We start from the raw sequence: 57671 nt of genomic DNA on the forward strand, positions 1-57671 counted from the left end.
GACTGCTAACCGTATCAGGAAGTCTGGCTCTGCCAATGCCTTCTCGATGGTCTGCTGTGTCATATAGGCACCATGCTTGCGGATAGAGGGGAGCACCTCCGATGTCACCCACTTGCGGAAACGTTTGGCTTCGGGTTTGCGACTGTCAAGGATGACATCATACAGTCCGTCTTCATTGATAAAGTTTGTAACCTGTTCTCTTCCAAGACTATCCGAGATGGGGTACTTTGAAAGTACATCATCCGAAAGTCGTTGTACCAACTTGCTGGTTTTTAGTCCAAGAACTCTTGCCACATCAGCCAAACAGAACAAGGGTTGCTCTGGTGTTCCTGTGGTTCGGACTGCTCCAAATTCCTCGTTGTTGAAAATCTGAATATCGTTCATATCTCTATGCTGTTTTGTGATTATTTCTTCTCTTCCCTTATTTCTATCTGTTCACACTTTCTTCACCCTCACCGCTGTTGGCATCATCGCCGTCAGTGCCTGTCGAGCTCCTCACGCCCTTCATGTTTTCCTGCCAACGGCTCTTGGCATCGCTGATGATGCTGCCTTTATGTACTACACGGTCGTTGGTGGCTGCCAAGAGGGCGGTAGTCTGGCTTTGGGTGTTGAGCTGCACAAGGTATTTCAGTAGTGTCTCGTTCTGTGTCGTCAGGTCGGCATAGATGCTAAGATACTGCCGCTTTCTCTGTGCATTGGGCATATAGGCATCCTTGGTGGCTTTCACGGCACACTGGTACATATTGTACAGTTCCTCCCACCGACGCTTGTCGTTGATGGTGCCTCCTGTAGGGATGATATGGTCTATGTTCGCCTTCATCTTGTCCAACTGACCGTTGATCTTGCTGCTTTCGGCAAGCCAGGCGAGGTCTATCTGTCGGTCGGCTACGTTCAAGGCTTCCACCTCAGCACGCTTGGTGAGGGCAGAGTCTATCTTCTCCGCATCATCTACTTGGTTGTAGAGGTTGATGCCGGCAAGAGTGCGGAAACCTAACTTGTTCTTCTCTGCCGCTGTCTTCTTATAGTTGTTATGTAACAGCCAATAATAGAACTCAGGGGTGAGAGAACCGCCACCTGTCTCCATCACCGTTATCTGGTTCTGCTTGGAGGAGTCGTGGTTGTAGGTCACGCTCTGGGCTGTGGCTTTGATGGTGGTTGCTACCGCCATGATGAGTATCATTGTCTTCTTCATGTCCGTTCTTCTTTTGTTTACAATCCGTCAATAGTCAAGTTTTCCTGCCACTTTCCATCGGCTGAAGGCATCTTCCAGTATCTCTTCCTTCGTCCTCGTCCGATACACCTTCTCCTTCCAATAGCCCATGCGCAGCTGCACATACCGCCATGTCTGGAAGTAGGCTTGGTTCAGATGTTTTTCTATCAGGTCCAACGAATTGTTGATATTGTCCAACACCATCAGCAGGTCGGAAGTTGAACAGGCTGCCGCTCCTGTGGCATACAACACGAGGTCGTTGACGCTATGGTAGAGTTGGCTTCCTTCGTTGTATATGTTGTCGATGGCTTTCTTGTTGATGCTGATGAGCATCGTGTCAGCCAGTTCGATGTGTTTCCGCTTGATGACCTTATCATTGAAGTCCTCCAACAGGTTCTTGTAGTCACTGATGCGGTCGCTCACCGTCTGGTAGGTGCTCTTCACGTTCAGCACCGTGCGCAACGACTGGTACATCACATCGATGATGTCGAAGGCCCGGGTGTATTTGTCCAAATCCACATTCAGTTCCTTGTATTTGCCCACCTCTTCACTGCTGTATTCATGCAGCAGTTGATTGCTGTACTCCAAAGTGCTGCGTGCCAGCAAGAGGCTGCGCTGCTTCTTGTGGTCGTTGATGTATGCTTCCACCGATACCGCATCGAATCCCCATTGCGCCAAGGCTGTATTGGGGAAGAGGGTAATCAGCAGGAGAGCTATGATGATGGTATGTCTCATTCTCCGTTCCTCCCTCAGTTTTCGTTCTCGTTATCTTCACCATTCCCTCTGTTAGGGTCTGCATTCTCTCTCCATCGCTCGTAGCACTCTTCAATGAGTGTCCTTCTGCGACCTTGGTCTGCGTCGATTGAAGGAAGAATGTCCTTCAGCACGTCAATGATGCTGCGCTTGTAGTGCATCATTTTTTCTAATGATACCAAGTCGGCGTAAATCTTGGTGATACGGCTATCTACTTCACGGGCTATCTCCAGACGGTCGCTCGACCAGAGCAGGTGTATTACATCGTCATTGTCGGCGGTCTGGGTTGCCTCGCTCTTGGCATATTCTGTGGTGATGCTGCACGACGGGAACTCCTGGGCTATCTCCGAGATACGGCTGTTCACCTGCCTCGTCTTCTCCTCGTCAGAGGCATTCGGGTCAAGGGTCAGCACATCCACCACCTGTGTGTCGGTGTATTCCGAGGTCAGCTCCCACGATATTTGCAGTATCGCACGGTGTATCTTGATGCCAAGGAAGTACTTGGGCTTCCTTGCAATGGACAGTGTCGCCTTGAAGGTGATAATGCCGTTGATGTTGGGCATGGTGGCAGTTCGGACGTAGGTGTAGCCGTTCCACGAACCGGCACCTTGCCACGTGAGATTGTAGGCTGACTTCACATCCTGCATGATGGCAGGGATGCGGTAGTAGTCATCGGTGGAGGTGGCATTGTCGTTAGCCGCCTCGCTCTTGGCATTCTGTATGTCTGCCAACTGCTGCTGCCATGTCGCCAATTCCTTCTTCAGGTTGTCTATCTTCGTCTTGTTGACATTATGTTGCTGCCGCAAGGCAGGGGCTTCCTCCACAGAGGCATTGGCTATCTGCGTGAGCAGGTTCCTGTTCTCTGTCTCCAACTGGCTTATCTGCGCCTCCAACAGGGCTATCTTGCTATTCGCCTCACGTTCCTTCTCGTCCAGTTCCGATAGGTCGAGATTATTTTCTGATACGCTTGTCCTCATGGCGCATTCCTTGCTGTGGGCATTGAGCGAACCGCCGCACTCACGGCACTTGTACTGCGTGCTGCCCTGTCCGAGGGTGACACCGTCCGAACAGGTGACGCTGATGGTCACGCTCTCCACGCCCTTCAGTTTGGCGGCATCGGTGGCTTGATAGTAACGGCGTGCGTCACTGCCGATGTAATAGACATAGCCCTCCTCGTTGTCGTTATACTCCGAGAGACGTGCCTGCAACTGACGCTTGAAGGTATTCAAGTCCATGCTGTAGGAGTCGAAGACATCCTCATACACCTCTTCCACGTTGTTCCAGCTCTTGGTAACGTGTATCTCGTAGGCGTAGGCCTTCTTGGTCTGCTTGCCGCCACGGCTGATGATGTACGACGACATCCAATAGTTCATCGTATAGGTGAAGCCGTCGCTCTGGGCGTTGAGCTGCTGCACACGGCTGCGGCTCCATCCGGCATGGTTCTCCGAGTTGGCCAGTATCTGCTCTCGCTGCGTGCTGTTAGGGTAGAAGTTGGGGTCGGAGGTGTTGATACGATACCAATGGTCACCGTTCAGAATACTGTTGTCATCGGTCGGCGGATAGTAGTCACAGAGGCTTACGCTGCCTTGGTCTCGTCGGGCAATGTACCAACGCTGTGTATAGTAGTTGCCCTGCGTCTCGCTCAGATAGTCTGTCATCCACGAGGTGATGTTGTAGTTGGAGAGGTCGAAGAGGGCTGCCACGTTGTCCTCGCCACCCACCAGACTAAGGAGTGTGCTGCCGATGCCGTTCTCTGCCTGTTCATAGAGGTCATGGTAGTTGTCATAGATGTCGATGATTTTACTCACCTTGCCATTGAAAAGGTCGTTGAAGGCACTCTGCTGCAAGAGTGCGCCTGATGCCCCGTTGATACCTGCCGTCGCCAACGATGCTCCCATATTGTAAAGCGTCTCGATGTCGGCGGTGAGGTTCTCCACGGTGAAGTTGCCGGGCACACTGGCGATGTCATCCAACAGCTGCTGCCAATCTACATTGCCTATCTCCGAGAGTTTGAGGATGGCGGCTATCTCTTGGTTGATTTCCAAGAACTGAATGTCGGCAAAGGTCAAGCTACTGTTGGTCACGACACTCTCAAACTGCATACACAGCGACTTTGTGTCGGCGCATATCTTCATCAGGTAACTGCCCCAGTAGAGGGCGGTCTGCGGACTTTTCAGCATCATTCCTGCCACCGTCCATATCTTGGGCATAATCTTGTTCGCCACCATATTGTGGATGCGGCGGTAATAGTAGTTCTCCGTGCTACTGCTCCAAATGCCGAGGTCGGTGAATGCCTTGCGCTCCAAGAACTTGGCAGCGAAGATGCCGGCAGTGGCAACCTCTGCGGCATTGTAGTGCTTCAAGATTTCGCCCACCTGCTCGTTATAATAGCTCTCTGCCATAGCTCCAGCACCGAATGCGGCAGCCATGGCGGCAACGATCTGCTTGTCGTAGTTCACGCTGTAATACTGCGCATGAACCCTTCCCACGACAAGTGTAAGACACATATATATTATAATAAGGTATAAACGTCTCATTGCTTCACTACTTTACGTTTTTACTACTTTCAGTTTCTACTATTCCACTACTTTACTACTTGTAGTATTTACTATTGGTAGTATTCACTACTAATCGTATTTACTACTAATCGTAAATACTACCCAGCCACCGTTCCCGAAAGTTTTGCTTTCGGGCATCTGGGCTTTACGTCTATTCCGGGATTTCCGTTTCCATCAATCAGCCCCCGTGCTCGCCGTGTCAGCGGCGAGTGGCTCCATCGTCCGTCAAATTGAGCACATGCCCCGCCTCATTGACCTTCTGCGCAAATGCCAACGACTTCCCGATGCCACTGGCATCCCAATCTCTGCAATACCGCTCGATAGCCTCCTGATGTCTGCACTTCAGTTCATGCTTATAGAGTTTCAATGCCTCCTTCTCAGCTCGCTCGGTGGTGTAGGTCATATAGCACTCGTGCGGCTCCTCCACACCATACACTCCGCTCGTCGATCCACGTCGGATAAACACCTCACGGAAGAAACTTCTTCCCTCCTTGTTATCCAAGCGGTTGACAGTGAATATCTTCTTGCAATCCACATCCGTCAATCCTAATATCGCCTTGATCTCGTCGAATCGCTCACGAAATTTGCTTTGGTCGAGCAGCATCACCACGTCGGAGTTGTTGATGATGGCTTCCTTCACGATGGGACTGCCGATGATGTCCTGTATCTCCTGTGTCACTACGCCCACGCTCGCCCAGAACTTTCGGGCTGTCTTGTGTAGGCTAAGCACCCAGCGCCTTATCATATTTCTATGGTAGGTTTCCAAATGCTCGCCCCCGAACCGGACTTACACCTCTCAGCGTATCCGGCTCTCCACTAATTTCAGTCTATCTTTCCGTCATGTATCTTCTTGTGACAACTCCTGCACACGGCAATCGTCTTGCGTTTACGGGCAATCATGTGTCGTTCCCAGCTTTCCTTTCCCTGCAAGTTCTTTAGTTTCCTTACATGGTGCATAACAAGGTCGTCTGTCGCTCCACATAATTCACACTCACGGGCTTTCAGCCTTTCAACAAGGCTTGTCCGCCCCGCAGTATAAATTGTTCGTGGCATAATGTCACATTCCGATTTATAGGTGGGCTTCTTTCGTTTGAAGCCACCGTCGTAAAAGTATCTTTCCTTTACACCAGTTTTAGTCATGTGCGTTACGATAAACCTACCGTTCTTACGATATTTCTTGTTTACCTTACGTGTTCGGCACTTATATTTGCCTGCAAACGTTTTGTACATGCTGTATTCCATGATGTACTTGAAATTATTCAAGGCATGGGCGCAGTTGTTGGCTATGGAGTAGTAATTATAGAACCCCACGATTTCCCGATTATAACTATCAAGGATTTCAAGGTCGTCATTGAATATCAGTCCCGATTTACATTTCGGTTTCCATATTTCCTTTCCGTTACGGTTTGTCAGTTCCAAGACTCCCCAATCGAAAAGTTTTTTACGGACTGTTTCCGTACTGACATTCAAGCAGACCCTTTTACCATAGGTTCTTCTCAATCTACCCCGTTTATCCCGTCTTTGGTCATTGGACTTTCTTACAGTGATTTCATATCCGAGAAACTTGGCCGGTCTTTCCGTGTGAGTGACAAGTGTCTTTTCATCGGACAGCTCCAATGCCAGTCTGTCAGCAAGGAAGTTTTTAATATCTTCTTTTATCTGTTGCGCATCCTGCTTGCTTCCGATAATTCCCACAAGAAAATCATCTGCATATCTTGCATATTTCATTCTTCTGTAATCGGCATCCATTTCTTCGCCGTTGGGATATTTAGCCCGTCCTTGTTCTATTGCTTTCAGTTCAAGGATTAGCTTTGTCCTTTGCCTTTCGTCTTTTACGAACTTCAATCTTCGCACAATACGTTTTCTTGCATTGCCAAAGTCCATACTTTCTCTACTGAATTTTCGTTTCTTCCCTTTGTCGAATTTGGCTGTGTATTCCTTTATATACTTATCCAGCTTGTCAAGGTATATATTAGCCAATATCGGGCTGATGATACCCCCTTGCGGTGTGCCACTGTAAGTATTGTGGAATTGCCAGTCTTCGATATATCCCGCTTTCATAAACTTGCGTATCAATCGGATGAAGCGTTCATCCGCAATACGCTCCAAGAGAATGTTTATCAATACATCATGGTTTATATTATCAAAGAAGCCTTTTATGTCTCCCTCCACAAACCATTTTGCACCATTAAACTCCTTTTGGATATGAGTTAATGCAGTATGGCAGCTTCGATTGGGACGGAAACCATGCGAGGTGTATTCAAAATTTCCCTCGTATATGGCTTCCAGTACCATTCTTACTACTTCTTGTATCAACTTGTCATTGAAAGTCGGCACGCCAAGAGGTCTTTTCTTACCGTTTTTCTTCGGTATGTACACCCTCTTTGACGGTTGGGGCTGGTACGTTTCATCTTTTAACGTATCAATCAACTTTTCAATTCGTTTCAGGCTCATGTTGTCAATGGTCTGACCGTCTGAACCTTTAGTCATGTTACCCTCTTTAGCGTAGATACGCTGATAGGCAACGTAGAACATTTCCTCATTGAACAAAATTCTGTAAAGACGTTCAAACTTATAGCTTGCATCCTTACTGTGTTCTGATAGACTGTTTAATACTCTTTCTGGACTTCTCATAATGTCTCTCACATTTTCCGTTAATTGTATTAATAATTAGCTGCTTCCCTTCGCCATGTACAAGGCGTTACCTTGCTCAAACTACTATGGAAGCTCCGTTACCACTCCGAATTTTCATAGGTCGAACCTAATAGCCTTTCGGCACTTCGGGATAGGTAATCCCCGTTTATTACATCGTAACTGTTGGCATGATAGATTGTCGGATACGACTTCCGTCCTTTACTCGCTTACTGCGGTTGTGTCGTGATAAGTTCTTGCTACCTTCATTCCTATACACTGAAGTAGTATCACGATATGGCGATTGATAGTTACCTTACGCCATAGCCTCAAGGGGGACCATTCGGACTATCGTTCAATCAATTCGGACTTTATCCTCATATCTATCTTTTCATCTCGCCATTCAGTCGCAGTTTGGTAACTAACTGACTTATGACTTTTCCGACATGCTACACTCCCTGCTCGGTTAAGTTTTCCCGAAACAGATAAGTCGGCTGATGATAGGTCATTTTCAAAGAACACTTTCCTAATCTCTTGCCAAAGAGATATTTACGATGCAACCTTTACGGGCGCACATAGGTACTTGATGTACTCGGCCATCAGCGGCGAGGCGATGGCTTTCCATGCCTCCTCGATGACAAGGCACTTGCGGTTCTTCTTCAGGCGCATCTTCTGCAGGAACACGTCCATGATGATGAGCGTCACGATGGGGAAGAGCTGCTTGTTCTCCTTGATGGCATCCACCTCGAAGACGATGAAGGTCTCGTCGAACAAGGTGCTATCCACGTTCTCGTTGAGAATCTTGTCGTACTTGCCGCCACGGTAGAAGTTTTGGAGCATATAGGCGAAGTTGTCGCAGTCGATGGTGGTGATGTTGTTCTCGATGCAGATCTGGTCGAGACGCTCACAGGCGAACTCATAGAATGAGTCGAAGGAGAGGGTCTTCACGCTCAATGCCATGCGCCGTTCCTCCAGTCCCTTGATGAGTTTCTCCACCTTGTCGTGTATCTGCGTCAGCTCCGTGCCGCGCCGCTTCTCCATGGTGGAGAGGTTTTTTCTCAGTGTCTCCTTCTGTGAGGAAGGATAGGGCTGCACACCGTTGAAATAGAAATCGTAATACTCCGTCACCAACTGCTCCACGACACGGAACTCCAGTTCGGGTATCTGCGTCTCCGAGCCTTTCCATATCAGCAGTATCAGGTTCTTCAGGAAGTCTATCTTCTCAATGTTCAGCTCCCGCTTGCTGATGTTGAAGGGGTTCATGGTGATGGGCTTGTCCTCCGTATAGGCGATGTACTTGCCGCCCACATACTCGCAGAGTCCCTCATACGAGTTACCCGTATCGACCATGACGATGTCGGTGTTCTGCTCCCACAACTGACGCACCACGCTGTTCATGTGGAACGACTTGCCGCTGCCCGAAGGACCCAAACAAAAAAAGTTCGAGTTGTCGGTCAGCTTCTCCTTTCCCTCCTTTCCTGTGATGTCGATGGCTACGGGCACACCTTGGCGGTCGGTATAGTATATCTTCAGCGGGGTGTCCTCATTATGCACGATGCGCTCCTTGTACATCAGACAGGTGGCGGCATCGCCGAGGGTGAGGAATCGGTCGTAGTCGGCATTCATGCCATAGCAGTTGCCGGGGAAAGAGTTGACGAACAGCTCCAACTGGTTGTAGGCCCGCTTGCTGATGTGGATGCCCATGCGCGAGAAGGAGTTTTCGAGATGGTTGGTGCATTTCTGTATGTCGGTGTCGCCGCTCACTGCCACCACGAGGTTGTAGTGGGTATAGACGAGCTGCTTGCTCTCACGGGCTATCACCTCCTGCACACGCTTGATGTCCTCTACAGCCATCAGGTTGCTGGGGTTGGGCATGGAGGCATGGCGGTTTTTCTTCTTGTCGAGTAGGGCAAGCTCACGCTTCTGGTTGGGCACGAACACCATCTGGTTGAACACCACGCAGTCGGCTCCGGGCACGCTATCGACGATGCTCACGAGATCAACGGGCATACTGGTGTTGTTCACCTCGATATTTGCGTAGGGACGGATGACCGACGGCAAGTTGGCATAATCCACATCCACAAGGCTATACACCTTGCAGCTACGGTCCCCCATGCCGATGGTCTCGTCATCGACCTTGAAGTTGGTCATCGACACCACCTTGTCACGGAAGTTCATGGAGAAGAAACGGTCCACATACTCGCAGGCTTCCGTTTTGCCGAGGAATCGGGACTTCACGCCGGCATCCCTCAGCTGGTCGTGCACCTTGCGTATCTTCACCAAGAAGTCACGCCATTTCTTGTTGTCGAACGACATCAGACGGCTCTTCTTGTTCTCCTGTGTGATGGTGAGGTAGCAGACGCTGTCGGTAAAGGGTCTGCCGTTGAAATAGCGGAAGTAACTCTCGCTCAGGAACTCATGATTTCCACCGTTCTCTTCCTTGAATGCCTTCCTCACAAACACGTCCTGCTTGTGCAGCGCATAGCCTTCGCCCAAGGTCTGGGCAAGGGCGGCGAAGAGGTGGGTGAACTCATAGTAGGCCTCGATGTTGGCGGAATACTTCTGCACAGGGTTCTCCATCTTCAGAACAGCGGAGTATTCGCCCGTCTTGGTATAGAGCACGCCGATGCCATCCACTTCCTCGATGGAGAAGTAGATGTCCTGGAAGATGCGCTTGCGCTTCCCTCCCGTGCCGAATGCCTTGACACTGATGGCCATGCCCACGCAGATGGCTGAGAATATGAGTATGATGTATAGGGTCATTGTTCTTTTTCTTTTTTAATCGCAAAAAGGCGGGCGCACCCTCATGCGTGATGCCCCCACCTCCATTCACTTACAATCATTGATAGCTTTCCACTTGGACATAATGGATTCTCTTTTTTGTTTTACACTTTCTTTGAATAGGCATAGATGAATATGCCGTTGTCACTCTTCTTGCTGTGCAAGCCCTTGCGCTGCTTCATGACGATGAGAACGCCACCGACAGCTACGGCGAGGACTAGCAGCACGAGTCCTGCCACGAAACCGAAGATGCAGTAGCCGAGGATGAAACCCGCAACGGCTCCTCCTGCGGTGGCTGCCGCCCAGTAGATGTAGCGTCCCTGCAACCCGAAGAACTCCAATGGACGTTGCAGTCCCTTGAAAATGGGATAATCCGGAAAACGCTCTTGCTTTGTATCTGCCATAACTGTCAGTGTTTTAACGTTCTACATACTCACAATCTCACGCTGCGTTTAACCTCCAATGCCGAAGAACAGAGGCAGTGCCTGGGCTGCTGCAATGAGGAAAATACATGCGCCGACGACCATCATGATCTTCTTTTTCACGTCCTGTTCCTCGTTGTTCATGGCGATGTAAACGCTTATGGCTCCGACAATTGCAACGACACCTGCAATGGCATAGCAGAGCTTCACCACGATAGGTACATACTTGGCAATCTCCTCCGTCACTGTGGTAAGCGCGGTCGTTCCTGCCGAGTAGTCGCCGGCTGCGTTCTGTGCCATTGCTGCGGTGGTGCCGACAAGCAACATCAGGGCGAGCGTTTTCATGCGCTGTGAAGAGAAGAATCCCTTCACCTTCTTGTTAATCCTTTCAAACATTCTTTTTACCTTTTAATTTGTTACACTTTGAGTTATCTTATCTCGTATCACCTGTATCTCAAATCTGATAACCGAAGAAAGCGGGGAAGACGATGGTCGCTCCTATGAGGAACAGGCAGGCTCCCACCAGCATCATGATGTTCTTCTTCACTCCTTCTTCGCCCGTATTCATCTTTATATATATCTGCAAGGCGCTGACTATGACCACGATGCCCGCCACTGCATAGCACAGATAAACGATATAGAGCATCATCGTCACGGCATAGTCATGGGCACTCGCAAGTGCGTCCGCTCCCCAGCTGTAGTCCACGTTGCCACACTTAGCACTGGCCAGAGCTGGGGTTAAAGCGGCATATAATGATAGAAATGCACTTCTTGTTTTTGACATCATATCTCATTATTGAGTGATTCCACCTTGACCATGTCACGTCCATTGTGACGAAGACCGCGGGCGATGATGGTGTTGTTCAATTCTTCCGAATACATGGGGTCGGAATAGGTGGTATTCACTTCCTCCATCTTCTTCTCGATTGCGCTTTGTATCTTTTCAAGCACATGAGGCTTGCTCTCTTCCGCAGTGGCGGCTGCCTCCTCTGTAGGCTCTGCAAGCTGCTTCTCCTCGTAGGCTGTCTCATATTGGTTGTCGCCTACGCTGAAACCACCGTCGCTCTCGCTGACCGCTATCGACTCTTCCTCGTCGGTCATGTCACTGACATCAAACGACTCGCCCTGTGACTTCTCGTCCTTGGGCTTTCCGTACAGATCCTGCACGATGATGACCGTATAGTAGATGACATAGATTATGGTCACGACAATGGCGAATATTACAAATGACTTCATATTTTCAAGTTTGATTTTACTATGGTTTGGCTTATTGCCGATGCAAAGGAACTACCTTTTCTTCAATCTTAAACCGAAATGACTTTCCGCGGAGCCAAATCTTAACTCTAATTTTGATTACACTCGCAATCATACTCAAAAATCAAACTCGAAAGGCACAAAAAAAGCCCTTCCGATAGGGAAGAGCTTGTAAAGAGGGTGGATGAAAAAAATGTGGATGGCTATATGGTCAGGTACTTGCCATGGGAGAAGTCCTGATGTTCGTTAGAGAAAACATAGCCCAACTGGTTGGACAAGCATTGGGTGTTGCCTATCCTGGCATCGATGTTGGTGTGCGAATGTCCGTATATCCAATAGTCTATGCCGCTATCGGTGATATAGTCCTCCAACTCTACGGTGAACGCCACGTTTGCCTTGCTGCCTTGAAACTTTGGGTGGAGCATACGGAACGATGGTACATGATGGGTGACAACAATCTTATGGGCTGCTTGCGAATATGCCACTGCATCCTTGATAAAGGTGAGGCAACGTTCATGCTCAGCATTGAATTGGGCATGGGTCATCAGCTCACCTTTATATAATATACGGCGGAAGTCGCTTATCACTTGCTCGGTGAAGTAAGCGTCCTCCAAAGGAATCCTCGACCAAAGGGTGGAGAGGATGATGTCGGTGTCGCCAATCCTCGCAATACCGTTGTAGTGGCTGAATACATTGGGACGTACCTCCAAGAGATAGCCGTCGGGCAGTGTCGCCACATCATAATATTTGTAGAACTCATGGTTGCCCATGCAGCAATGCACCTCCTTGTAGTTCTCCGATGCCCAGTCCCAAAAGGGATGCTTGGAGTAGTTGTCATCGCCGAGATAGCCGATGTCGCCGGCAAGCAGCAGTATGTCGCCCGTCACCTCCAAGGGGTGGGCTTTCAGATACCGCCAATTGTCGGCAAACTCCAGATGCAGGTCGGATGCGTATTGTATCTTCATATTGGTCATGCTTCTATAAACAATTCATCCAGTTGATCTAACAGTCCGGTCACAAATGCCTCGTCTTGACCGAGTGACTTTGACAATGGTTCTGCGAGAGTTGACCAGTCGGCTCTGATGGAGGCGACAAACTCCCTTATACATGCCACTATTGAAGCAGGAGCCTCAATGTTGTCCTCAGTCATTATGACCACATTTTTCAGGATGTCCGAACGGTGCTTCTTGATGTCTTTGGTGTTCACATGCTTGCCGTCCCGCTTGTCTGCCATGAGATTTAGGTAGGCTCTTGCCTTCAGTGCTATCAAGGCAGCGGAATTGGCATGGCGTATGCCATCAGTCAGTTGGCTGTGTGCGATAGTAAAGTGATAGTAATCATCGTCCATGATGATGGCACTAAGACTCGACACATCTTCATCGGTCGGGATAGGTTCTATGACAAATCCCTTTGGCTCTCCAAGCACGTCGGGGTGGCGTGACAGCAGTTCTATCATCTCGGGATAGCCGTCTTTACCATCAAGGAAACGATACATTTCATACCTTGGTGGCTCACCAGCCTCCTGTTTCCTCTTTTCAGGTCGATAGCCAGCCTCCCGCACAAACTGCCAGAAGCGATTGGCGAAAGCCTCGGTCATGTTCTCTACGATGACTATCATGTCGATGTCGTGTGTGGCGCGTGGACGCACCACGGTATTGGTCATGGTGATGTCACAGGCTGCTCCGCCTATCACCACATAGTTTTCTGAGTATTCCGCAAATGCTTCACGGAACTTGACTAATCCTTCCATTTCTGTTCACTGATTATTCGTTCTACTTCTTTTTCTACTCTCGGATCATCATCATCTCTCAACGAAAGGACAAGGGAAAGGCGATCAACCCACTGGCTTTTGTCGCCCATTTTGCTGACAACAGGGTATTTCCATACCTCTATGATATAGTTGCCGTCATAGATGTTGGGATTCTCCATGACATCAGCCGACTTGACGGCACGATATTCCTTGCTTGTCATCATTATCATCTCTTCCCGGTCACGATTAAGCATGGAATAATGTGCCAGGGCATTGATGCCGCATACGGGGTATTCCGCATCCAAGCGTATGTCATCGCAAAAGATGCGGTTCTCCACAGGTGACAGCAAGACGTTCTGAGCCTTGTCCCACAGTTCCTTGCCCTTCAACTCGAAGTGTACCACCTTGCTGCGCTGTCCGTTCTGAATCTTTTGACACAGTCCTACATCTTCAAGACAGGTGACACCCAACGTGACGCTTTCGTAAGAATATGGAAGCAACGGTGCAATATCCCTTGGCGACATTCCTTCAATACTGCCCACCTGTAGGTGATAGAGTAGTATGTATTGCGCCACAGGGGTCAATACTTCGGCAATCTTCCTGTTGCTTGTCTTCTCCAATGCTATGATGCCTGGCAGATGGGCATATTCCTCGGACATGACAAAGAAGACTCCTTTGTCTGCCAGTCTGTGTCGCTCGTAGGTGGGTCCGGGCGCAAGGATAAACACCGCAGGCAGTCCCAGGGCTTCGGTCAACCGCTTGCCCGTGATGGCGCAAGTCCGTGGAGAGGGATTGCCCTTCTTGGGCTCAACGAACAGCAGGGGCGTGCCTTGGTATGTGCCATCATAGAAACGGTATGAGAGTTTCTCGCCAACCGTGATGCCTTTCAGGCTTTCCTTGGCACGAGGTTCCACCTCAAAGCGTCTGCCCAATATCCTTATTTCTTTTTTCAATTCCATTCTGCTACATTTTAATAATGTATTAAAACGATGCAAAAATAAGGATAATAATTGAGAATCAAGCATGTTTGGGCGAAAAAGTGCAGATTTGATATGTAATTTCAATGCATTTGAGCCATTTTTGCATCAAATGATGGTGTTTTCGTCTTTATAATGTCATTCAGATGCCGTTCGTTTCTTCCTCATCAGATAGTCGTTGACATCCTTGTAGTCGGCATATCTGAAGGACTCGTCCGTCACCCTGTACTCGAATACATTGCTGATGCTCTCAACCGTCTTGCGTCCTGCCTGGTCGTTGTCGAGGAAGCAATGGATGTGGGTGTAACGGTCAAGGTAATGCAATGCCTGTTTGAGGTTGGCGACTGAGTTCAGTATCATATAGTCGCAAGGGCTTTCAACGACAAACCATCGGTCTTGCTGTTTAACGAGGGTCATATAAGCAAGGAAGTCCATGAAGCCCTCAAAGACCAGACAACCGTTTTGCCACTCGTTGAACGTATGGGCAAGCAGGGTGATGTCCTTATGCCCGATGCAGCCCTTGAAATAGGGATTGCGCACCTCATGTCCTTCACTCAGATTGCCAAAGGCAATGCCATAGTAATGTTTTTGCTCAACCTTGTAGTGTATCTCCCTGCAATACATCCTGCCAATGGTGATGTCTATCCGTCGGCTACTGAAATAGGACAGCAGAGAATGGTTGCTCAGTGGGAGCAGCTTCACATCGTTCATCTTGGTTGTCGTGTATTCCTTGGCTGCGATAGCGGTCTCGATTGCCTTATCCACAGTGGCAATACTCTTGGACGCAAGGTAGGCAAGGGCATCGGAAACGGATTGTTTGTTATACATACGCTTTACCAGCTCCACAAGGTCACCGCCCTCCTTAATGGCGTAGTCGTACCACAGGTTCTCCTTCTTGCTGACCTTGAACGATGCGGTCTTCTCGTCCCTGAAGGGTGACAGATACCAGTAGGCATTGCCCTTCTTCTTTTTCAGCGTTACATTCTCCTTGTCTAAGAAGTCTATAATGCTCAGTTTCTTCGATTGTTCAATATTCATTGTACTTTCATTTGTTCGGTTTTACTTTGTCCATGGAAACAGTTTACTTTACCCTTTCTCCTATATAGGCACACCCGTAAACTAAACCATTTGCTAAACTACTTTTCCGCTTCCCAATTCAGCCTCCGATTTCGGTTTACTTTGGCCTTATTTCTTATATATAGGTACGGACGTAAACTAAACTGGTTTCTGAACTGTTTTTATTCCTCTTCATGGAACAGGTCAATCTCGGCAGGTGTATATCCGAAATAGTAATGATTATCCCGCTTCACTATGAGCTTTTGCTCGTTAATCAGGTATTTCAGCATTTTGATGATGACGCTTCTGCCACGCTTAAAGCCAATGTCTGCATAGGCTTGCGTTAATTCCTCCACCATGCGATCGAATCCTTTGATAGGTTTCTCCTTGAATGCAGCCGTCAGCGCCTCGTTATGCTGTTCGGATGTCAAGTCTTGGTAAGTAAACCTTGACGGTTGCTTGTCACCTTCTTCCTTCTCCGGCGTGTGCTCGACAATCTCTGGCAACCCTTCCTCATTGACTGTAAAGGCAAACGGCTTGAACTCCTTCTCACGGATGTGCATCGCCTTCACCTCGCTGATGTCGGGATTGGTGGTGCTCTTGGTGATGACAAGCACCGTCTCTGCCTTGTTGTTCATCTCCGTACCGATATGCCCGCGCACGTTATTGTCGCCCTTGTTCTGATGCAATACGCAATGGATGTGCAGGTCATACTTTGATGACCATTCCATCATCTTGTTGATGACCTCGACCGATTCTCCCGCATTGTTGATGTCGAGAAGCAGGTCTCTGATTCCGTCGATGATGACCAGTCCATAGCTTTGGTCTTGGGCAAGCGCATAGTCTATGACCTCTATCCTGACGGAGGGCGTGTACTCTCTCAGACAGATAAAGTCAAGGTTCTCGTTGTCGATGCTTGTAGGTAGACCAGCGAGCTTCAGGATGCGCTCCAGCACATTATGGCAGTGATAGCGGCTCTGCTCCGTATCTACATACAGTATCTTGCGTTTCCCCTCTGGCAGACTGGCGCGATAGTTCAGTACCTTGCCGTTGGCGAGGGAAGCGGCTACCAAGGCAGACACGTTGAAGGTCTTTTTCGCCTTTGCCTTACCAGTAGAAGCACTGAAGTTGCCCAATGTGGCTATGCTGGAATTATCAACCCATATAATCTGAGGAGGTGTTTTATAAGTATCTGTTGCCTTTATCAACGATTCGCTCAATATGCGATTGAGACGCTGTACTCCTTCCTCTTTTGAGTTAGGCTGTACATGTTTGTTATTTTCTTCCATTTTCATTCTTTCGGATTATCAATTTCTATTTTCGTTACCATTCCAATGACCTCTTGTTTGTTTTGGAGCAGCCACTTGTCGATTTCTTCTCTATTAAAATACAGCATTTTTCCCCTTGGCTTATAGTGTGGAACTTCTTTTGCGGCTGTAAGTTTGTATAGCAGGCTTTCAGAAACACCAATATACTTACATGCTTCGTCAAACCCCAAGACGGTTTTGGTCTGCTTGACCATCTTCTCCAATTCCTCGATTCGCTCTATTAGTTTGTCAATAGGTCCCAAAGCCTCCAAACTGTCTTCTATTGCGACAATTCGCTCATAGAGTCTAAAATGTCTTTCATTCATGTGTCACGTACCTTAATTAAATTGTTTACAGACAGTAGCACGGTTATATTAGCCGTCTATTCTTTCTTTGTGTAGATAGTACATATTCCTCTGCTTCTCTTTGAATCTCGTTCTTCGATTTGCCCTTGGTTCCTTGAAGCCATTCATCTATCTCAGATTTGAGGAACATGATGCGTTTGCCTCTCTTGTGAAACGGTATTTCCCGATTGCTTGTCCAGCAATATATGGTATGCTCTACCGGATGTGTTGGGAGATAAGCACATAATTCAGCAACCGTAAACCATGTTTCTTCTTTTTCTGATTGAACAAGTTCATATATACCATCAATCTTGTCTTCTAATGATGACAGCTTTTTCAGTACCCCCGTTATAGCGTTGGGAATATCTTCAAATCTTATACTATTTTCTTCCATGCTAATTATTTTTTATGATTTTTGATGCAAAGTTATGGGGAGACTGTCACTAAATAGAAAAAGTAACGTGATAGTAAGGCAGTATCAACCAAACTATCACGTTTTTACTTTCATTTAGCAGAATTATTGTGATTTATTCCTCTCTTAATATCTGTTCGATGGATTTGCAGATGGCATATTGACTTGCTGTCATGGAAACGTTTCTTCTTATCCTTGAAAGAGAAGAGGAAAGACAACTTGAAGTTATGAATTTCTCTGTTCCATCCTTTTTGATACTGGTTAAGAAGCGACCTTCTCCCATGACATATTGCCAATTATTGTTTATCAAATGGTATTGAGCCATAGCGTCAAACAGTACGGCTACATTACGTACATTCTTTACACGGATAGATGCGTCCAAGTCGCACTTGAATAGGCGACACAACTCGCTACGCACATCACTGTTGTCGGCAAAATCAAATATGTCGTGACTTTGGACAAGTTCTACCAACAAATCCATCTGTCTGTCTGACAATTGGCATCCCAAAGTGAGGATGGACGATTTCTTTCGGGTAAGGATTGGCAGACCAGTACCCACATGTTGAAGAAACAACTCAATAAGTTCCTGCTTGGAATAATCTTCTTTTTTCTTGATTATTGACACACACTTAGAGTCTCTAAACAAAGTACCAATAATGCCAATTGCCATCTGTCGCGAGTTCTTACAACGTGCACAATCACAGTCAATATATTGGTGACTGCGCTCAAATAGTTCTATGAAGTACTCTGTCTTCATATGATTCTTTTCAGCTTGAAGATACCAACTTCTTGCGATCTCAAACAACTCATACAGTTCTCTGTAGAAGTCTTCTGTACACTCCACATGTTTGTGGACACGCTTGCTCTCTTCAAAAAGAGAGAAGCCAAAAAAGGCTGTCTTTTTTCATTTTTATCTGTTTATTGTTATAAATGTTTGGTTTCCACGAAAGGTTAAAGTGCCAAAACAATAGCATCATTACATAGAATGTTGAAAATGAAAGGCACTAAAAACCACCTGTACAATAAAGGACTTATTGATACAAGTGGTCTTCTATACTAAGTGCTTACAAATGATAATCACTATTCATCTATGTCCAACTTAAAAGCTTCTGTAGCTTCATCTTTCTTCTTGTCAATTACTTTTGCGTAGATTTGCGTGGTTTTTACATTGGTATGCCCTAACATTTTGCTTACGGTATATATGTCTGTACCGTTAGCCAATTGTAACGTTGCATAGGTGTGGCGGAAGCAATGAAAGGTGATGTGCTTGGTAATCCCTGATGCTTTTACCCACCGTTCCAAAGGCCTAGATATCCATGAAGGGTCAGGCAGTCCGGCAAACACCAACAGTTCTCCGTCTTTCTTGCGCTCACCGCAAAGCTTGTATGCCTGTGGCGATATAGGCATGTATTCAACGCCCTTAGTCTTCTGCTGAGTGAAATTGAGACGGTACCCACCATTGTATTCTTCAACCTCTGACCATTTAAGCTTTTGAATATCGCTATGTCGCATTCCTGTCAGTGCAGAGAACAAGGCTGCCCGTTTTAGTATATCATCACACGGAGTCTTTGCCAATATATTAAGTTCTTCCAGTGACAGATACTCTCTTCGAGCACTCTGAAACATGATATTTTTAGCCTTGGCAGCAATATCACAATTCAGATAGCCATCCACGAAAGCTTGTTTGAGTGCCGCCTTGAAGATAGAGAAGTACGTCGATGCCGTATTCCTTGAAATAGTTCCTTTCTTAGAACCACCCTGCGGTGCCTTTATCAAGAAGGAACGGAATGCCTCAATATACTTCATGTCAATCTGCGAGAACTGTATGTAGTCACACTTGGCAAACATTGACAACAGTGTGTGCAATCTGCGCCAGTTGACAACTATCGATTCTGACGCAGTTTCCTCTCTTTCTTTGATTAACTTCTCAATATACTCCAGAACATTGCATTTTGAGCGTTCGCTTTGTTCTGCCATTTCCATTTGCTGGTCAGTAAAGAGAGCCATGTTGTCGTACTCTTTTTGACGCAGGACTCGAACGCCATCCGCATAAAGGCAAGTTTCCATATCTTGCTTGGATTTACACTGAATAACGCCATTGTCATCTCGCTTGGGCTTGTACTTTATTCTACCAGCAACGGCTCGCTCGCTTCGTCGTTTATCCCATATAGGGGTAGTAATAGACCTCCTGAGATATTCACGCACTCGTTTGGGTTTGTCATTTCCCGTCTCATAAACAGGATAAGCTTCAAGATAGATGAACCACTCATCTCTCCACTCACTTTTCTTTAATTTGACGGAGACTTTAGTATAATCTAATCTTTTCATAATGGTTTTATATCTTTATAAAGTTTGTCTATTGATTCCTTGTGAGCATACACATAATTACCGATTTGCCGGGTCGGTATTGAGTATTTTCGTATATGAGCATACACGGTGCTGTCATCCAGATGAAATTTCTTGGAAATCTCACCTATTGTATAGCAATCCTCTGGTTCCATGCGGTACATGGTAACTGGTTTCCTTGGCTTGGTGTCAAGCGGAGACTGTCTTAACGGAAACAGATTCATTAGTTCTCCTTTGCATACAAGTCGTATTCCTTTCTCTGGCTCAATGAAGGAAATCTTTTTCATGTAGATGAGCCTATAAATGGTTGAGCGGCTTGCACCAAACATAGCATACGCTTCCGTTATGCTGATATACTCTTTAGACTTGGGCATATTGCTTACAATCTTGTCCAGTTCAAGTTGGCGTTTTTCTTCATCATGCTTACGCTTCCACGCCACCTTGGAGCATTTGGGTGAACAATACCAGGACTCCAAAGTCCTTGCGAAGAACTCTTCTCCGCACACAGGACATTTCCGTACTATCTTATACTTTGCTACTGCCATAATTCATTCATTTTGTAGTTCTTAATATCTATTCTTCTCATCATATCTACTTTTTCTTACAGGTACAAATAAGGTACAGATGTTTATAATAATAACGCAAAGATAGCAATATTATTGTGTACGGCCAAAAACAAGAAAAGCGTGTAACTCATTGAGCTACACGCTTTCCATTTGATATTGTATTCTTATTTCTCTATGTGCTTATTTCACTTCCTCAAAATCAGCATCTTGGACATTATCACCATGTTTATTATCCTGCTGTCCAGCACCTGCACTAGCATTAGGACCAGCTTGTGCTCCTTGAGCACCACCTTGCTGTGCATACATTTCAGCACTTGCTGCTTGGAATGCTGTATTGATTTCAGCCATAGCAGAATCGATAGCAGCTAAATCCTGAACTTTATGAGCATCTTTCAGTTTCTGCAAAGCCGCTTCAATCGGAGCTTTTTTATCAGCTGGCAATTTATCACCCAAATCTTTCAACTGATTTTCAGTAGAGAAAATAAGGCTATCAGCCTGATTCAACTTATCAATCTTTTCACGTTCTTTCTTATCTGCTTCTGCATTAGCAGCAGCTTCAGCTTTCATCTTTTCAATTTCATCTTTACTCAAACCGCTGGAAGCTTCGATACGGATAGCCTGTTCCTTACCAGTTGCTTTATCTTTAGCAGAAACTTTTAAGATACCGTTAGCATCAATATCGAAAGTAACTTCAATCTGAGGAACACCACGACGAGCCGGAGCAATACCTGTCAAGTTAAACTGCCCAATTGATTTATTCTGTGCAGCCATCGGACGTTCACCCTGTAATACATGGATAGTAACTTCTGTCTGGTTGTCAGCAGCAGTTGAGAACGTTTCACTCTTCTTGCAAGGAATAGTTGTATTAGCCTCGATCAATTTAGTCATTACTCCACCCATTGTTTCGATACCCATAGACAACGGAGTAACATCCAACAATACAACACCTTTTATTTCATCTGTCAATACTGCACCTTGTACTGCAGCACCTACAGCTACTACTTCATCAGGATTCACCCCTTTAGAAGGAACTTTACCGAAAAGATCTTCTACCAACTTTTGAACAGCTGGGATACGTGAAGAACCACCCACAAGGATTACTTCATCAATATCAGAATTACTCAAACCTGCATCGCTCATTGCCTTTTTACATGGTTCTAAACAAGCCTGAATCAAATCGTGAGCCAATGATTCGAATTTCGCACGAGTTAAAGTCTTAACCAAGTGCTTGGGCACACCATTTACCGGCATGATATACGGCAAATTAATTTCTGTACTTGTTGAAGAAGAAAGTTCAATCTTAGCTTTTTCGGCAGCCTCTTTCAAACGTTGCAGCGCCATTGGGTCCTGAGTCAAGTCAGCACCTTCATCGTTCTTGAATTCCTGTACCAACCAGTTGATAATTACTTGGTCGAAGTCATCACCACCCAAGTGAGTATCACCATTAGTAGAAAGAACTTCAAACACACCACCACCGAATTCAAGGATAGAAATATCGAATGTACCACCACCTAAGTCGAATACCGCAATCTTCATATCTTTATGAGCCTTATCCAAACCGTAAGCCAGAGCTGCAGCAGTTGGCTCGTTTACAATACGTTTTACTTCAAGACCTGCGATTTGTCCAGCTTCTTTAGTAGCCTGACGTTGAGAATCAGAGAAATATGCAGGAACGGTAATGACAGCTTCTGTTACTTCATGTCCCAAATAATCTTCAGCTGTTTTCTTCATTTTCTGAAGAATCATTGCAGAAATTTCTTGTGGAGTATACAGACGTCCGTCAATATCAACTCGTGGAGTATTATTCTCACCTTTTACTACTTTATAAGGAACGCGTGAAACTTCTTTCTGTACCTGATCCCAATTTTCACCCATGAAACGTTTGATAGAAGAAACTGTACGTTGCGGGTTAGTAATAGCCTGACGTTTAGCAGGGTCACCAACTTTACGTTCACCACCATCTATGAAAGCGACTATAGAAGGAGTAGTACGTTTACCTTCACTGTTCGCAATTACTACAGGTTCGTTACCTTCAAATACGGCAACACAAGAGTTTGTAGTTCCTAAGTCAATACCAATAATTTTTCCCATGATTGTTATTTTTATTTATTATTATTCAATTTCTTTTTGTCCGGTTGGTTTCTTCCTTTCATCAAGAGACACGTCTCAAACGGACATTGATAAAAAGACAAACCTTGTGCCAAAAAGGAATTAGACGAATACATGACATAATATCTGCCAAAAAGACAGTTACACAATACTCCACCGTTACCTTCCGCATAAATAAGCAAGCCGGCAACTGATTCTTTAAACAAATGTAAGCGTCTCTGGTTCAATGAAGAAAAGAATTTCCTATTTTTGCAGCATTATATTCTAAAAATGAAATAAAATGAAAACACTACTATGCCTATTTGCCACATTTGTATGTATTACATTATCTGCCCAGTCTCAACAACTCAAAATCGGTGTTGCTGGTAATGGTTATGTAACCACTCAAAGGGATGGTGCCCGAATCACACAATCTGGACTCTCGAATTGGACAAATCCAGCAAGCATTGTGAGTATATACTTTTATCTGCAACAGCCAACAGCAGCCGATTTGTCACTTTATGCAAAAGGACATTCAGTAATTAAAGTCAGTTACGGAAAAAGAACTTTCAAAATAAATCTCCAATCAAATGAATATACAAAAATTCCTGTAGGAAGTATTGATATCCCCCACTCTGGTTATGTGCAAATCAATCTACAAGGTATATCAAAAGAAGGAGAAGACTTTGGCGAAATACAACAATTGATAGTAGACAATGTCTCGGGTAAAAGCAACTATGTAAAAGACTTTTCTGAGTATTGGGGACGTCGTGGTCCTTCAGTACATTTAGGATATACATTACCAGAAGGAGATACAGAATGGTTTTACAACGAAGTTACTGTTCCGAAAAAAGGCGAAATTATGTACAGCTATTATATGGCAACCGGATTTAGCGAAGGATATTTCGGTATGCAATACAACTCTCCAACTGAACGACGGATTCTTTTTTCTGTATGGAGCCCTTTCGATACACAAGACCCTAAAAAGATTCCAGAAAACCAAAGAATTAAAATGTTACGACGAGGTAAAGATGTGCATATCGGAGAATTTGGCAATGAAGGGGCTGGAGGACAAAGTTATCTACATTATCCATGGAAAGCCGGTAATACCTATAAATTCTTAATGCATGTAAAACCAGATGGGAATGGTAACACAATCTATACCGCCTATTTTTATGGTGCAGAAGAAAAATGCTGGAGACTAATAGCCAGTTTCCAACGCCCAATGACTGACACGTGGTACAAATATCCCCATAGTTTTCTGGAAAATTTCAGTCCGGAACAAGGATATTTATCACGTGAAGTATTCTTTGGCAATCAGTGGGCACGAAGTAAAGAGGGAAAATGGACCCAATTGACCGAAGCCACCTTCACTCATGATGCAACTGCTAGTGCCAAAGTTAGATTAGACTATCAGGGAGGTAATACAAAAAATAATCGATTCTATCTAAAGATGGGAGGTTTCTTCAATGAATCTGTTTCAATGGGAACAAAATTCTACTGTGAGCCAACCGGTAAAGAACCTGAAATAGATTGGGAATCATTAGATAAGCTATAACACTTCCAGATTAATATCTATAAAATAAGGGAATGTAAAATAGGCTCATTTTACTTATAACAGCATGAGCCTATTTTTTATTTATATAAGGTTTACTTTTCTAAAACGAGAACCAATGCATCATTAGCATCATATAGTCCAATTCCGCCTCCGGATAATACATCAAAGGATTTCACTTCATTCAGTGCTTTCAGAATTTTACCTTCTAGTTCCATATCAGGACATGCCATCATTGTAGTAGCTACTCCTGGAAAGGAAATAGATTTGGCATTATCGACATTTGTCTCAAAACCACCGTTCATCAGATTACATCCGGCGTTTCCATGGATTGTTTTTTTCTTCACATCAAAAGCTATAAAGGGTTGTTTTTCCATACCAAAAGGAACAGCTTCTCCGTTTACCTCTTTAATTTTCCATTCTCCACTCAAAACAGAAAGTCTCACATCCGACACTTTTTTCTCAAGTATCACTACTGGACGATTGGATGCATTACACAAATACATTTTGTTTTTACCAGCTTTCTTATATGCTGTCACCTGCCCCAAAGCATTCAATATATTATTTTCAGTTGTCATATCCGGACACATCATTCGAGTACTTGCCATTCCTTTAAGGTCAATATTACCAGGTTTAGCATTTACATCAAAACTACCCATCATACGGTTACAACCACTATTACCAGACACTCGTCCTGTAGCAGTATCAAACACTATAAACGGAAGATTTTTACTTTCATCTGGAGCAACTTTTGAACCGTTAACTTCTATGATATTCCATTCACCATTGATAGATGATAAAGGAAGTGCCTTTTCTACAGAATGGCATGAAAACATTGCAAGTGCTACACCTGCAACGCAAATCGAAACAAATACTTTCTTCATTTTTGTTATAACGTTTAAGTTAAAATCGGGGGCAAAGATATCAAAAAGATTGGGAAATTTAACCCAATATAATATAAAATGTATACATTTGCCTTCAGGTATAAAACAAACGGAGATTTTACATAGTTCATTTTAAATAAACTACCATGAGAATAATCATCCTGACTCTGCTTTTATTTTTTTGTTGCATATTGAATATTGCAGCTCAAAATGATTACCTCGTCTCCACTTCTGTCAACCAAGAGATTCCAGTCAGTGAAGAAGAACAATTCATAAAACAAAATTTCCCTTTGCAACTCCTATGTAAATGGACGCCTGGAATAAAATTCATGTTCAATCCTTCCAGACGTGATCAATTTCTCCCTATCCTTTCTTCTTGCGAAAGTGAAAAAGAAGTAGAAAGCAAAACGCTTAAGCATAAAATAATCACATTTGTGGGTACTGAAGAAAGATCTAAAGAATTATCAATCGGAACAAACTATTTTACGCGTTTTCTATTTGAATGTGAAGGGAAAAAGTATTATTACGAATTTAAAAATATAAGATTAGATGAAATTTGCGAGAAAAATCCACGTGCTTGTATCAATGGATTGGTATATTTACAAGATGTGGATACGGCAAAAGATTTGCTGATAGGAAGAAAAGTATACATACAGTCTGAGAGTGCTCGTATAGATGACACAAACAATTACTCAGGTTATCAAGATATTGCTATTCCTACCAATCTAGAAGCAACAATTACTGCTATTGGAGTTGGTAGCCAAGCATATCCTGTCAAAATTATTTTCAAAGATAATCAGGATCATTCTTTCTATCTGGAACTTGCTCTCTCACGTACAAATTCTGGCATGGATTTAAACAATTTCCAAGCCGAAAAGAAAATGAAATACTTTTCTAATGCTATCAGTTTTACTAATAAAAGATTAGACAATATAGAAGCATTAAAGAATAAATATATAGGATTAACCATTTATCCTAAAAAGATGCTGGAAGCCCAGCGAATCACCTTTCATGAAGACAGTCCTACAAAGTCCCGGATACATCTACCCCGATACACGATTTTGAATATAAAAGATATTATTATCTCTTCTGTTCCAAATACACAAGCTGTCTTATCTGTGACTGATGAAAATGGAGCAGTCTATGAAATTGAAGTAGATCTTAAATATGACATAATCATCAAAAACGATAATTATATTGAAGACCTCTTCGAGTTTGGAAATATCCATCAAAAATATCCGGGTATAACCGAAGAACACTGGGGAATCATCTCAAAAGGAGAACTGAAAGAAGGAATGAGTGCAGAAGAATGTCGTTTATCCATAGGCAATCCAATAGAAATACGATTTAAAAAAGATACTCGTTTCGAGACCTGGTTTTATAATGGTAGGACCCTGGAACTTGAAAACGGTATCTTACAACGTTTCAAATAAAAAGGAGTGTCTACGAATGATTATCTGAAAATAATCCCGTATATTTGCTCCATCAACAAATCTTAATTCTTAAATTTTAATTCTTAATTAAAGAAATGGGTAGAGTTCTTATTATTGGTGCAGGTGGTGTTGGCACTGTCGTAGCACACAAAGTGGCACAAAATGCCGATGTATTTACAGACATCATGATTGCCAGTCGCACAAAGGAAAAATGTGACAAAATTGTCGAGGCAATAGGCAATCCCAATATAAAAACAGCGAAAGTCGATGCAGATAATGTAGATGAACTAGTCGCTCTTTTCAACGATTTCAAACCGGAAATAGTTATCAATGTTGCTCTTCCTTATCAAGATTTGACCATCATGGAAGCATGTTTGAAAGCAGGAGTAAACTATCTTGATACGGCTAATTATGAACCAAAAGATGAAGCTCATTTTGAATATAGTTGGCAGTGGGCTTACCAAGACCGTTTCAAAGAAGCCGGATTGACTGCTATCCTTGGTTGCGGATTCGATCCGGGAGTAAGTGGTATTTATACGGCCTATGCTGCCAAACATTATTTTGATGAAATTCAATATCTGGATATTGTGGATTGCAATGCAGGAAATCATCATAAAGCTTTTGCCACTAATTTTAATCCGGAAATTAACATTCGTGAAATTACTCAAAACGGACGTTATTATGAAAATGGGAAATGGATAACGACCGGTCCGTTGGAAATTCATAAAGACTTGACATATCCTAACATCGGACCACGTGACTCTTATCTTCTTTACCACGAAGAATTAGAATCACTAGTTAAGAACTTCCCAACTATTAAACGTGCCCGCTTTTGGATGACTTTTGGACAGGAATACCTGACTCACTTACGCGTTATCCAAAATATCGGTATGGCTCGTATCGACGAAGTAGAATATAATGGTACTAAAATTGTGCCTCTTCAATTCTTAAAAGCAGTATTACCAAATCCGCAAGATTTAGGAAAGAACTACGAAGGTGAAACTTCCATTGGTTGCCGTATCCGCGGTATTAAAGATGGAAAAGAACGCACCTACTATGTTTATAACAATTGCAGCCACCAAGAAGCATACAAAGAAACAGGTATGCAGGGAGTAAGTTATACCACAGGTGTTCCCGCAATGATCGGAGCAATGATGTTCTTAAAAGGAGAATGGAAACGCCCTGGAGTAAACAATGTAGAAGAATTCAATCCGGATCCTTTCATGGAGCAGCTTAATAAACAAGGACTGCCATGGCATGAGGTATTCGACAAAGATCTGGAACTATAATAAAAAATTAAGAATGAAGAATAATTGCGTTACACGATTTTATTTTTCATTTCTAATTATTAAAATATGAATATAGGAGATAAAGCACCTGAAATCTTAGGTACCAATGAAAAAGGTGAAGAGATTCGTTTAAGTGCTTATAAAGGAAAAAAAATTGTATTGTATTTCTATCCGAAAGACAATACATCAGGTTGTACGGCTCAAGCTTGCAATCTTCGCGACAATTATACAGAATTGCGTAAGGCAGGTTATGAAGTGATCGGCGTGAGCGTAGACAATGAAAAGTCGCACCAGAAATTTATTGAGAAAAATAATCTTCCTTTCGCACTGATAGCCGACGTTGATAAAAAGTTGGTAGAAGAATTCGGTGTATGGGGAGAAAAGAAACTATACGGACATGCCTATATGGGAACTTTCCGTACTACTTTTCTCATTAATGAAGAAGGAGTTATAGAACGGATCATCACTCCTAAAGAAGTGAAAACTAAAGAACATGCCGCACAGATATTAAATCAATAAAATCCATCTAACTATATAATAATAAGGTATGGCTAAAAAAGACGAACTTAATTTTGAAACAGATAATAAAATGGCATCAAGCGAAAAACTAAAAGCCTTACAAGCCGCCATGGAAAAGATAGAGAAAAACTTCGGTAAAGGCTCTATCATGAAAATGGGTGATGAAAGCGTTGAACAAGTAGAAGTAATCCCTACCGGTTCCATTGCCTTGAACGTGGCACTTGGCGTAGGAGGATATCCCAGAGGTAGAATCATCGAAATCTATGGACCGGAGTCTTCCGGTAAAACAACATTGGCTATTCACGCCATTGCCGAAGCACAAAAAGCCGGTGGTATAGCTGCCTTTATTGATGCAGAACATGCTTTCGACCGTTTCTATGCAGCTAAACTAGGTGTAGATATCGATAACTTATGGATCTCACAACCGGATAACGGAGAACAGGCATTAGAAATTGCCGAACAGTTGATCCGTTCTTCCGCTATTGACATCATTGTAATTGACTCTGTAGCTGCATTGACTCCAAAATCGGAAATCGAAGGAGATATGGGTGATAATAAAGTAGGTTTGCAGGCACGTTTAATGTCACAGGCATTACGTAAATTGACTGCTACTGTCAGCAAAACGCGTACCACTTGCATTTTCATCAATCAGCTTCGTGAGAAAATCGGTGTAATGTTCGGTAATCCGGAAACCACAACAGGAGGTAACGCATTGAAGTTCTATGCTTCCGTACGTCTTGATATTCGTGGTAGCCAACCAATCAAAGATGGCGAAGAAATCCTTGGAAAACTAACTAAAGTAAAAGTTGTAAAAAACAAGGTGGCTCCTCCATTTCGTAAAGCAGAATTCGATATCATGTTTGGTGAAGGTATCTCCCATTCTGGAGAAATAGTAGACCTGGGAGCTGAACTGGGAATCATCAAAAAAAGCGGTTCATGGTATAGCTATAACGATACCAAGCTAGGACAAGGACGTGATGCAGCCAAACAATGTATCGCAGATAATCCGGAACTAGCAGAAGAACTGGAAAAGTTGATTTTCGAAGCACTGAAACATAAATAATCAGTTACCGATTTTGAGTAAGAAAACTTCATTTATAGGCTGTCTCTCTCTTTTATTTTAAGAGACAGCCTTTCTTTGTGCTCTTTGAGTATCTTTTTTCCTCCCCCAAAAACATTTCTCTTTTAGCCTTTTTCATGTTTCTACTCATTATCTAAGTTTATATTCCAGGCTAAAAACATCTTCATTTTCCAATAACAACATTCAAGGAAATAAACATAAAAGATCAACAGAACAAATATGACCGAACACATAAAGCAATTAGCATAGTCACAATTTACAACTATGATATAATTTCTTCAAAAAGAATGTATCAAATAACTACTAAATAATTTATTGATAGATATTACCCATACTTTTTGAAAGATTATACCCTATCAAGATCTATTAAAAGCTCTATACTTGCAGCGGAAAGACTATTAACAATGGTATTTTAATTCATAGAAAAATATCACTAGAATTAGTCTATCCCTAAAAAAGCTGTTTAACTTTCATTTAAATTATTACATGAGACCTATGAACATGTTTTTATTATTTATCGTTGGATTTTTATATCCACATCAAACAAATTCTTCTTATCCTTAATTCCGCAACACTATTATAAATTAAACTTTTTAAGTACCTGAGCAACAAAAAGTTGCTCAGGATTTTGCCATGTCAGAATTTTCACTTATCTTAGTGTTGCAAAAAAAACAAGAGAATCCGACGATAGACATGGCGAAGATACAAATTAAATCTGAGAGACTCACTCCTTTTGGGGGATTATTTTCAATCATGGAGCAATTTGACTCCACATTATCATCTGTAATCGACTCAACCCTCGGTCTAAGGTGTAGATCGTTCGGTTATCAGTACAGCGAAATCATCCGTTCTCTCATGAGTATCTACTTCTGTAGCGGTTCATGTATTGAGGATGTCACTACTCATTTGATGAACCACCTCTCGCTTCATCCGACACTTCGCACTTGTAGCTCTGATACTATCCTCAGGGCGATAAAGGAGTTGACGCAAGAAAACATTTCATACACATCAGATATGGGCAAGACCTACGATTTCAATACGGCTGACACTCTCAATACTTTATTGCTCAATTGTATATTTGCATCTGGCCAACTGAAAGAGGGTGAGATGTATGATGTTGATTTCGACCATCAGTTCATAGAGACAGAGAAGTATGATGCAAAGCCTACATACAAGAAGTTCCTTGGTTATCGCCCTGGCGTGGCGGTTATTGGCGATTTGATAGTCGGTATAGAGAATAGCGATGGTAACACAAATGTTCGTTTCCATCAGAAGGACACGCTGAAGAGGTTCTTTGCGAGATTTGAACAGAATGGGCTCACTATCAATCGCTTCAGAGCTGATTGTGGATCATGTTCCGAGGAAATCGTGGAGGAAATAGAAAAACACTGCAAGTCCTTCTATATCCGTGCTAACCGCTGCAGTTCGATCTACAATGACACCTTTGCTCTCAAAGGCTGGAAAACTGAGGAAATCAATGGCATTGAGTTTGAATTGAACTCTATCCTTGTTGAGAAGTGGAAAGGTAAGGCATATCGACTTGTGATTCAAAGACAGAAACGGATGGATGGTGTGCAGGATTTTTGGGAAGGAGAATACACATACCGTTGTATCCTGACTAACGACTATGATTCTTCCGTAAGAGAAATTGTCGAGTTCTATAACCTTCGTGGAGGAAAGGAACGTATCTTCGATGATATGAACAATGGTTTCGGGTGGGACAGATTGCCCAAATCCTTCATGGCAGAGAACACAGTGTTCCTTCTTCTTACAGCACTTATCCGTAACTTTTACAAGGCCATTATTCAAAGACTTGACGTAAAGAAGTTCGGGCTCAATGCAACAAGTCGCATAAAAGCGTTTGTCTTCAGGTTTATCTCTGTACCAGCCAAGTGGATCAGGACATCAAGGCGGTATGTGCTGAACATCTATACCTGTAATAATGCTTACGCAGATGTTTTCCAGACTGATTTTGGATAATGCCTACAACTTATGGGAATGATATTGTGTATTGCCTCAAGTCACATTGTGGGGTAAGGGGATATTGTAGGCAGAAGTGGGTGCTTCAAGTTCAAATTATCTGCAAATTCAGTAATGAGAGGACGTGTAAACGCAATAAGGACGTTCAAGGGCTTAGTTGCGGATTTGAGGCTTATAAACAATCCCCCTATCAATTAGAAGATAACAGTTATTTCAATTATTCAACAAAACACACACAACAATCAAAATTCATCTCGCCGCCATTGTTATGGCAAGCTTCTTGGTCCTACTCTTTGGAAGGAGTTACCATTGGTCTATTGATATCTCTAATGGCCCGCCACAGGATGCTTCATAAAAAGAAGTTACTCTCTCACGAGAAACTAGAAATTGTATTGTATCTAATTCAAAGAACTCAAACTCCGCTCTCATTAATACAAAGGTTATTAGAAGATATGGACTCCAATGAACTATCCGAATCGACATCGAAAAAAATGAAGAAGATACTCAGATACACTAATCATGTAATCAATTGTTATCAGAATATTGTTACATTGGATAAGGTAAAGGAAAAAATACATCCCGATACTTCAAATAATGAATTTGATCTATCTACCTTTATAAATACAGTCACTAATCAATGTCTTATTTATGCAAATGCACGTCAGATAGAATTAAAAATAATTAAAGACTTCAACTGTATTAAATGCCAGATTAATGAAACTGTCATGAATGCAGCTTTACAATGTCTTTTGAACAAAATAATCGATGTAACTCCTTGTAAAGGTTGCATTGAAATAACAGTATCGCAGCTAAATGATTACTGGAGTATGAAAATAACGAATTGCGCACATAATGAGATTGATAATAGAAATACAAATTCACTAAATTCCGTACCTATGCCAGTATATTGTTGTGGTAGCCTACGAAGTATTAAAAAGATAATCCATCTACATGGTGGGAAATTAAGTGGCAATAAACATGGAAAAGTAATCTGTTTTCAGATTCAAATCCCAATACACAATCTTTGTAAAATGAAGAAATACATGGTAACAGAAAAATCCGAAACAGAAAACAATGGAGCTTATCCTATTAATGCAAGCTCGGCAAAACAAATAAAATCAATCTTAAAAGCTAGTAAATTGCCACATATTTTATTGGTGATGTCGGATAAGGATTTTAGTGACTATTTACGCGAAGCACTTTCATCTTTTTATCAAGTAACTCTTTTGGAAGAGCCCGATAAAGTATATTCTTTTGCTTGTCAAAGAGGTCCCGATACTATAATTATAGACGAGATAGTCAATGGTACTTATGGAAATGATCTCTGTATCCAAATAAAATCCAATACTGAAATGTCCGATACTCCTATTGTTTTACTACTGAACAAGAACATTAGTGAAAACTATCTCACATATATCAATAGTGGAGCAGATCGATTAGAACTGCGTACAGTAAGTATTTATGCACTTCAGGCTGACATCCAAATTCTAATAAAAAAGCGGATTGCTCAACAAAACAAAATCAAAGAACTACTATCAGACACCACTTTAGCCAATCATCCTGAAGATGATATTAAAGACGATGAAAACGCTCAGTTCCTAAGAAAAGTGGAAAAGTTCCTTGAAAAGAATCTTTCGACTGAAAAATATAACGTAGATATACTAGGTTTGGATATGGGTATGAGCCGTACCGGATTTTATAACAAAATGAAGGAAATTACCGGGAAACCACCTGCAAACTATATGCTAACTTATAAGATGGCAAAAGCTAGAGCTTACTTATTGGAACAAAGCTACAGTATTGGAGAAATTTCGACTATGTTAGGTTATTGCGATGCAAAATATTTCAGTAAAAAGTTTAAGGATTTCTACCATGTTTCTCCAACAAGACTTCTCAAAAACACATTAGGATAAAAATAATAGACAAGAGGTCATTCTAGTAATCTCAGAATGACCTCTTATCTTATAAACTATAAACTTTTATACAAAATAAATATATGCAAGTGTACTTAGACTGATTACGATCCACAACAATATTCCTTGTATTAGTGGCTTGATACCAACAGCTTTCAGCACATCCAAAGAAAGAGAAGCACCAATAAAAAACATAGTAATTGTTAATGTTTTACGGGCAATTCCATTAATAGCAGCTCCCAATTCTGGAACACCATTCAATAAATAAGTATTCACTACCATAGCCAAAATAAAAAAGAAGATAAACCATGGAATACTAATTTTCTGTCCTTTGCTTTTAAAGATAAAAGAAGTAGCAAACGCCATTGGAATAATCCAAAGGGCACGAGTTAATTTAATAGTAGTTGCTACCTTCAATGCTTCTTCACCATAAGCAGCTCCTGCACCTACAACAGAGCTAGTATCATGTATAGCTATTGCTGCCCAAGTACCAAACTGATGTTCAGTCATATTTAATGCATGCCCAATCGCTGGGAAAATAAAAAGTGCAATCGCATTCAGAATAAAAATAGTACCTAATGCAACTGACATTTCACTATCTTTTGCTCTCAATACAGGACCAACTGCTGCAATAGCACTACCACCACAAATAGCAGTTCCCGAACTAATCAGATATGATGTGTTTCTATCTATTTTGAAAAGCTTACGCCCTATAAGCCATCCGATTACTAATGTACCAACCACAGATATAATAGTAAATTCCATCCCCTCTTTACCAGAAGCTAAAGCAGAATGGAGATTCATTCCGAATCCTAATCCCACTACAGAGTATTGCAATAGATATTTAGAAGTCTTCTTATTAAATTTCGGATGAGCCTGCCCGCAAGTCAATGCAAATATAAGTCCAAGGAACAAAGCAACTGGAGGAGTCACCCATGCCGACCATGCCTGCAAACCCGGAATATAATCTAAAAACAGAAAAAAAGTTAAACTGAAAAGCAGAACAACATAAATCATCTTGTTTTTTGCCTGCAATGTTTTTGTAGCCGTTAAAATCATATTTTTATCTTTAATTTGTTTCCGGGTGCAAAGGTATGGTAAATCATTCAAACCGGCTAATCGTTTCTATTTATACATTATAACTTTTAGTTATGGAGTCGATTTCTTTAGTTACGATGCCACTATATCTTTGCCAAAAGGCGTCAATGCTAACGCTGCCAACTTAAAGTGCTGCAAACCAAAAGGGATACCAATAATAGTAATACACAATATTGCCCCAAAAACCAAGTGTGAAAGACAAATCCAGATACCTCCCAGAAATATCCATAAAATATTCATCAGTATATAAAGGCAACCACCCGAACGTGCTCCACTCCTTACCTCTTTACCAAAAGGCCATAATGCAAGTCCTGCCAATTTCAGTGTTTGTATGCCAAAAGGGATACCAATAATGGTAAGCATCATCATTAAACTTGCAATAAGATATTCTATTGCAGTAAATATGCCACCGAGCAGTAGCCACAAGATATTCATTAAACAACCCATATATTTCCTTATTTTTAAAAGTTATATTCACAAAAGTTATGTAAACAAACTACAAGTTTTTACTATGATGCGATGCAAATCGCATAAATACTTGAGATAATCCTCCATCCTGCCCTTGTAACTGAACAAAATGAAATTCACGATTCATAGACATTTCTTTTATCTCAATAACACGCAAACGACCTGCAACCAGTTCTTTATGAACAGAACGAATAGAAACAATTCCCATACAATCTGTATGTTCCAGAAAAAGTTTAATACTTTCCGTACTACCAAGATACATCAGAACATTTAATGAAGAAAGTTTAAGATTATGCTGCAACAAAGCACGTTCAAATACATCCAATGTACCAGAACCTCTTTCGCGTAAAACCAACGGTATATTCAGTAAATCCTGAGGAGTTATTTCATCCGATTTTATTAATTTACTATTACTATGCACAACAGCCACCAGTTCATCTTCCAAAAAAAGCGTGTATTTCAAATTAGGCAAACGAAAAATACCTTCTACTAATCCTAAATCAATTCGATGTTCTTGCAAAGCCGTTTCTACCCCTCGAGAATTTCCATTTAAAAGAGACAGATTGATCTGTGGAAACTGAGAAATAAAATTAGCCAACAAAGGTGGAAGAACATATTGAGCAATTGTAGTACTGGCTCCTAATCTTAATTCACCGATATATTCATTATGTAATAAATGTATTTCATATTCCAGCTGTTTATAATCATCCAGGATTTTCTCACTGTGTCTCAACAACAATCTCCCCGCCTCAGTCAATAAAATTTTACTCCCCTGACGCTCAAACAAACGTGCCTGATAGAAATTCTCCAACTCCTGAATATGTTTAGTAATAGCAGGCTGACTGATAAACAATTCTTGCGAAGCTTTTGTAAAACCTTAATTCCGCAACACTATTATAAATTAAACTTTTTAAGTACCTGAGCAACAAAAAGTTGCTCAGGATTTTGCCATGTCAGAATTTTCACTTATCTTAGTGTTGCAAAAAAAACAAGAGAATCCGACGATAGACATGGCGAAGATACAAATTAAATCTGAGAGACTCACTCCTTTTGGGGGATTATTTTCAATCATGGAGCAATTTGACTCCACATTATCATCTGTAATCGACTCAACCCTCGGTCTAAGGTGTAGATCGTTCGGTTATCAGTACAGCGAAATCATCCGTTCTCTCATGAGTATCTACTTCTGTAGCGGTTCATGTATTGAGGATGTCACTACTCATTTGATGAACCACCTCTCGCTTCATCCGACACTTCGCACTTGTAGCTCTGATACTATCCTCAGGGCGATAAAGGAGTTGACGCAAGAAAACATTTCATACACATCAGATATGGGCAAGACCTACGATTTCAATACGGCTGACACTCTCAATACTTTATTGCTCAATTGTATATTTGCATCTGGCCAACTGAAAGAGGGTGAGATGTATGATGTTGATTTCGACCATCAGTTCATAGAGACAGAGAAGTATGATGCAAAGCCTACATACAAGAAGTTCCTTGGTTATCGCCCTGGCGTGGCGGTTATTGGCGATTTGATAGTCGGTATAGAGAATAGCGATGGTAACACAAATGTTCGTTTCCATCAGAAGGACACGCTGAAGAGGTTCTTTGCGAGATTTGAACAGAATGGGCTCACTATCAATCGCTTCAGAGCTGATTGTGGATCATGTTCCGAGGAAATCGTGGAGGAAATAGAAAAACACTGCAAGTCCTTCTATATCCGTGCTAACCGCTGCAGTTCGATCTACAATGACACCTTTGCTCTCAAAGGCTGGAAAACTGAGGAAATCAATGGCATTGAGTTTGAATTGAACTCTATCCTTGTTGAGAAGTGGAAAGGTAAGGCATATCGACTTGTGATTCAAAGACAGAAACGGATGGATGGTGTGCAGGATTTTTGGGAAGGAGAATACACATACCGTTGTATCCTGACTAACGACTATGATTCTTCCGTAAGAGAAATTGTCGAGTTCTATAACCTTCGTGGAGGAAAGGAACGTATCTTCGATGATATGAACAATGGTTTCGGGTGGGACAGATTGCCCAAATCCTTCATGGCAGAGAACACAGTGTTCCTTCTTCTTACAGCACTTATCCGTAACTTTTACAAGGCCATTATTCAAAGACTTGACGTAAAGAAGTTCGGGCTCAATGCAACAAGTCGCATAAAAGCGTTTGTCTTCAGGTTTATCTCTGTACCAGCCAAGTGGATCAGGACATCAAGGCGGTATGTGCTGAACATCTATACCTGTAATAATGCTTACGCAGATGTTTTCCAGACTGATTTTGGATAATGCCTACAACTTATGGGAATGATATTGTGTATTGCCTCAAGTCACATTGTGGGGTAAGGGGATATTGTAGGCAGAAGTGGGTGCTTCAAGTTCAAATTATCTGCAAATTCAGTAATGAGAGGACGTGTAAACGCAATAAGGACGTTCAAGGGCTTAGTTGCGGATTTGAGGTAAAACTCAAATTCTTCGCAACACTCTGAAACACTTTTAAACGAAAATCAGACATTGAGCTAACTATTTTAATTGTTCAAAATTTAGCTGAAACCAACTATTGTAACTCGTCAGCTCTAATACCTAATGCTTGCATAACAGGAAAAGCCAACATATCCCACTTATACTCTACAGGTATTTGCGGTTCATTCATTCGAAATTGGATAACCTCTTTCTCCTTTACTTCACTTAAAATCGTTGTAACCTTATCCCCATACTCTTCATTGAAAGAGATAATAATCATCTTCTTCACATCCGCCGAATCAGAAATAATAGACAACAGATCCAGAAATAAATCTTCTCTGGAAACCATTCCTTCCGAAGGAACACTAGCAAACAAATATTCTCCGAATGGACTCTGGAATGCAACTCCATTCAATTCATTCTTCAGGTCAGAAGGTTGGCAATTTTGCAGTTTATTAGAGTCCTTATCATAAACAAAAAGAAATTGCACCTCATTCTTTCCTTCAACAATTCCCGCGTCCAAAGTCAGATAAGTGGTTAGCATCGAAAGATCAATATCTTGCAAAGTACGTTGCAAAGTCTCTTCAAAATATCCTTTCATATCAGTAATCACAAAATTCAAAAAAGCAGTATCGATCAATACTACTGTTTCCGAAAGCTTTATTTGAGATTTATCAGTCATATACATTATTATATTGATACAGCGGATAAAGATACTACATTACTTTTATTTATAAGCCTTACAAGATTCATTTTCTTTCATTAAATAACGTGTTTCCCCAGATGTACATCCGAGGACAAATAGTTATTAGAAAACATTGAAAGATATTAATAACATCTTGTAGTAAATTCGTCAGTATCATCCCGTTAAAAGAAGTCATTTTGTCTTTAAACTTCTAATAACAAATGAAATTCTGTCGTATTTTCCTACTTGGCAAATCTTTTGAGCCCTTTAAGGTGTTATTAGAAAGATGAAAAAGAAAGGAGAACAACGATATGAATTTTAACAATTTTACCATCAAATCTCAAGAAGCAGTTCAAGAAGCTGTAAACCTGGTGCAAAGTCGGGGACAACAGGCCATTGAACCTGTTCATCTCATGTATGGAGTGATGAAAGTAGGCGAAAATGTCACAAACTTTATCTTCCAAAAACTGGGGATGAACGGACAACAGGTAACTTTAGTAGTAGACAAACAAATTGATTCACTACCTAAAGTATCCGGTGGAGAGCCATACCTCAGTCGTGAGTCTAACGAAGTGTTACAGAAAGCAACACAGTATTCCAAAGAAATGGGTGATGAATTCGTTTCATTGGAACACATTTTAATGGCCTTGCTAAAAGTAAAAAGTACCGTCTCCACCATCCTGAAAGATGCAGGAATGACGGAAAACGAACTTCGTAATGCTATCAATGAACTGAGAAAAGGGGAAAAAGTGACTTCTCAATCAAGTGAGGATACTTATCAATCACTGGAAAAGTATGCTATAAATCTGAATGAAGCCGCTCGTAGCGGTAAATTAGATCCAGTAATTGGTCGTGACGAAGAGATACGTCGTGTGCTTCAAATATTGAGCCGACGTACCAAAAACAATCCGATTCTGATTGGTGAACCGGGTACGGGTAAAACTGCAATTGTAGAAGGATTAGCACACCGAATCCTTCGGGGTGATGTCCCTGAAAACCTGAAAAACAAACAAGTTTATTCATTGGATATGGGAGCGTTAGTAGCAGGTGCCAAGTATAAAGGTGAATTTGAAGAACGACTGAAATCAGTAGTCAATGAAGTCAAAAAATCAGAAGGAGATATCATTCTGTTCATTGATGAGATTCACACATTGGTAGGTGCAGGCAAAGGTGAAGGAGCAATGGATGCTGCAAATATATTAAAACCAGCTTTAGCACGTGGGGAACTGCGTTCTATCGGTGCAACCACTCTGGATGAATACCAGAAATATTTCGAAAAAGATAAAGCTTTGGAACGTCGTTTCCAGATTGTACAAGTAGACGAGCCAGATAATTTAAGTACAATTTCCATCCTGCGTGGTTTAAAAGAACGTTACGAAAACCACCATCAGGTTCGTATCAAAGACGATGCTATCATCGCAGCTGTAGAACTGAGTAGCCGTTATATTACAGATCGTTTCTTGCCGGATAAAGCTATCGATTTGATGGATGAAGCAGCAGCTAAATTACGTATGGAAGTAAATTCCGTTCCGGAAGATTTGGATGAGATTTCACGTAAAATCAAGCAATTGGAAATCGAACGCGAAGCCATCAAACGAGAAAATGACAAGCCTAAACTTGAAATTATCGGCAAGGAATTGGCAGAGCTAAAAGAACTGGAAAAATCTCAAAAAGCAAAATGGCAGAGTGAAAAGACTTTAATGGATAAGATTCAGCAGAATAAGATTCAAATTGAGAATATGAAATTCGAAGCGGATAAGGCTGAACGCGAAGGTGATTATGGAAAAGTAGCTGAGATTCGTTATGGTAAACTTCAGGAGCTAAACAAAGAAATAGAGGATACTCAGAAAAAGTTACACGATATGCAAGGTGACAAAGCAATGATTAAGGAAGAAGTAGATGCCGAAGACATTGCTGACGTTGTTTCACGTTGGACGGGTATTCCTGTTAGCAAGATGATGCAAAGCGAAAAAGACAAATTGCTACATCTGGAAGAAGAACTTCACCAACGGGTAATCGGTCAGGATGAAGCCATTGAAGCCGTTGCAGATGCAGTACGTCGAAGTCGTGCAGGATTGCAGGATCCAAAACGCCCAATCGGTTCGTTCATCTTCCTCGGTACAACAGGTGTTGGTAAAACAGAGCTTGCTAAAGCGTTGGCGGAATTCTTGTTTGACGACGAGTCTATGATGACTCGAATTGATATGAGCGAGTATCAGGAGAAACATAGTGTTTCACGTCTGGTTGGAGCGCCTCCGGGATACGTTGGGTATGATGAAGGTGGTCAACTGACTGAAGCAATTCGTAGAAAACCTTACTCAGTTGTTCTATTTGATGAAATCGAAAAAGCACATCCGGATGTATTCAACATTCTCTTGCAAGTGTTAGATGACGGACGTTTGACTGACAATAAAGGTAGAGTTGTTAATTTCAAGAATACCATCATTATCATGACTTCAAATATGGGAAGTTCCTATATACAAAGTCAGATGGAAAAATTGAATGGAGAAAATAAAGAAGAAGTAATCGAGGAAACAAAGAAGGAAGTGATGAATATGTTGAAAAAGACTATTCGCCCGGAATTCTTAAACCGTATCGACGAAACTATTATGTTTTTACCACTAACAGAGCCAGAAATCAAGCAAATTGTACTTCTCCAAATCAAGAGTGTACAGAAGATGCTTGCCGAAAATGGAGTAGAACTTCAAATGACAGACACCGCTCTAGACTTCTTGTCTAAAGTTGGTTATGACCCGGAATTTGGTGCCCGTCCGGTCAAAAGAGCTATTCAACGCTACTTACTGAACGACTTGTCAAAGAAATTATTGTCTCAGGAAGTAGATCGCAGCAAAGCAATCATCGTTGATGCGAGTGGCGACGGACTAGTGTTTCGAAACTAAGATTTATCTGACATCATAAAAATAGCCGGTATACCCTTCAGAGGTATATCGGCATTTTTATATATTCGAATATACAATTCTTCTAACTTCCGGTTGGCAATTAGGATGACTCATAACCAAAACATACGTATCCTTTTTGGGAATAGTTAAGGTAACAGAAGGCATGGTAAACTTACATTTACCACATAATTCCCCTTGTGAGTCATACAAAAACAGCATTGTATCCACTAACAAGCCACTCACATATAAAGTCTCATTATCAAGTGAGACACTTGCCCTTTATTCGTAATTGTTTGCATACTCTGTATCTTACCTTCCAGTTCCCTTTGAAGGCCTTTATTATAAAAAAGCGTGGGAACTGCTGTCATTATCATACTTGAGGCTCTGGACTGCCGCTATTCAAATAATGTACAACAGCCCACGCTCAACACTATATATTTGCATATACAGCAGAGCATGAGCGTCTGTCTCATTATTCCTGAATAGCATGAAATTGTCCAGATTCCAAGTATAGAATAATATTCCAAAAACGCTTTTATTCTTTATTCTTATCTTTATCCACCACCAACGCTTCGGCAAGAATGAACACAACAAAGATAAATAAAAACAGTGGTTCTGACTAGAGAAACCTGAAAATATTCATGCAAAGACAAGATTATCAGAAGAACAGCAGAAGGAACGTTTTGTTTGAAAACACATCTTTAAAAAAGTAAAGGGTGATAAGCATTTCACATGCTTATCACCCTTTTACTTTTTATTTATATTTAGCAGATTACTCTGCCGCAACTTCTTCTTTCTCAGCCTCTGTTTCTGCCTTGAATTCTGTGATCCCGTTTGATATCAAAAGATTGTACCAAGAAATCAGTTTTTTGATATCAGCTATGTGCACTCGATCACGATCAAAGTCAGGCAATACTTCTGCCATATATTCGCGCAACTGTTCCGAAGTAGCTTTCTTTGGATCAATAGCAGCAATCGCAGCATTCTCTTTTGTTTTCATAGAATCCAATACATTGCACAACGGTACTTCTGCATCATCAGTGTACATTGCTATATCTGCCAAAGAAATAATTTTCTCATTACCATAAGCGGGAAAACGTTTCTTATCAGCACTGATTGATTCTACAATCAACATATTTTTTCCTTGCGAAATAAGTTTGTACAATCCCGGTTTTCCGGAGATAGACAAGATAGTCTTCAACATAGTATATATTCTTTTGTTTATTAATTATTTTTTTGCGAAGCAAAGGTAATGATTATTTTTAGAAAGCAAAGAAATAAGTTCTAAAACCTGCGGGATTAAAGGCGTTTCACCATCATTCAGAATTACAAAATCAGCTTGTTCCCGCTTGGATTCATCACTCATTTGCGACTCAATGCGTTTCATTATCAACTCTTTTGAAGAACAGTCACGTTTAATTGCACGTTCTATTCTTGTTTCTAAAGGTGCATATACCATTACCAGAAAATCCACTTCATCTCCAAAGCCGGCTTCCACAAGTATGGCAGACTCCATACCTACAATTTTATCTGCACCAAAGCAAGCACTCCATTGCTGAAAATCTTCTTTTACCCTGGGATGTATAATCTCATTCACTTCCTTTATACGTTTTGGATGACCAAACATATAAGTTGCCAACAAAGAACGGTTTAATTCTCCTTTTTGATAAATTTCTTGTCCTACTAACATACAAAGTTCACGACGAACGGTCTCATTAGCAAGAGTAATACGCTTTGCTTCCACATCAGAAATATAAACGGGAATTCCCATTATTTCTAACAATCTGGAAACCACACTTTTTCCACTACCGATACCACCGGTAATACCAATCTTAATTGCCATCAGTAGAAACTTGTTCGATCAAAAAATCAACTTGTTCGGGCACAATACGTATCTGACTGATTCCACGAGGAAAAGACTTCAACTTAACTGTATATTTATCCGAACCTAATTTTAGTAGTTCTTCATAGGAGACATTTATCACAAAATCGCTTTCTTTTACACTCAAAAAACGCTTCATGCCTACTTTGAAAGTAATCTGAACTTTAGAAGGAAAAGCCCTTAGCACTTTATCTGCTGGGAAATTAATTCCATGTAATGGGACTTCTACTGTTTTTTCGGTATAAATATCCACAGGAAAAGTCAACTCAACCATACTAGGAACAAACTTCACCCCTCTCACTGAAGCTAAAGCTACTTGCTGTCTAATCGTATCTGATATATTTTCCAGATCTACACCGCGAATATAGGCAGCCGTCACTGTATCCAATATTGCCGCCGGAGCATAAGCTAATACAGAATCGGGACTACAAATCGTATCAGATACATAATATTGAAGACCAGCCGTCACATTTCCTTGAAAACGCACTGGAACTACTTTAGATTTACCCGTTGAATAAATATAATCCAATGTATCAGGTTTCACTGAAAGGACTTTAGAAGACACACTTAATTGACTAAAAATCTTTTTCTCAAACTCTGCTGCCGGAATCTTCACATGATTATCCTTTCCTTTATAATCAGCAAAGTTCAAATTTACAGGAAAGAAACTTTTCCCTAACATATAATTTAAAAGTACAGTTCCTTTATCCTTCACCCGAACACGAAGTTCGGAAGGAGGCTCCGAAGTTAGCACCACATTGTTGGGAATGTCTTTTATCCGAACTGGAATTGAGAATTCTGCTTCATAATCATTATTCAATGTTTGAAGCAACCAGAACCCACCGGCTATCAGGAAGAAAAACAAAAAAATTAAGAACTCCCTACTCTTATCACTAAGCAGGAAATCCTTAATTCTCTTAGATTGTTTTAAATATGTATATCGTATTTTCCTACGATCTAACATAGACATTTATTTACGAATCTTTATTTAGGCTGAGCAGCCGAAGCATCAGCAAAAATAGAATTCTTATCTATTTTAATCTTTACGCTAGGAGCAATTTCAAGGACTACATGATCATCATTAATCTCTTTAATTGTTCCATGGATGCCACCAGCAGTAATCACTTGCTGATTTACCTGAAGAGATTTACGGAAGTTAGCTATTTCTTTCTGCTTCTTATTTTGAGGACGGATCATAAAGAAATACATGATAACAAACATTGCTATTAACATGATCCACATCATACTTCCACCTCCTGCCGCAGCTGGAGCTTGCATAAATACAGTCAATAAATTCATAAATAATCAGTTTTTTAGTTTCTATTATATGGACAAAGGTATTAGTTTTTACTCAACTTACCTTCTTTTTTTAATTGATTAACTATTCCATCAAGAGTGCCATTGATAAAACTACCGCTCTTCGCTGTACTATACAACTTTGCAATCTCTACATATTCATTTAACGAAACACTGACCGGAATGTTCGGAAAACTTAAAATTTCTGCTAAAGCAGTCTGCATAATGATGATATCCATAAATGCAATACGATCCAAATCCCAGTTCTTTGTATTTTCGCTAATAAGATGGCGGTAATAATCTGAATTCAAAACGGTACGACGGAATAAACGACGTGCAAATTCCTGGTCTTCGTCATCCTTAAATTCAGGAAGTAATTCCTGGTTAGCTCCCCTCTTCTCTTCAAATCGTTTAATTGTTTTCAAAACAAATGTGTCTACTATTTCTTTATCATCATTCCAATAGAGACTCTGGTCCTCCAAAACCTGATCGAGAGATTCATTATTAAATATATATGTCTTATAAAGCTTTCTCCACAATTCACGATCACCTTCGTAAGATTTATCATCAGATGCCATATAATCCTTATATATATCGGATTCTACAATCTTCTCGTAAAGCTCTTTGATGAAATCCTGATCATTAGCCCAAGTTCTTTTCTGATTGGCAATAAATTCCGTTAATTGTTTATTTACTTCCAATTGTGAAATAAACTTGTTTTCTACAAACTTCATGTTAGGATACAACTCTTCTCTAGTAGGTGCAAGTTTTGCTTTTGCCGTATCGATACGTTTTTGTGCATACTCTGTTAATGCTATCATCAGCATTAGCAAATAGTTGTAAAGGTCATACGCCTTTGAAAGACTAAAGAATAACTCTTTCTCCGCTGAGTCTAGATTTTTACTGCCGTTCTGATAATAGGCATACACGATCTGTATAATCTTAAGACGAATAAGAACTCTGTTGATCATAATTCTAATTAATACTGTTATTATCGAACTGCAAAAGTAGATATTTTTAATGAGTTTCCACTAATAAATCACATTTTTTAATGCAGTATTTCATTCTCTGCTCTTTTTCTTTTGACAGTTTAAAAAAAATATCCAATTTTGAAGCCGATTATAAACGGACAGAAAGATATGGAAGAATTAAAAAAGAAAATGGGTGTAGACATGAATGATAAGGAGATCGTTTTCTCCAAATCTATTAAAGCAGGTAAACGCATTTACTATCTCGACGTAAAGAAAAACCGTAAAGACGAGATGTTTCTGGCTATCACAGAAAGTAAAAAAGTGGTAATGGGAGAAGGGGATGATTCCCAGGTTAGTTTTGAGAAGCACAAAATCTTCTTGTACAAGGAGGATTTTGAAAAGTTCACATTAGGATTGACACAAGCTATTGACTTCATTAATCTTCATCAGACTAGTGATCCTGATTGTTTATTGAATGAATCGGAACAACAAGATATTCTTTTGGAAGAGGTGAAAGAGGAGAAACTGGACAATGAAATTAAGATTGATATTGACTTTTAAGTAAGTAACTCTTTGATATTTCAAAAAGAAATCGTACTTTTGCACCGCTTTTTTGCAACATCGTGTGATAATCCACATCGTGTGATGGTGAATTAAGCAAACTAACTTAATTTAGAGTAACACAATTTTTTAAAGAAATGAAATCAATTGAAGTAAAAGGAACTGCAAGAACAATTGCAGAACGCTCTTCAGAACAAGCAAGAGCTTTGAAAGAAATTCGCAGTAATGGTGGTGTACCTTGTGTACTTTACGGAGGTAATGAAGTTATTCACTTTACAGTAACTAGCGATAATCTTCGTAACTTGGTTTACACTCCGCATATCTACGTAGTAGACTTGGTTATCGATGGCAAAAAAGTAAACGCTATTATGAAAGATATCCAATTCCATCCAGTAAAGGATACTATCCTGCATGTAGACTTCTATCAAATCAACGAAGCTAAACCTATCGTTATGGAAGTTCCTGTACAATTGGAAGGTCTTGCAGAAGGTGTGAAAGCCGGTGGTAAATTGGCTTTGCAGATGCGCAAGATCAAAGTGAAAGCTTTATACAACATTATCCCTGAAAAACTTACTATCAACGTTTCTCACCTGGGCTTAGGTAAAACAGTGAAAGTTGGTGAATTAAGCTTTGAAGGTCTTGAACTGATCAGCGCTAAAGAAGCTGTTGTATGTGCAGTTAAATTAACTCGTGCAGCAAGAGGTGCAGCTGCTACAGCAGGCAAGTAATTTGAGATTATCCCTATAACAGAGATATACCGAAACGCAGATTAATGCAGATTAAAGCAGATGTTCAGTCTGCATTAGTTTGTGTTAATCTGCGTTTCTCTTTTATATTTAAGAAACATTTTCTTTAGAAAAAGTAATGATAAAATATCTAATTGTAGGTTTAGGAAACATTGGTCCCGAATATCATGAAACCCGACACAATATCGGATTCATGACAGTAGATACACTGGCTAAAATCAACAATGCTCCTCCTTTTATTGATAGACGTTATGGTTTTACTACAAGTTTCTCCGTTAAAGGTCGCCAATTAATCCTCCTTAAGCCTTCAACCTTCATGAACCTAAGTGGATTAGCCTTACGCTATTGGATGCAGAAAGAAAACATTCCATTGGAGAATGTGTTGGTAATAGTGGACGATTTAGCGCTGCCCTTCGGAACCCTACGTTTAAAAGGAAAAGGAAGCGATGCAGGACACAATGGACTGAAACACATTGCAGCAACTTTGGGCACACAAGATTATGCTCGTCTGCGTTTTGGTATCGGAAATGATTTTCCTCGGGGAGGACAAGTAGATTATGTACTCGGACATTTTACCGATGACGATTGGAAAATAATGAATGAACGTTTAGAAACAGCAGGAGAGATTATCAAAAGTTTCTGCCTTGCCGGTATTGATATTACAATGAACCAGTTCAACAAGAAATAATCGTCTGATTTATTAATAAACTTTTAATTTTGCAATTAACATTATGGCTGAAGCAAGAATAGATAAATGGATGTGGGCTGTACGAATCTTCAAGACACGCACAATTGCAGCTGAAGCCTGCAAGAAAGGTCGCGTCACCATGAACGGTTCACAAATAAAAGCAGCCCGAATGGTAAAGCCCGGTGATGTGATACAAGTAAAAAAGCCACCTATCACTTATTCTTTCAAAGTTTTACAAACCATCGAGAAACGCGTCGGTGCAAAGCTTGTACCAGAAATGATGGAGAATGTAACAACTCCCGATCAATATGAATTGTTAGAGATGAGTAAAATAAGCGGATTTATAGATCGTGCACATGGAACGGGGCGTCCTACTAAAAAAGATCGTCGAAACCTGGAAGAATTCACGACTCCGGAATTTATGGACGACTTCGATTTTGAATTTGATTTTGATAGCGAAGATTAAAGTCTCTCTACGAATCGACTTCCGAGATGAGATAATGATCAGAAACTTTTTACTTATCAAAGATCCACAAAATAAAAAAGAAGATGGCAAAAGTAAATTTTGCCATTCTTATGATTCTCTCAAAAAGAGATAGATTATATAGATAAATATATCATCACAAGTATTGAACTTACCAATAAAGTCTCTATCTATCCATATAAACCATATATGGAATATAATATATTGAAGGAAATTGACCTGTTGTTTACCTCCTTCACTATCAAATCAAGATTATAAATTAGCTTTCAAAGTATCAATTAATACCTGATACTCAGCATCTGTCAAATAAACCTTTCTCGGATTCATTTGAAATGTACTTCCGTAATCCGGTTTGTCTATATACTTTGGAACTAAATGAAAATGCAGATGAGACAACTTATCAGAGTAAGCACCATAATTTATTTTTTCCGGTTGGAAAGCCTTCTGTATAGCTCGAGTTACACGAACTACATCTGCCATAAAAGCATTACGTTCTTCATCACTCAATTCATTTAAATCGTTCACATGATCTTTGTAAGCAACAAGACAACGTCCACGATAGGTTTGTTCTTTAAATAAAAACACCCGTGACACATTCAACTGTGCAATCTCAATCATTAGATTATGCAACGTTTCGTTGTTCTGGCAATACAGACATTCTTTCGGATCGCTTTTCATAATATTATTATTTTATGTTTCGGTAAATAAATAAAAGTAGTTCTTCTACCTTTATCCTACTTGTAATTTTTCATTTTTGGGGTTCACTAATTGGTAGACATCTTCTTTTTCACCTACTACCCATACCACATCACCTTCCTCAAACGGTGCATTTACATCCGGTGCTACCAATGTTCCATCCTCTCGTTCCACCCCCACAATCATACACCGGTATTTATCACGAATTCCAGATTCGCGAATAGTCTTACCTAAAAAAATAGAATCAGTATCAACAATGAACTGTTTCAAACTCATTTCACTCTGCTCATATACTTCCCAGTCAATCTTCGCACCATTTTGCATATCTTCACTAAATTTATTCAGTTGTTCATCTGTTCCAATCACTTGTATCTTATCCAATGGAAACAAACGTTCGGCACCACCGGGAATATTAATTCTCCTTCTCCCTCTAAGGATAGAAGCGACATGTACTCCATATCTTTTCCCCAGATTTAGCTCCATCAAAGTCTTTCCAGCCCAAGGTGATTCTCCAGGAATTTCCAAATCAGCTAAATGTAAATCATGAGACAATAAACGCCCCGCATATTCCGGTTTCTTCTCTCCCAAATACTCTGCACGAACATCCCGAGAACGCAAATTTTGAAAAAAGCGTCGTTCAATCAAAATGGACTGTTTTTTCAGACGCCGAGACCATACCATCAGTAGTACCACCAATACAGCCACACCAATTACCAATCCGATAGAAGCTTTGAATAAACCTGAAATAACAAAAATGACAAATAATGCCGCTATCATCATCCGAATAACAATCGTAGCAACCAATGGTGCACGATTAGCCCGGCTATCATGCCATAGAGTCATAAATTCTACTGAATGATTTTTCTTCACCATAATAGCGCGCAGGAAAGGTGAAATAAAAAGTATAATAAATACCGTACCGAGCAATGAAGCCCAGAATGGAGGCAAGTTCTCCTTAAAAAGCGGAATCACAAAACGGAAAGAGAGTGCAATAACAGATATACTGACTATTGAATAAACAACAGTGATTCGTACTATCGCCAATAATAATTTTTTCCACAGATTATCATGATTCATTGCCGTCTGTGAACCAGTATAACGTAATAACATCTTTCGCCAAGATGCAGGGAGGTGAGCATCCACAAAAGTAGAAGCCGGTTCTGCAAAACGAATCATATAGGGAGTCAGAAAAGTAGTAATAACAGAAACTGCCACTACAATAGGATACAAAAACTCACTCGTCACATGCAAAGAGACTCCCAAAGAAGCAATAATAAAAGCAAACTCACCAATCTGTGTTAAACTAAAACCGCACTGCATGGCTGTCTTCAAAGACTTTCCGGAAAGAATCACTCCGAAAGTTCCAAAGGTAGCCTGTCCTAAAATAACAGCAATCGTTATCACAATAATAGGTACAGCATATTCCACAATCATCGCAGGATTTACCATCATACCAACCGACACGAAGAAAATTGCTCCGAAAAGATCTTTCACCGGTTTTACTAAACGATCTATGGATTCAGCCTCAATCGTTTCAGCCAAAATAGATCCCATAATAAAAGCTCCAAATGCAGCAGAAAATCCTGTATGAGCAGCCATAACCACCATTCCAAAACAAAGTGCCAGCGAAACAATAAGTAGCGTCTCCTCTCCCATCAATTTCCTGCAACGCTTCAGGAACTCGGGGATCAGATAGATACCCACCACAAACCATAAGATAAGAAAGAATAATAATTTACCGATACTTTCCAGCATTTCAGTCCCTTCAAAGTTATGACTCACAGCCATCGTGGAAAGCATAACCATTAATACAATGGCGAGAATATCTTCCAGAATCAGAATACTTAATACAAGCCCGGTAAACTGTTTCTTCCTTAATCCCAGATCATCAAAGGCTTTATAAATAATTGTAGTAGACGACATAGCGATCATACCACCTAAGAAAAGACAGTCCATACGATGCCAGCCAAAACTCATACCGACACCTATCCCTAGTAGAATCATGCAAAAAATAATAGTACATGCAGCAATGATAGCAGAACCTCCAACCTTAACAATCTTCTTAAAGCTAAATTCCAGTCCAAGTGCAAACAATAAAAAGATAACGCCTATATCCGCCCATGTTTTAATATTAGCAGTATCCATCACCGAAGGGGTGTATGGCATATGCGGACTTGCCAGAAACCCAGCTACTACATACCCTAATACCAGAGGTTGCTTTAATTTTTTAAATAGCAAGGTCATGATACCTGCACAGATTAATATCAGTGCCAGATCAGCTATAAGTGTAGGTAATTGAGACATCGATTTATCTTAATTTGCTGACAAAATTAGAATAAATCTATGGTATAAACAACATTTAAGGATATATTTACCATGAATGAATATCAGAAGGTATGATCATATACTTCAAAACATGAATGACGTGAACAACATAGATTTATTAAACTCCTTTAAAGCTAAAAATCCACATCATTCACGTCACCTACAACTAGTTTTTTTATATTAATCGATCCTATTTATTTCCTAAATGGTGGCTTCACCACTTCGGTTTTCAATTTGCGCCCACGCATATTAATATAAATCTCCGTTCCGACTTTACTGTATTCCAGCTTCACATATCCCATTCCAATACCAATCTTACGAGTAGGCGACATCGTTCCGGAAGTAACCACTCCTATCTTCTCCCCTTCCGCATTGACCAACTCATAACCGTGACGGGGAATTCCGCGATCGATCATTTCAAAACCAACCAACTTACGAGTAACCCCTTCCGCTTTCTGTTTCTCCAACATCGGACGATTAATAAAATCTTTACCATCCACAAACTTAGTAATCCATCCTAAGCCTGCTTCTATAGGGGAAGTTGTATCATCCAGATCATTACCATAAAGACAAAATCCCATTTCCAGACGAAGAGTGTCACGTGCACCCAGCCCAACAGGTTTGATACCATATTCCTCTCCTGCTTCAAAAACAGCTTTCCAGATTTTATCTGCTGCTTCCGGATAAAAATAGAGTTCAAAACCTCCTGCACCGGTATAGCCGGTATTTGATATAATCACATTTTCTTCTCCCGCAAACTTACCAACCGTAAATGTATAATAAGGTATAGCAGACAAATCAATATCAGTCAGTTTCTGCAAAGCGAGAATAGCCTTTGGGCCTTGTATAGCGAGCTGCGCCATACAATCCGAAGAATTTTCCAATTCTACTCCTTCCGTATTATGAGAAACGCACCAATTCCAATCCTTCTCAATATTGGCAGCATTAACTACCAATAAATATTTTTCCGGTTCAAAATGATATACTAATAAGTCATCTACAATTCCTCCTTCTTCATTTGGAAAGCACGTATATTGTATTTTTCCCGGAGTAAGAGATGCCACATTATTAGAAGTCACTTTTTGAAGAAAAGACAAAGCATGGGGACCTTTCACCAAGAACTCTCCCATATGGGATACATCAAACACACCGGCAGCATTACAAACAGTCAGATGTTCGTCAATGATACCGGAATATTCGATAGGCATATTATAACCTGCAAACTCGTGCATTTTAGCACCGAGTGCAATATGTTTCTCTGTAAACGGAGTGGTTTTCATCGATATTATTTTAAGAATTAAGTATTAGGTGTTAATGATACTACACTTATTGATCCTTATTTGGAGGCTACCAATTCGGCAATCTTCACAATAACGTTCATCGCCTTCTCCATATTCTGAATAGGAACAAACTCATAACGTCCATGGAAATTCAGTCCTCCTGCAAAGATATTCGGGCAAGGCAAACCTTTGAAAGAGAGTTGCGCACCATCCGTACCACCACGAATTGGTTTCACGTTTGGTTTTACACCAACAGCTTCCATTGCAGCAAAAGCGAGATCGATAATATGCATTACCGGCTCTATCTTCTCGCGCATATTATAGTATTGATCACGCAATTCCAGAGTAGCTGTACCTTCCCCATATTCTACATTGATTTGTGCAACCATACGTTCCATTTCCTTTTTACGGTCCTCAAATTTCTCACGATTATGGTCACGAATAATATAAGTAACAGTTGTTTGCTCCACTTCTCCCAGAATACCAATCAGATGATAAAATCCTTCATAACCAGTAGTCTGTTCCGGAACTTCCTGAGCAGGTAGCAGCGAAATAAATTTATTGGCAACACGAATAGAGTTGATCATTTTATCTTTAGCATATCCCGGATGTACATTACGTCCTTTAAAGATAATCTTAGCTACAGCAGCATTGAAGTTTTCAAACTCAAGTTCTCCCAGTTCACCACCGTCCATCGTATATGCCCATTCACAGCCAAATTTCTCGACATCGAACTTATGAGCTCCTTCACCGATCTCTTCATCCGGATTAAAACCGATACGAATCTTTCCATGTTTGATTTCAGGATGATCTTTCAAATAAACCATTGCTGATACAATTTCTGCAATACCGGCCTTATCGTCAGCTCCCAATAGTGTCTTACCATTGGTTACAATCAAATCTTCCCCTTTATGATCCAGCAGTTCTGGGAATTGTGCAGGAGAAAGAATAATGTTTTCCTCAGCACAAAGGATAATATCCGATCCATCATATTTTTCTACAATACGCGGAGTCACATCCTTGCCTGTCATATCAGGACTGGTATCCATATGAGCAATAAACCCGATAGTCGGAACTTCTTTATCTATATTAGCCGGAAGAGTGGCAAAAAGATAGCCATGCTCATCCAATGTTATATCTTCCAATCCCAAAGATTCCAGTTCAGTTTTCAAATACTCAGCAAAAATCATTTGCTTGGAAGTGCTGGGAGTAAGACCTGTCGATTCATCAGATTGTGTATCGAAGCTTACATACTTAAAAAATCTGTCTACTAAAGTCATGTTATTTAATTACTGGTTATTAATTACAAATTACAAATTGATAGTTTATAGTGCCGTAAAGGTAAAAAAAGAGCCGTAAATTACAAAGCAATTCACGGCTCTTTTTTTATCTATAATATTCCTTAGAAATGGCTGCTACCATCAAAACAATGTGTACAAACTTTGCATTTAGGCAAACCTATCGCTTCGATCAACGTTTCCAGTGTATTGAATTTCAAAGAGGTCAATCCGAAACGTTCTGCAATCACACTGACCATTTTTTCATATTCAGGAGAACCAGTAGTAGCATACTTTTCCAGATTCTTATTCTCGTCTCCCTCTTGCTCCTTGATAATCTGGCGGGTAATCAGTTCAAGCGCATTTTTTGAAGCAGAGAATCCTATAAATGGACAAGCATAAATCAACGGTGGACACGCAATACGCATGTGTACCTCTTTTGCTCCATATTCAAACAGAATCTTTACATTGTCCCGCAACTGCGTTCCACGAACAATTGAATCGTCACAGAACAACAAGCGCTTCCCTTCAAGCATCGCGCGATTAGGAATCAACTTCATCTTTGCAACAAGTGAGCGCAATTCCTGATTACTTGGTGTAAAGCTACGAGGCCATGTCGGCGTATATTTAGCGATAGCACGATGGTAAGGCACACCCTTTCCTTCTGCATATCCCAAAGCCATACCAACGCCCGAATCAGGAATACCACAAGCACAGTCTACTTCCGACTTATCCTTCTGTCCCATCTTCAAACCGCTGGTAAAACGAACTTCTTCGACATTCTTTCCTTCATAACAAGACGTTGGAAAGCCATAATATACCCACAGGAACGAACAAATCTGCATTCCTTCATTCGGCTTGCGAAGTTGCTCGATATGATCGGCATGCATACGTACAATTTCTCCCGGTCCCAAATATCTATCAATCTCATAATCGAGATTTGGAAAACTGCTCGATTCGCTCGTTGCAGCATAAGCTCCTTCTTTCTTACCAATGACAATTGGAGTACGTCCCCAATGGTCGCGGGCAGCGATAATACTTCCATCTTCTGTCAGAAGAAGCATAGAGCATGATCCTTTAATATGTTTAAATACGTTTTCGATTCCTTCGGTGAAAGTTCTACCTTGTATGATAAGAAGTGCAATAAGTTCGGTTTGATTGGTATTGCTCGAACTCAGTTCGGCGAAGTGCATATTTTTACTGAGAAGCTCTTCTTCCAGTTCTTGGATATTAGTTATTTTAGCAACAGTAACAATGGCGAAACGCCCGAGATGAGAATTGATAACGATAGGTTGTGCGTCTGTGTCGCTAATAATGCCGATTCCGGCGTTTCCTTTGAATTTGTCGAGTTCTCCTTCAAATTTGGATCGAAAATAAGTACTTTCCAGATTATGAATAGAACGGATAAAACCTTTCTCTTGACTATAGGTAGCGAGTCCTCCCCGCTTCGTTCCCAAATGTGAATTATAATCTGTGCCGTAGAATAAATCAGTCACACAGCTCGTTTTCGAGACTGTTCCGAAAAAACCTCCCATGTTGTTCTCTTTATTGATAATGTTTTAAAAAAGATGGCGCAAAATTACAAAAAAGAATCCGACCGATAAAAAAAGTCCTTGCCAAAGTTTTAGTTTTCTTTGAGAAATACGTATTATTATCCAATTTTCAGAAGAGAAGCATTGTGAAGGAAACAATAGACATATCTATAAATGGAAACACACAAAAAACATAGATACAGCTACATTAGAATTACAAAAATATTACCTTTGCAAAATCAACCATAAGAATAGAATGAAAGAAATACTCTATATATTTATAGGTGGAGGAATTGGAAGTATACTCCGTTATTTAGGGCAAATAGCCATTAATGAACGGACTTCCGATGTTGGTTTTCCTTTTTCTTGGGGAACATTTTCCGTCAATATCATCGGTTGTTTTTTAATCGGACTTTTCTATTCCTTATCCGAACGCTGGCAATTGTCTATGGAAATCCGGTTATTTCTTACCGTTGGTATTTGTGGTGGTTTCACCACTTTTTCTACTTTCTCCAATGACGGCTTAAGTTTGCTGAAAGGAGAATTTTATGGTACGTTCATTCTATATACATTATTAAGTGTAGGTATAGGATTGGTTGCTGTAATAGCGGGAGGATATCTAGGGAAGCAATTTTAATATAAAACCAACTAATCGTTACCACATGATAAAGAAAAACAGCTCTAAACCTGTTCGAGTTGCACCTCCTATTTTAGAAGATCAACAACACAGCACAATCACTATACGAGAATGGCTCAAGAAAGAAGAAACGATCTCCGATCTTTTATTCAGCAGAAATAAAGAAGAAGAGATTAATGTTTCCCATAAAAGTATCAAGAACTGTACCTTCCAATATCAAATATTCAGCGAATGCCAATTCAATTCCTCGCAATTGACAGATATACGCTTTGAATATTGCGACTTATCCAATATCTCTTTTGCCGAAAGTTCTCTTTATCGGGTGGAGTTCATTTCATGTAAATTATTGGGAACTAATTTATCAGGAACGACTCTCAATCATGTATTATTGCACGACTGTAACGCAAGTTATATCAATCTCGCCATGAGTAAAATGAATCAGGTTCGTTTCACAAACAGCCTTTTCAGGAATGCCACTTTCCATGATTGCCGCTTGACATCAGTAGCTTTTGAAAGTTGTGATTTGGTCGAAGCTGATTTTTCTCATACTCTACTTAGAGGAATCGATTTGCGTACTTCACGCATCAGTGGATTAACCTTAAACATCAGTGACTTAAAAGGAGCGATCATCACCTCTTTGCAAGCCATGGATCTACTTCCATTGTTAGGAGTTATTATCGAAGACTAATCTCACATAAAATTCATTGCATCTCATTCAAACAAAAAGCATTGTCTCTTTGTTATTAATAAGATAGGACTAATGACATTTAGGGAAACTAATCGGAAATAATACCTATTTATAGTGATTTTCCACTTCCCGTCAAGTCCGTATTTTTGCAAAATCTTATTCATAAACAATAGAAACGATGAAAATAGAAAAAATTGTAGCTAGAGAAATTCTCGATTCAAGAGGTAATCCCACAGTAGAAGTTGATGTAGCATTGGAATCCGGCATTATGGGACGTGCATCCGTTCCGTCAGGTGCTTCCACCGGTGAGCATGAAGCGTTGGAACTCCGCGACGGTGATAAAAAGCGTTACGGTGGTAAGGGAGTACAAAAAGCTGTTGAGAATGTTAATAAAATCATCGCTCCGAAACTGATCGGTATGTCTTCTCTCAATCAACGAGGAATTGACTATACAATGCTGGCATTAGACGGAACCAAGACTAAATCCAAACTGGGTGCTAATGCAATTCTGGGCGTTTCGCTTGCTGTAGCAAAAGCTGCTGCTAATTATCTAGATCTTCCTCTTTATCGCTATATAGGTGGAACAAATACTTATGTGATGCCTGTACCGATGATGAATATTATCAATGGCGGTTCACATAGTGACGCACCAATCGCATTTCAGGAATTTATGATCCGTCCGGTAGGGGCTCCTTCTTTTAAAGAAGGCTTAAGAATGGGTGCCGAAGTTTTCCACGCACTAAAAACTGTATTGAAAGACCGCGGATTAACTACCGCCGTTGGTGACGAAGGTGGTTTTGCTCCTGAGTTGGAAGGGACCGAAGATGCTCTGAACTCTATCCTTGCCGCTATCAAAGCTGCAGGATATGAACCAGGTAAAGATGTAATGATCGGTATGGACTGTGCTTCTTCTGAATTCTATCATGATGGAATTTATGACTATACTAAATTTGAAGGTGAGAAAGGTAAGAAACGCACCGCTGATGAACAAATCGATTATTTGGAAGAATTGATTAACAAATATCCGATAGATTCTATTGAAGACGGCATGAGTGAAAACGACTGGGAAGGTTGGAAGAAACTAACAGAACGTATTGGTAACCGTTGCCAATTGGTAGGCGATGATTTATTCGTGACAAATGTTGATTTCCTTGCAAAAGGTATTGAAAAAGGATGTGCCAACTCTATTCTGATTAAAGTAAACCAAATCGGCTCTTTGACAGAAACACTGAATGCTATTGAAATGGCTCACCGTCATGGATACACTACTGTTACTTCTCATCGTTCCGGAGAAACAGAAGATTCTACAATTGCCGATATCGCTGTAGCTACTAATAGTGGACAGATTAAAACAGGTTCACTCAGTCGTTCTGATCGTATGGCTAAATACAATCAGCTACTCCGTATCGAAGAAGAACTTGGTGATCTGGCCGTTTACGGATACAAGAAAATCTAATAATGTTTTTCTCCCTTATGTGTTCCGCATCCTTCCATTCATAAGATGCAGAGAACAAAGGGAGATATTCATATCTAAGAGTTTTTAAACATCTTTTTTATTATCATTTATCACTTTTGTAAGATAAAGATCTAATTATCAATTACAAACTAGTGATAATAAGAAGTGAGAATAAGGTGACAATAGACCAAAGACAATGTTCTATTGTCACTTTTCAATTATTAGAATCAGGGATATACATCTGATTATCAACACAAAACCTTCATTCTCATATTTCAACCTTTTCTTCATGAAAAGTCCTTTTTTCTATCGATAAATACAAAAACTACGCTTTTTGTTTCACAAGAACCTTCTTTTGAATGATTCTAGTACAAAGCTCTAAACTCTCATCTTTAAAAGAAAGAATGTAAATAAGGTATCA

General features: G+C 40.8%; 52 protein-coding genes and 3 pseudogenes (1 of these 55 running past the window's edge). 17 read left to right on the forward strand and 38 right to left on the reverse strand.

The features are described from left to right. The 22 genes from EJF25_RS10465 to dnaK all read right to left on the reverse strand — a co-directional run. Positions 1-384, reverse strand: the beginning of a protein-coding gene (locus EJF25_RS10465; RefSeq protein ID WP_005816120.1) for a phage antirepressor. It extends 447 nt beyond the left edge of the window; the window shows 384 of its 831 coding nt (coding positions 1-384); the start codon lies at positions 382-384; the stop codon falls past the left edge of the window. A gap of 43 nt (positions 385-427) precedes the next feature. Continuing rightward, positions 428-1192: a DUF5045 domain-containing protein gene (locus EJF25_RS10470; protein ID WP_005816119.1), complete on the reverse strand. Its 765-nt coding sequence runs from the start codon at positions 1190-1192 to the stop codon at positions 428-430. A 27-nt stretch (positions 1193-1219) separates the two neighbouring features. Continuing rightward, a complete protein-coding gene (locus tag EJF25_RS10475; protein WP_005816118.1) occupies positions 1220-1945 on the reverse strand; it encodes a hypothetical protein in 726 nt (241 codons plus the stop codon). A 14-nt stretch (positions 1946-1959) separates the two neighbouring features. Next, positions 1960-4500: a hypothetical protein gene (locus EJF25_RS10480; RefSeq protein WP_005816117.1), complete on the reverse strand. Its 2541-nt coding sequence runs from the start codon at positions 4498-4500 to the stop codon at positions 1960-1962. Positions 4501-4720: 220 nt separating this feature from the next. After that, a complete protein-coding gene (locus EJF25_RS10485) occupies positions 4721-5251 on the reverse strand; it encodes a TraG/VirB4 family ATPase (RefSeq protein ID WP_117722843.1) in 531 nt (176 codons plus the stop codon). 92 nt (positions 5252-5343) lie between these two features. Next, on the reverse strand, positions 5344-7155 hold the full coding sequence (locus EJF25_RS10490) for a reverse transcriptase/maturase family protein (RefSeq protein ID WP_004318718.1): 1812 nt from the start codon (positions 7153-7155) through the stop codon (positions 5344-5346). Positions 7156-7701: 546 nt separating this feature from the next. After that, on the reverse strand, positions 7702-9915 hold the full coding sequence (locus EJF25_RS10495) for a TraG/VirB4 family ATPase (RefSeq protein WP_007897447.1): 2214 nt from the start codon (positions 9913-9915) through the stop codon (positions 7702-7704). 122 nt (positions 9916-10037) lie between these two features. Next, positions 10038-10337, reverse strand: a complete 300-nt coding sequence (locus EJF25_RS10500) for a DUF4133 domain-containing protein (protein ID WP_005816074.1) — start codon at positions 10335-10337, stop codon at positions 10038-10040. Between the two features lie 48 nt (positions 10338-10385). After that, positions 10386-10751, reverse strand: coding sequence for a DUF4134 domain-containing protein (locus tag EJF25_RS10505; RefSeq protein ID WP_007837354.1), 366 nt, complete (start codon positions 10749-10751; stop codon positions 10386-10388). A 58-nt stretch (positions 10752-10809) separates the two neighbouring features. Continuing rightward, positions 10810-11142: a DUF4134 domain-containing protein gene (locus EJF25_RS10510; RefSeq protein ID WP_005812854.1), complete on the reverse strand. Its 333-nt coding sequence runs from the start codon at positions 11140-11142 to the stop codon at positions 10810-10812. After that, positions 11139-11591, reverse strand: a complete 453-nt coding sequence (locus tag EJF25_RS10515; protein WP_005812857.1) for a hypothetical protein — start codon at positions 11589-11591, stop codon at positions 11139-11141. The genes EJF25_RS10510 and EJF25_RS10515 overlap by 4 nt, the downstream gene beginning before the upstream one ends. Before the next feature lie 221 nt (positions 11592-11812). Beyond that, positions 11813-12583, reverse strand: coding sequence for a metallophosphoesterase (locus tag EJF25_RS10520; RefSeq protein ID WP_007837351.1), 771 nt, complete (start codon positions 12581-12583; stop codon positions 11813-11815). Continuing rightward, complete coding sequence (locus EJF25_RS10525; protein ID WP_005812861.1) at positions 12580-13359, reverse strand: hypothetical protein; 780 nt, start codon at positions 13357-13359, stop codon at positions 12580-12582. The genes EJF25_RS10520 and EJF25_RS10525 overlap by 4 nt, the downstream gene beginning before the upstream one ends. Then, positions 13347-14114, reverse strand: a complete 768-nt coding sequence (locus EJF25_RS10530; protein ID WP_229091557.1) for a hypothetical protein — start codon at positions 14112-14114, stop codon at positions 13347-13349. The genes EJF25_RS10525 and EJF25_RS10530 overlap by 13 nt, the downstream gene beginning before the upstream one ends. A gap of 360 nt (positions 14115-14474) precedes the next feature. After that, a complete protein-coding gene (locus EJF25_RS10535; RefSeq protein ID WP_005812865.1) occupies positions 14475-15374 on the reverse strand; it encodes a DUF8464 domain-containing protein in 900 nt (299 codons plus the stop codon). Between the two features lie 200 nt (positions 15375-15574). Continuing rightward, a complete protein-coding gene (locus tag EJF25_RS10540; RefSeq protein WP_005812867.1) occupies positions 15575-16681 on the reverse strand; it encodes an AAA family ATPase in 1107 nt (368 codons plus the stop codon). Between the two features lie 2 nt (positions 16682-16683). Next, positions 16684-17025: a helix-turn-helix transcriptional regulator gene (locus EJF25_RS10545; protein ID WP_005812869.1), complete on the reverse strand. Its 342-nt coding sequence runs from the start codon at positions 17023-17025 to the stop codon at positions 16684-16686. A 43-nt stretch (positions 17026-17068) separates the two neighbouring features. Then, complete coding sequence (locus EJF25_RS10550; RefSeq protein WP_004320284.1) at positions 17069-17437, reverse strand: helix-turn-helix domain-containing protein; 369 nt, start codon at positions 17435-17437, stop codon at positions 17069-17071. A gap of 133 nt (positions 17438-17570) precedes the next feature. Beyond that, entirely contained in the window at positions 17571-18212 is a 642-nt protein-coding gene (locus EJF25_RS10555; protein ID WP_005812872.1) for a hypothetical protein, read from the reverse strand. Between the two features lie 323 nt (positions 18213-18535). Beyond that, a complete protein-coding gene (locus tag EJF25_RS10560; protein WP_005812874.1) occupies positions 18536-19783 on the reverse strand; it encodes a site-specific integrase in 1248 nt (415 codons plus the stop codon). Further along, complete coding sequence (locus EJF25_RS10565; protein WP_005812876.1) at positions 19780-20346, reverse strand: helix-turn-helix domain-containing protein; 567 nt, start codon at positions 20344-20346, stop codon at positions 19780-19782. The genes EJF25_RS10560 and EJF25_RS10565 overlap by 4 nt, the downstream gene beginning before the upstream one ends. 201 nt (positions 20347-20547) lie before the next feature. Further along, entirely contained in the window at positions 20548-22458 is a 1911-nt protein-coding gene (dnaK, locus tag EJF25_RS10570) for a molecular chaperone DnaK (protein WP_125041103.1), read from the reverse strand. Positions 22459-22756: 298 nt separating this feature from the next. Between dnaK and EJF25_RS10580 the strand changes: the two genes are divergently transcribed. Next, the gene (locus EJF25_RS10580; RefSeq protein WP_125041105.1) at positions 22757-24013 is read left to right on the forward strand and encodes a DUF3472 domain-containing protein; all 1257 of its coding nucleotides are present in this window, start codon (positions 22757-22759) and stop codon (positions 24011-24013) included. A 92-nt stretch (positions 24014-24105) separates the two neighbouring features. Here the strand turns inward: EJF25_RS10580 and EJF25_RS10585 are convergent, their stop codons facing one another. Then, positions 24106-24894, reverse strand: a complete 789-nt coding sequence (locus EJF25_RS10585; RefSeq protein ID WP_125041106.1) for an META domain-containing protein — start codon at positions 24892-24894, stop codon at positions 24106-24108. A gap of 146 nt (positions 24895-25040) precedes the next feature. On the opposite strand from EJF25_RS10585, the gene EJF25_RS10590 reads away from it, so the two are divergent. The 7 genes and pseudogenes from EJF25_RS10590 to EJF25_RS10620 all read left to right on the forward strand — a co-directional run bounded on the left by EJF25_RS10590 (position 25041) and on the right by EJF25_RS10620 (position 33109). Next, positions 25041-26327 (forward strand): hypothetical protein, encoded by a 1287-nt coding sequence (locus EJF25_RS10590; RefSeq protein WP_125041107.1) that lies wholly within the window; start codon positions 25041-25043, stop codon positions 26325-26327. A 95-nt stretch (positions 26328-26422) separates the two neighbouring features. Further along, positions 26423-27616, forward strand: coding sequence for a saccharopine dehydrogenase family protein (locus tag EJF25_RS10595; RefSeq protein ID WP_125041108.1), 1194 nt, complete (start codon positions 26423-26425; stop codon positions 27614-27616). Between the two features lie 66 nt (positions 27617-27682). Further along, positions 27683-28135 (forward strand): thioredoxin-dependent thiol peroxidase, encoded by a 453-nt coding sequence (gene bcp, locus EJF25_RS10600; protein ID WP_125041109.1) that lies wholly within the window; start codon positions 27683-27685, stop codon positions 28133-28135. Between the two features lie 28 nt (positions 28136-28163). Continuing rightward, a complete protein-coding gene (recA, locus tag EJF25_RS10605) occupies positions 28164-29198 on the forward strand; it encodes a recombinase RecA (RefSeq protein WP_125041110.1) in 1035 nt (344 codons plus the stop codon). Between the two features lie 711 nt (positions 29199-29909). Continuing rightward, on the forward strand, positions 29910-31196 hold the full coding sequence (locus tag EJF25_RS10610) for an IS1380-like element ISBf12 family transposase (RefSeq protein ID WP_009040242.1): 1287 nt from the start codon (positions 29910-29912) through the stop codon (positions 31194-31196). Positions 31197-31208: 12 nt separating this feature from the next. Beyond that, a pseudogene (locus EJF25_RS25625) lies at positions 31209-31394 on the forward strand (hypothetical protein). A 353-nt stretch (positions 31395-31747) separates the two neighbouring features. Further along, on the forward strand, positions 31748-33109 hold the full coding sequence (locus tag EJF25_RS10620; RefSeq protein ID WP_160119401.1) for a helix-turn-helix domain-containing protein: 1362 nt from the start codon (positions 31748-31750) through the stop codon (positions 33107-33109). 66 nt (positions 33110-33175) lie between these two features. Here EJF25_RS10620 and EJF25_RS10625 read toward each other — a convergent pair whose 3' ends face one another. The 3 genes and pseudogenes from EJF25_RS10625 to EJF25_RS10635 form a co-directional block, all read right to left on the reverse strand. After that, on the reverse strand, positions 33176-34168 hold the full coding sequence (locus tag EJF25_RS10625) for a YeiH family protein (protein ID WP_125041112.1): 993 nt from the start codon (positions 34166-34168) through the stop codon (positions 33176-33178). Between the two features lie 111 nt (positions 34169-34279). Beyond that, positions 34280-34654, reverse strand: a complete 375-nt coding sequence (locus EJF25_RS10630) for a YccF domain-containing protein (RefSeq protein ID WP_125041113.1) — start codon at positions 34652-34654, stop codon at positions 34280-34282. A 49-nt stretch (positions 34655-34703) separates the two neighbouring features. Next, a pseudogene (locus EJF25_RS10635) lies at positions 34704-35549 on the reverse strand (LysR substrate-binding domain-containing protein); the annotation flags it as partial. A 136-nt stretch (positions 35550-35685) separates the two neighbouring features. Between EJF25_RS10635 and EJF25_RS10640 the strand changes: the two are divergent. After that, positions 35686-36972 (forward strand): IS1380-like element ISBf12 family transposase, encoded by a 1287-nt coding sequence (locus EJF25_RS10640; protein WP_009040242.1) that lies wholly within the window; start codon positions 35686-35688, stop codon positions 36970-36972. A 268-nt stretch (positions 36973-37240) separates the two neighbouring features. Here EJF25_RS10640 and EJF25_RS10645 read toward each other — a convergent pair whose 3' ends face one another. Then, complete coding sequence (locus EJF25_RS10645) at positions 37241-37828, reverse strand: DUF6621 family protein (protein ID WP_125041115.1); 588 nt, start codon at positions 37826-37828, stop codon at positions 37241-37243. A 314-nt stretch (positions 37829-38142) separates the two neighbouring features. On the opposite strand from EJF25_RS10645, the gene clpB reads away from it, so the two are divergent. After that, positions 38143-40731 (forward strand): ATP-dependent chaperone ClpB, encoded by a 2589-nt coding sequence (gene clpB, locus EJF25_RS10650; RefSeq protein ID WP_125041116.1) that lies wholly within the window; start codon positions 38143-38145, stop codon positions 40729-40731. 57 nt (positions 40732-40788) lie between these two features. Here the strand turns inward: clpB and EJF25_RS25630 are convergent. The 6 genes and pseudogenes from EJF25_RS25630 to nusB form a co-directional block, all read right to left on the reverse strand. Next, positions 40789-41030: pseudogene (locus tag EJF25_RS25630) on the reverse strand (hypothetical protein). A gap of 473 nt (positions 41031-41503) precedes the next feature. Further along, a complete protein-coding gene (locus EJF25_RS10660; protein ID WP_125041117.1) occupies positions 41504-41935 on the reverse strand; it encodes a DUF5606 family protein in 432 nt (143 codons plus the stop codon). Positions 41936-41959: 24 nt separating this feature from the next. Next, positions 41960-42574: a dephospho-CoA kinase gene (coaE, locus tag EJF25_RS10665; protein ID WP_125041118.1), complete on the reverse strand. Its 615-nt coding sequence runs from the start codon at positions 42572-42574 to the stop codon at positions 41960-41962. Next, positions 42564-43577, reverse strand: coding sequence for a CdaR family protein (locus tag EJF25_RS10670; RefSeq protein WP_125041119.1), 1014 nt, complete (start codon positions 43575-43577; stop codon positions 42564-42566). Before EJF25_RS10670 ends, coaE begins: the two co-directional genes overlap by 11 nt. Positions 43578-43597: 20 nt before the next feature. Further along, entirely contained in the window at positions 43598-43912 is a 315-nt protein-coding gene (yajC, locus tag EJF25_RS10675) for a preprotein translocase subunit YajC (protein ID WP_125041120.1), read from the reverse strand. A gap of 41 nt (positions 43913-43953) precedes the next feature. Then, a complete protein-coding gene (gene nusB / locus EJF25_RS10680; RefSeq protein WP_125041121.1) occupies positions 43954-44880 on the reverse strand; it encodes a transcription antitermination factor NusB in 927 nt (308 codons plus the stop codon). A gap of 168 nt (positions 44881-45048) precedes the next feature. Here nusB and EJF25_RS10685 point away from each other — a divergent pair, with 168 nt between their 5' ends. The 4 genes from EJF25_RS10685 (at position 45049) to EJF25_RS10700 (ending at position 47341) form a co-directional block, all read left to right on the forward strand. Further along, entirely contained in the window at positions 45049-45441 is a 393-nt protein-coding gene (locus tag EJF25_RS10685) for a PUR family DNA/RNA-binding protein (RefSeq protein WP_125041122.1), read from the forward strand. 137 nt (positions 45442-45578) lie between these two features. Beyond that, positions 45579-46169 carry a 50S ribosomal protein L25/general stress protein Ctc gene (locus tag EJF25_RS10690; protein ID WP_125041123.1) on the forward strand — a complete coding sequence of 197 codons (591 nt, stop codon included), beginning with the start codon at positions 45579-45581 and terminating at the stop codon, positions 46167-46169. Positions 46170-46308: 139 nt separating this feature from the next. Next, a complete protein-coding gene (pth, locus tag EJF25_RS10695) occupies positions 46309-46875 on the forward strand; it encodes an aminoacyl-tRNA hydrolase (protein WP_125041251.1) in 567 nt (188 codons plus the stop codon). Between the two features lie 43 nt (positions 46876-46918). Beyond that, complete coding sequence (locus EJF25_RS10700) at positions 46919-47341, forward strand: RNA-binding S4 domain-containing protein (RefSeq protein ID WP_125041124.1); 423 nt, start codon at positions 46919-46921, stop codon at positions 47339-47341. A gap of 270 nt (positions 47342-47611) precedes the next feature. On the opposite strand, the gene EJF25_RS10705 is transcribed toward EJF25_RS10700, so the two are convergent. The 5 genes from EJF25_RS10705 to EJF25_RS10725 form a co-directional block, all read right to left on the reverse strand. Then, complete coding sequence (locus EJF25_RS10705) at positions 47612-48037, reverse strand: HIT family protein (RefSeq protein ID WP_125041125.1); 426 nt, start codon at positions 48035-48037, stop codon at positions 47612-47614. A 51-nt stretch (positions 48038-48088) separates the two neighbouring features. Beyond that, complete coding sequence (locus tag EJF25_RS10710) at positions 48089-50359, reverse strand: monovalent cation:proton antiporter family protein (RefSeq protein ID WP_125041126.1); 2271 nt, start codon at positions 50357-50359, stop codon at positions 48089-48091. A gap of 215 nt (positions 50360-50574) precedes the next feature. Then, positions 50575-51660 carry a glycine cleavage system aminomethyltransferase GcvT gene (gene gcvT, locus EJF25_RS10715; RefSeq protein ID WP_125041127.1) on the reverse strand — a complete coding sequence of 362 codons (1086 nt, stop codon included), beginning with the start codon at positions 51658-51660 and terminating at the stop codon, positions 50575-50577. Positions 51661-51716: 56 nt separating this feature from the next. Next, a complete protein-coding gene (gene pepT, locus EJF25_RS10720) occupies positions 51717-52940 on the reverse strand; it encodes a peptidase T (protein WP_125041128.1) in 1224 nt (407 codons plus the stop codon). A gap of 122 nt (positions 52941-53062) precedes the next feature. Beyond that, complete coding sequence (locus tag EJF25_RS10725; RefSeq protein WP_125041129.1) at positions 53063-54472, reverse strand: amidophosphoribosyltransferase; 1410 nt, start codon at positions 54470-54472, stop codon at positions 53063-53065. 253 nt (positions 54473-54725) lie between these two features. Between EJF25_RS10725 and crcB the strand changes: the two genes are divergently transcribed. From crcB to eno, 3 genes are all read left to right on the forward strand, one after another. After that, positions 54726-55106 (forward strand): fluoride efflux transporter CrcB, encoded by a 381-nt coding sequence (crcB, locus tag EJF25_RS10730; RefSeq protein ID WP_125041130.1) that lies wholly within the window; start codon positions 54726-54728, stop codon positions 55104-55106. A gap of 25 nt (positions 55107-55131) precedes the next feature. Beyond that, positions 55132-55794, forward strand: a complete 663-nt coding sequence (locus EJF25_RS10735; protein WP_125041131.1) for a pentapeptide repeat-containing protein — start codon at positions 55132-55134, stop codon at positions 55792-55794. A 178-nt stretch (positions 55795-55972) separates the two neighbouring features. Continuing rightward, positions 55973-57250, forward strand: coding sequence for a phosphopyruvate hydratase (gene eno, locus EJF25_RS10740; protein WP_125041132.1), 1278 nt, complete (start codon positions 55973-55975; stop codon positions 57248-57250). The last annotated feature ends 421 nt before the right edge of the window (positions 57251-57671 follow it).

It is taken from the genome of Bacteroides faecalis (assembly GCF_003865075.1).
GTDB lineage: Bacteria > Bacteroidota > Bacteroidia > Bacteroidales > Bacteroidaceae > Bacteroides > Bacteroides faecalis.

What these genes read in the sequence shown, in the direction of transcription:
- EJF25_RS10470 (WP_005816119.1), bottom strand. Translation starts at nt 1,192, where the DNA reads ATGAAGAAGACAATGATACTCATCATGGCGGTAGCAACCACCATCAAA.
- EJF25_RS10475 (WP_005816118.1), bottom strand. Translation starts at nt 1,945, where the DNA reads ATGAGACATACCATCATCATAGCTCTCCTGCTGATTACCCTCTTCCCC.
- EJF25_RS10480 (WP_005816117.1), bottom strand. Translation starts at nt 4,500, where the DNA reads ATGAGACGTTTATACCTTATTATAATATATATGTGTCTTACACTTGTC.
- EJF25_RS10490 (WP_004318718.1), bottom strand. Translation starts at nt 7,155, where the DNA reads ATGAGAAGTCCAGAAAGAGTATTAAACAGTCTATCAGAACACAGTAAG.
- EJF25_RS10495 (WP_007897447.1), bottom strand. Translation starts at nt 9,915, where the DNA reads ATGACCCTATACATCATACTCATATTCTCAGCCATCTGCGTGGGCATG.
- EJF25_RS10500 (WP_005816074.1), bottom strand. Translation starts at nt 10,337, where the DNA reads ATGGCAGATACAAAGCAAGAGCGTTTTCCGGATTATCCCATTTTCAAG.
- EJF25_RS10505 (WP_007837354.1), bottom strand. Translation starts at nt 10,751, where the DNA reads ATGTTTGAAAGGATTAACAAGAAGGTGAAGGGATTCTTCTCTTCACAG.
- EJF25_RS10510 (WP_005812854.1), bottom strand. Translation starts at nt 11,142, where the DNA reads ATGATGTCAAAAACAAGAAGTGCATTTCTATCATTATATGCCGCTTTA.
- EJF25_RS10515 (WP_005812857.1), bottom strand. Translation starts at nt 11,591, where the DNA reads ATGAAGTCATTTGTAATATTCGCCATTGTCGTGACCATAATCTATGTC.
- EJF25_RS10520 (WP_007837351.1), bottom strand. Translation starts at nt 12,583, where the DNA reads ATGACCAATATGAAGATACAATACGCATCCGACCTGCATCTGGAGTTT.
- EJF25_RS10525 (WP_005812861.1), bottom strand. Translation starts at nt 13,359, where the DNA reads ATGGAAGGATTAGTCAAGTTCCGTGAAGCATTTGCGGAATACTCAGAA.
- EJF25_RS10535 (WP_005812865.1), bottom strand. Translation starts at nt 15,374, where the DNA reads ATGAATATTGAACAATCGAAGAAACTGAGCATTATAGACTTCTTAGAC.
- EJF25_RS10540 (WP_005812867.1), bottom strand. Translation starts at nt 16,681, where the DNA reads ATGGAAGAAAATAACAAACATGTACAGCCTAACTCAAAAGAGGAAGGA.
- EJF25_RS10545 (WP_005812869.1), bottom strand. Translation starts at nt 17,025, where the DNA reads ATGAATGAAAGACATTTTAGACTCTATGAGCGAATTGTCGCAATAGAA.
- EJF25_RS10550 (WP_004320284.1), bottom strand. Translation starts at nt 17,437, where the DNA reads ATGGAAGAAAATAGTATAAGATTTGAAGATATTCCCAACGCTATAACG.
- EJF25_RS10555 (WP_005812872.1), bottom strand. Translation starts at nt 18,212, where the DNA reads ATGAAGACAGAGTACTTCATAGAACTATTTGAGCGCAGTCACCAATAT.
- EJF25_RS10560 (WP_005812874.1), bottom strand. Translation starts at nt 19,783, where the DNA reads ATGAAAAGATTAGATTATACTAAAGTCTCCGTCAAATTAAAGAAAAGT.
- EJF25_RS10565 (WP_005812876.1), bottom strand. Translation starts at nt 20,346, where the DNA reads ATGGCAGTAGCAAAGTATAAGATAGTACGGAAATGTCCTGTGTGCGGA.
- dnaK (WP_125041103.1), bottom strand. Translation starts at nt 22,458, where the DNA reads ATGGGAAAAATTATTGGTATTGACTTAGGAACTACAAACTCTTGTGTT.
- EJF25_RS10580 (WP_125041105.1), top strand. Translation starts at nt 22,757, where the DNA reads ATGAAAACACTACTATGCCTATTTGCCACATTTGTATGTATTACATTA.
- EJF25_RS10585 (WP_125041106.1), bottom strand. Translation starts at nt 24,894, where the DNA reads ATGAAGAAAGTATTTGTTTCGATTTGCGTTGCAGGTGTAGCACTTGCA.
- EJF25_RS10590 (WP_125041107.1), top strand. Translation starts at nt 25,041, where the DNA reads ATGAGAATAATCATCCTGACTCTGCTTTTATTTTTTTGTTGCATATTG.
- EJF25_RS10595 (WP_125041108.1), top strand. Translation starts at nt 26,423, where the DNA reads ATGGGTAGAGTTCTTATTATTGGTGCAGGTGGTGTTGGCACTGTCGTA.
- bcp (WP_125041109.1), top strand. Translation starts at nt 27,683, where the DNA reads ATGAATATAGGAGATAAAGCACCTGAAATCTTAGGTACCAATGAAAAA.
- recA (WP_125041110.1), top strand. Translation starts at nt 28,164, where the DNA reads ATGGCTAAAAAAGACGAACTTAATTTTGAAACAGATAATAAAATGGCA.
- EJF25_RS10610 (WP_009040242.1), top strand. Translation starts at nt 29,910, where the DNA reads ATGGCGAAGATACAAATTAAATCTGAGAGACTCACTCCTTTTGGGGGA.
- EJF25_RS10625 (WP_125041112.1), bottom strand. Translation starts at nt 34,168, where the DNA reads ATGATTTTAACGGCTACAAAAACATTGCAGGCAAAAAACAAGATGATT.
- EJF25_RS10630 (WP_125041113.1), bottom strand. Translation starts at nt 34,654, where the DNA reads ATGGGTTGTTTAATGAATATCTTGTGGCTACTGCTCGGTGGCATATTT.
- EJF25_RS10640 (WP_009040242.1), top strand. Translation starts at nt 35,686, where the DNA reads ATGGCGAAGATACAAATTAAATCTGAGAGACTCACTCCTTTTGGGGGA.
- EJF25_RS10645 (WP_125041115.1), bottom strand. Translation starts at nt 37,828, where the DNA reads ATGACTGATAAATCTCAAATAAAGCTTTCGGAAACAGTAGTATTGATC.
- clpB (WP_125041116.1), top strand. Translation starts at nt 38,143, where the DNA reads ATGAATTTTAACAATTTTACCATCAAATCTCAAGAAGCAGTTCAAGAA.
- EJF25_RS10660 (WP_125041117.1), bottom strand. Translation starts at nt 41,935, where the DNA reads ATGTTGAAGACTATCTTGTCTATCTCCGGAAAACCGGGATTGTACAAA.
- coaE (WP_125041118.1), bottom strand. Translation starts at nt 42,574, where the DNA reads ATGGCAATTAAGATTGGTATTACCGGTGGTATCGGTAGTGGAAAAAGT.
- EJF25_RS10670 (WP_125041119.1), bottom strand. Translation starts at nt 43,577, where the DNA reads ATGTTAGATCGTAGGAAAATACGATATACATATTTAAAACAATCTAAG.
- yajC (WP_125041120.1), bottom strand. Translation starts at nt 43,912, where the DNA reads ATGAATTTATTGACTGTATTTATGCAAGCTCCAGCTGCGGCAGGAGGT.
- nusB (WP_125041121.1), bottom strand. Translation starts at nt 44,880, where the DNA reads ATGATCAACAGAGTTCTTATTCGTCTTAAGATTATACAGATCGTGTAT.
- EJF25_RS10685 (WP_125041122.1), top strand. Translation starts at nt 45,049, where the DNA reads ATGGAAGAATTAAAAAAGAAAATGGGTGTAGACATGAATGATAAGGAG.
- EJF25_RS10690 (WP_125041123.1), top strand. Translation starts at nt 45,579, where the DNA reads ATGAAATCAATTGAAGTAAAAGGAACTGCAAGAACAATTGCAGAACGC.
- EJF25_RS10700 (WP_125041124.1), top strand. Translation starts at nt 46,919, where the DNA reads ATGGCTGAAGCAAGAATAGATAAATGGATGTGGGCTGTACGAATCTTC.
- EJF25_RS10705 (WP_125041125.1), bottom strand. Translation starts at nt 48,037, where the DNA reads ATGAAAAGCGATCCGAAAGAATGTCTGTATTGCCAGAACAACGAAACG.
- EJF25_RS10710 (WP_125041126.1), bottom strand. Translation starts at nt 50,359, where the DNA reads ATGTCTCAATTACCTACACTTATAGCTGATCTGGCACTGATATTAATC.
- gcvT (WP_125041127.1), bottom strand. Translation starts at nt 51,660, where the DNA reads ATGAAAACCACTCCGTTTACAGAGAAACATATTGCACTCGGTGCTAAA.
- pepT (WP_125041128.1), bottom strand. Translation starts at nt 52,940, where the DNA reads ATGACTTTAGTAGACAGATTTTTTAAGTATGTAAGCTTCGATACACAA.
- EJF25_RS10725 (WP_125041129.1), bottom strand. Translation starts at nt 54,472, where the DNA reads ATGGGAGGTTTTTTCGGAACAGTCTCGAAAACGAGCTGTGTGACTGAT.
- crcB (WP_125041130.1), top strand. Translation starts at nt 54,726, where the DNA reads ATGAAAGAAATACTCTATATATTTATAGGTGGAGGAATTGGAAGTATA.
- EJF25_RS10735 (WP_125041131.1), top strand. Translation starts at nt 55,132, where the DNA reads ATGATAAAGAAAAACAGCTCTAAACCTGTTCGAGTTGCACCTCCTATT.
- eno (WP_125041132.1), top strand. Translation starts at nt 55,973, where the DNA reads ATGAAAATAGAAAAAATTGTAGCTAGAGAAATTCTCGATTCAAGAGGT.